The following is a 54748-nucleotide window of genomic DNA, read 5'->3' as shown; positions in this document are numbered from 1 at the left end:
GGAAGCTAAGCCTTTCAGCGCCGATGGTACTGCAGGGGGGACCCTGTGGGAGAGTAGGACGCCGCCGAACAATTTTTCCGGGAGACCCCCGTGCCTTGTGGCACGGGGGTTTTCTGCGTTCTGCGGGAAACATGGGAAGGTCCTGGGCGCGAACGCGGTCCTGGCCGGGAAGGCCGGACCGAAGCGCCGGCCGGCCGGTGCGGGCCCGGACGGACCGGCCCACGTCGCACCGGCTCCGCAGAGCCCCACCCCACGCCCGGCGGGGCCTGTCCGTACGGGCCGGCCCGCGGCGGCCGGCCGAACACGCAGGAGAGCGACTTCCCGTGACGGGTTCTCATGACCCCTCGGGTTCCGCGTGGCAGGTGGTTCTGAAGACCCCAGAACTGGGGTATGCTTATCTCGTTGCACAGCAGAGCGCAGCAAGCCCCAATAGCTCAGTCGGTAGAGCGTCTCCATGGTAAGGAGAAGGTCTGCGGTTCGATTCCGCATTGGGGCTCAGCAAAGCAAGAAGGCCCCCACCTTTCGGTGGGGGCCTTCTTGCTTTCCGGACGGTTTTGCCGGCCCTTTCCGGGCCGCCTGCCGGCGGCCCGGAAAGCAACCTCCGGATCAGGCGGTCTGCGGCTCCGGTACACGCATGGCGAGAATGGCCATGTCGTCCGAGGCCGGCTCGGCGGCGAACCGCTCCACGGCCCGCAGGACCCGTGCGGCCACCGCACCGGCCGTCAGCCCCGTGCAGTTGGCCAGAACCTCCGCCAGCCCGTCGTCCCCGAGCATGCGGGTCCCCTCACGACGCTCGGTGATGCCGTCCGTGACACAGAGCAGGACGTCGCCCGGGGCGAGCGTGATCTCCTCCTCGTACAGCTCCAGGTCCTCGATGACGCCGAGCAGCGGCTGCGGCTCGGCCGCCGCCTTCACGGAGCCGTCCTGCCGGAGGCGGAGCGGCAGGGGGTGGCCGGCGCACACGACCTTCAGGAGGGCGCTGCCGTCCTCCTGGGGGCGCAGCTCGCCGTAGAGGAGCGTCAGGAAACGGCTGCGGGAACCCTCGTCGAGGATGGCCGCGTTGAGCCGCTCCAGCACCGCGGGTCCGCCGAAGCCCTCGCGGGCCAGCAGACGCAGGGCGTGCCGGGCGAGGCCCGTGACGGCCGCCGCCTCGGGGCCCGTACCGCACACGTCGCCGATGGCGAAGCCGTAGACGCCGTCGCGGATCGGGAAGACGTCGTAGAAGTCGCCGCCGACTTCGTTGCCCTCGCCCGCCGCGCGGTAGATGACCTCGATCTCGACGTTCGGCACCACCGGCTGGCTCGGGGGCAGCAGGCTCCGCTGGAGGGCCTGGCTGATGGCCGTCCGCTCGGAGTAGAGACGGGCGTTGTCCAGCGCGAGGGCGGCCCGGCGTGACAGGTCCTCGGCGAGCTCCAGGATCTCCTGGCGGAAGTGGTCGTCGGACGGCTTGCCCAGCGTCAGCATGCCGATGACGCGGTTGCGGGCGACGAGGGGGAGTACGACCGTCTCCCCGCCCACCGCGGCGGCCGTGGCGAGGGTGGTGCGGGTGGAGTTGGCCATGCTCAGCGGGGCGTCGCTGCTCAGGCTCCGCATCGACGTGCGCAGCGCGGCCTCGTGGGCGGCCTTGGTCGGGGCGCCCCACACCCGGGCGCCCGGGGAGGGCACCGGCTCGGGCGGATCGATGCGGGACAGCAGCGCCTTGAGGCCGTCGATCAGATCCTCGTCCTCGTGCAGGACGTAGGAGAGGAACGGTTCCGAGGCGGGGTCGGCGATGGTGTAGACGGCGCACCAAGTGGCGAGGGTCGGGACGGTCATCTGGGCCATGAGGGCCAGCGTCTGGTCCCGGTCGAGCGTCCCCGCCAGCAGGTCGGACGCCTCGACGAGGAAGGAGAGGGAGCCTCTGCGGAGCCGTTCCAGCTCACCCAGCCGGGCCGACTCGACGGCGAGCGCGATGCGGTCCGCGGCGAACTGGAGGCGCAGGGCCTCCTCGTTGGTGTACCGCCCCGCGGCCTCGGCCGCGACGCCCAGCGAGCCGGTGAGCCGGCCCTCCACCTTCAGCGGGACCGTCACCACCGAGCGCATGCCCGTGCCGCCCAGCAGCGGAACGGCACCCTCCACGGCCATCAGGTCCTCGTGGACGGCCGGCATCCGGGCGGAGCCGTAGCGGCCCGCGCCCGCCTCGACGGGGACCCGGGCGAAGCGCTGGCGGGCGGACGGCAGGCCGGTGGTGGCACGGACCTCGAGTTCGGTCTCGTCGTCCGTGGCCAGCAGCAGAAAAGCGGCGTCGGCGTCGAGCATGTCCCGCGCCCGCTCGACGGTGCGCTGGAGCAGACCGTCCAGGTCGTCGGGGGCGGGGGAGCCGATGAACACCTCGAAGGGGTCGGCCGAACGGCTCTCGCCGGTGTCACTGACCGGGGCCCGTACCGGGCTCTGCAGCACGGCGCGCTCGTCGTCACGGACCATCAGGCAGACCGTGGACGGAGTGCCCCCGGTGTCCCGGACCCGCAGGTGCGAGGCGTAGACGGGGACGACCCGGCCGTCCGCGCACCGGAAGCCGTAACTGCCCTCCCAGCGCGACAGTTGGAGGGCGGCGGCGATGCCGGTGCTGGTGCCGGGGGTCTGCGGCCAGGCGGCGAACTCGGTGAGCTGCTTGCCGACGACCTGCTCGGGGGCGTACCCGAAGAGGAACGAGGCGTCCTCGTTCCAGGAGGTCACGGCGCCGTCCATGTCGATCTGCGCGACGGCGACCCGGATGCGCCGGTCGGCGACCGGCAGGCTCTCGACGGGCAGCAGCGGTCCGGCGGAGCGGATGCCCACCGGCCGGTCGGGCAGGTCCAGCTGGAACCAGACGTGTTTGCGGGTGGGCGTGTACTCCACGCCCCAGCGGGAGGCCAGGGCCGCGCAGAGCAGAAGCCCCCGGCCGCTCTCCCGGTCGGGGCTGCCGAAATCGACCGCCGTGCTCTGGAGCGGGACTTCGCGCTCCGGATAGTGGTCGGCGACCTCGACGCGTACGCCGTCCTCCGCGCGCAGGCAGAGGACGTCGGCGGCGGTACCCGCGTGCACGACCGCGTTGGTCACCAGCTCACTGGTGAGGACGACGGCGTCGTCGATGATGTCGGTGTAGCCCCATCCCTGGAGCGTGTCCCTGACGAAAGCGCGGGCTGTCGCTACCGAGCGACCGGCCGGTTCGAAGGTGGCGGCCGCCCGCGCGGTGATCACTGCACTCCCCATATGGTGTCGCGTCGCTTCCCCGAGTCCAGTGCCCGTATCTCGCAGCTTCGATTCGCCCACAGCTGTCCCGTGGTCCCTGGCGGATGCGCGACGAACCACCGGACGGCCCTCAGCCAGGCTAGACGCTCGCCGGGGCCGCCGGGTACACGAGGCCGGACTTCACCCCGGACGAGCCACATGGGCGTGCGCGGGCGCACGAGGGCGGTTCCGCGGGGAGCGCCGACGGCGGGACGGCGGGGTGGAGCGGGTGCCGGCGGGGTGACGAATCCCATCGGTGCCCGCCGTCGGGGTCCGGCCTGGTACGTTTCAAGGATTTGACGTTTCCATGGGCACCCGTCGACGGTGTGCTGTGGCGGTGAGGTACCTCGGAACTGGGAAAGCTCCCAGAATCACCCGAGCGAAACGGTCAACCCTGCGGGAGGGACACGGTGGAGTCTGACGTGGCGGCGCGGGGTTCAAGCACGCGTACAAGAGGCGGACAGCCCGTGAAAAAACAGCGCCAAGGAACCGTCGAGGTGGACGCGGCGGCTCTCAGCAGACTGCTCTCCGCCCTGCTCGCGATGCGCGACGGCAACTTCCGCAGGCGGCTCACCGTCTCAGGGGACGGACCGTTGACGGAGATCTCGGCCGTCTTCAACGAGGTCGCCGACCGCAATCTCCACCTCACGGGTGAACTCGCCCGTGTCCGGCGGGTGGTCGGCCGGGAGGGCAAGCTCACCGAGCGGCTGGAGACGGGGGCCTGCGAAGGTTCCTGGGCCGCCGCGATCGACGCGTCCAACGAACTGGTCGACGACCTCGCGCGGCCCGTCTCCGAGGTCGGCCGGGTGCTGTCGGCGGTGGCCGACGGTGACCTCGACCAGCGGATGGAGCTGCGCTCCCACACCGCGGACGAGACGGTACGGCCGCTGCGCGGCGAGTTCCTGAAGGTCGCCCGTACGGTCAACAACCTGGTCGACCAGCTGTCGGCCTTCACCGAACAGGTGACGCGGGTCGCGGTCGAGGTGGGAACGGAGGGCAAGCTGGGCGGCCAGGCGCAGGTGCGCGGCATGTCCGGTTCCTGGAAGGACCTCACGGACTCCGTCAACACGATGGCGTACCGGCTCACCGCACAGGTGCGGGACATCGCGCTGGTGACGACGGCGGTCGCCAAGGGCGACCTGTCGCGCAAGGTCACGGTCCACGTGGCCGGGGAGATGCTCCAGCTGAAGAACACCGTCAACACGATGGTGGACCAGCTCTCCTCGTTCTCCTCCGAGGTCACCCGGGTCGCCCGCGAGGTCGGCACCGAGGGCGAACTCGGCGGGCAGGCCACCGTGCCGGGGGTCGCCGGTGTGTGGAAGGACCTCACCGACTCCGTCAACACCATGGCGGGCAACCTCACCAGCCAGGTCCGCGGCATCGCCGAGGTCACCACGGCGGTGGCCAACGGAGACCTGTCGCAGAAGGTCACCGTGAGCGCGCGCGGCGAGGTCGCGCAGCTCGCCGAGACGATCAACCAGATGACCGAGACGCTGCGTACCTTCGCGGACGAGGTGACCCGGGTCGCCAGCGAGGTCGGCGGCGAGGGTCTGCTCGGCGGCCAGGCGCAGGTGCCCGGCGCCGCGGGTACGTGGAAGGACCTGACCGACTCGGTCAACACCGTTTTCCGCAACCTGACCACCCAGGTGCGCGACATCGCGCAGGTGACGACGGCGGTGGCCAGCGGTGACATGTCGCAGAAGGTCACCGTCGACGTGGCCGGGGAGATGCTGGAGCTGAAGAACACCGTCAACACGATGGTGGACCAGCTCCAGTCCTTCGGTTCCGAGGTGACCCGGGTCGCGCGGGAGGTCGGCGTGGAGGGCCGGCTGGGCGGCCAGGCCGAGGTGCCCGGCGCCGCCGGTACGTGGAAGGACCTCACCGACTCCGTCAACACGGCGTTCCGCAACCTCACCGGACAGGTGCGGGACATCGCGCAGGTGACGACGGCGGTGGCCAACGGCGACCTCTCGCAGAAGGTCACCGTCGACGTCGCGGGCGAGATGCTGGAGCTGAAGAACACCGTCAACACGATGGTGGCGCAGCTGTCCTCGTTCGCCGACCAGGTGACCCGGATGGCGCGCGAGGTGGGTACCGAGGGCATGCTCGGCGGTCAGGCCCGCGTCGACGGCGTCTCCGGTACGTGGAAGGAACTCACCGACTCCGTCAACTTCATGGCGGGGAACCTCACCGACCAGGTCCGCCAGATCGCCCAGGTGACGACGGCGGTGGCGCGCGGTGACCTGTCGCAGAAGATCGACGTGGACGCGCGCGGCGAGATCCTGGAGCTGAAGAACACCATCAACACGATGGTCGACCAGCTCTCCGCCTTCGCGGAGCAGGTGACCCGGGTCGCCCGCGAGGTCGGTACGGACGGACGGCTCGGCGGCCAGGCACAGGTGCCCGGCGTGGCCGGTGTGTGGCGCGACCTGACCGACTCGGTGAACGGCATGGCCGGCAACCTCACCGCCCAGGTCCGCAACATCGCGCAGGTCGCCACGGCGGTGGCGCGCGGTGACCTGTCGCAGAAGATCGACGTGGACGCGCGCGGCGAGATCCTGGAGCTGAAGAACACCCTCAACACGATGGTCGACCAGCTCTCGAACTTCGCCGAGCAGGTGACCCGGGTGGCCCGGGAGGTCGGTACGGAGGGCATGCTCGGCGGCCAGGCCGAGGTGCAGGGGGTCTCCGGTACGTGGAAGGACCTCACCCAGTCGGTGAACGGCATGGCCAACAACCTCACCCTCCAGGTGCGGAACATCGCCGAGGTCACGACCGCGGTCGCCAAGGGCGACCTGTCGAAGAAGATCACCGTCGACGCCAAGGGCGAGATCCTCGAACTCGTCACGACCGTGAACACCATGGTCGACCAGCTGATGAACTTCGCCGACGAGGTCGCCCGGGTGGCCCGGGAGGTGGGTACCGAGGGCATCCTCGGCGGCCAGGCCCGGGTGCGCGGCGCGACGGGCATCTGGAAGGACCTCAGCGACAACGTCAACCTGATGGCCAACAACCTGACCAGCCAGGTGCGGAACATCTCCCGGGTCTCCTCGGCGGTCGCCAACGGCGACCTGACGAAGAAGGTCACCGTCGAGGCGCGGGGCGAGGTCGCCGAACTGGCCGACACCGTCAACACGATGGTGACGACGCTCTCCTCGTTCGCGGACGAGGTGACCCGGGTGGCCCGCGAGGTGGGCACCGAGGGCATCCTCGGCGGGCAGGCGCGGGTGCCGGGGGTCTCGGGGACCTGGAAGGACCTCACCGAGTCCGTGAACTCGATGGCCTCCAACCTCACCGGACAGGTGCGGCAGATCGCGACCGTCACCACCGCCATCGCCAAGGGCGACCTCACCAAGAAGATCGACATCGACGCGCAGGGCGAGATCCTGCAGCTCAAGGACACCATCAACACGATGGTCGACCAGCTGTCGTCCTTCGCGGACCAGGTGACCCGGGTCGCCCGCGAGGTGGGTACGGAAGGCCAGCTCGGCGGCCAGGCCCGGGTGCGGGACGTCGACGGCACCTGGCGCGACCTCACCGAGTCGGTGAACGAGATGGCCGGCAACCTCACCCGGCAGGTGCGGGCCATCGCGGCCGTCGCCACCGCGGTGACGCGCGGCGATCTGAACCTCAAGATCGACGTGGACGCGGCCGGTGAGATCCAGGTCCTGCAGGACAACATCAACACGATGATCGCCAACCTGCGCGACACCACCCTCGCCAACAAGGAGCAGGACTGGCTCAAGGGCAACCTCGCCCGGATCTCCGGCCTGATGCAGGGCCGCCGCGACCTGGACGACGTCGCCTCGCTGATCATGAGCGAGCTCACCCCGGTGGTCTCGGCCCAGCACGGCGCGTTCTTCCTGGCGATGGGCGCGGGCGACAACGACGAGGTGGGCGCGGACAGCAGCGCGGAGGGCGCGTACGAGCTCCGGATGCGCGGCAGTTACGGATACTCGGCGGGCTCCATGCCGACCTCCTTCCGGCCCGGCGAGTCGCTCATCGGCGAGTCCGCCGCGGAGCGGAAGACCATCCAGCTGGACCACGCGCCGCCCGGATACCTGAAGATCTCCTCCGGGCTCGGCGAGGCACCCCCGGCTTATGTGATCGTGCTGCCGGTGCTCTTCGAGGGCAAGGTCCTCGGGGTGATCGAACTGGCCTCCTTCCAGCCGTTCACCCAGATCCAGCGGGACTTCCTCAACCAGCTCGCCGAGATGATCGCGACGAGCGTCAACACCATCAGCGTCAACACCCGGACCGAGAAGCTGCTGGAGCAGTCGCAGGAACTCACCGAGCAGCTCCGGGACCGCTCGGAGGAGCTGGAGAACCGGCAGAAGGCCCTCCAGGCCTCCAACGCCGAACTGGAGGACAAGGCAGAGCTGCTGGCCCGTCAGAACCGCGACATCGAGGTGAAGAACACCGAGATCGAGGAGGCCCGGCAGATCCTCGAGGAGCGCGCCGAACAGCTCGCCGTCTCGATGCGCTACAAGTCCGAGTTCCTGGCGAACATGTCGCACGAGCTGCGCACGCCGCTCAACTCGCTGCTGATCCTGGCCAAGTTGCTCGCCGACAACGCCGAGGGCAACCTCTCGCCCAAGCAGGTGGAGTTCGCCGAGACGATCCACGGGGCCGGTTCCGACCTGCTCCAGCTGATCAACGACATCCTGGACCTCTCCAAGGTCGAGGCGGGGAAGATGGACGTCAGCCCGACCCGTATCGCCCTGGTCCAGCTGGTCGACTACGTGGAGGCGACCTTCCGGCCGCTCACCGCCGAGAAGGGGCTCGACTTCTCCGTACGCGTCTCGCCCGAACTGCCCGCCACCCTGCACACCGACGAGCAGCGGCTGCTCCAGGTGCTGCGCAACCTGCTCTCCAACGCGGTGAAGTTCACCGACAGCGGAGCGGTGGAGCTGGTGATCCGTCCGGCCGGACCGGACGTCCCGAACGCCATCAGGGAGAACCTGCTGGAGCAGGGCACGCTGCGGGACACCGACGACCTGATCGCCTTCTCGGTCACCGACACCGGGATCGGGATCGCCTCCAGCAAGATGATGGTGATCTTCGAGGCGTTCAAGCAGGCGGACGGCACCACCAGCCGCAAGTACGGCGGGACCGGCCTCGGCCTCTCCATCAGCCGGGAGATCGCGCGGCTGCTGGGCGGCGAGATTCACGCGGCGAGCGAACCCGGCCGCGGTTCCACTTTCACCCTCTACCTTCCGCTGCGCCGCGGTGAACTCCCTGCCCAGGGGTATCCGCAGGCAGGCTCCGGCACCTACGAACCGCCCTCCGGTACGGGGGAGTACACGCCTCCGGCCGACTCCGCGCCGCTGGGCGACCCGGCCAACTCGGCGGGGGTGTTCCGGCGTCGGCGCCAGGCGCTCGGCGACGCGCGCCGCCGTCCGGAGCTGCCGGCGCCCAACCGGCCAGGAGCCGGGGCGGGTTCGAACGCGGAGAACGCCGCACAGGAGGACTGGGTCCAGGGCGCGCAGGCGCCGGAAGCCCGGAAGTCGTTCAGGTTCCGCGGCGAGAAGGTGCTGATCGTCGACGACGACATCCGCAACGTCTTCGCCCTCACCAGCGCCCTGGAACAGCACGGGCTCTCGGTGCTCTACGCGGAGAACGGCCGCGAGGGGATCGAAGTGCTGGAGCAGCACGACGACGTGGCGGTGGTGCTGATGGACATCATGATGCCCGAGATGGACGGGTACGCGACCACGACGGCGATCCGGCGGATGCCCCAGTTCGCGGCTCTGCCGATCGTCGCGCTGACCGCGAAGGCCATGAAGGGCGACAAGGAGAAGGCGCTCGACTGCGGTGCCTCCGACTACGTCACCAAGCCGGTCGATCCCGACTACCTGCTCGGCGTGATGGAGCGGTGGATGCGCGGGGAATGACACGGCCGCCGGGGCGGTGCCGGGCCTCCGGCCGGTGCCGCCCCCGGCCGAGGCTGGGGCGTCGGCTTCCCGGGAGAGGTGTCCAGGCGCCTTGTGCCGGGAACCTTCTGAACTCCCGCCGCGTTCTTGTTGTGTGCACAGTGACATCGCGGTGACAGGGTGTGGCGGCGGCCGGGGTGCGGCTACGATGACCGGCACAAGACGGACGGCGACACGGAGCCGTCCCCTGGGGCGGCACCCGGTGCGACGCCGGGATGAGGAGGGCGGGCCATGATGCAGAAGGCCAAGATCCTCCTGGTCGATGACCGGCCGGAGAATCTGCTGGCGCTGGAGGCCATCCTCTCTGCGCTGGATCAGACGCTGGTACGGGCATCGTCAGGGGAGGAAGCGCTCAAGGCGCTGCTCACGGACGACTTCGCGGTCATCCTGCTCGACGTCCAGATGCCGGGCATGGACGGCTTCGAGACGGCGGCGCACATCAAGCGCCGTGAGCGGACGCGGGACATCCCGATCATCTTCCTCACCGCGATCAACCACGGCCCGCACCACACCTTCCGGGGATACGCGGCCGGTGCCGTCGACTACATCTCGAAGCCGTTCGACCCCTGGGTGCTCCGCGCCAAGGTGTCGGTCTTCGTCGAGCTGTACATGAAGAACTGCAAGCTGCGCGAGCAGGCGGCCCTTCTGCGGGCCCAGCTCGACGGCGGGCGGCCGGGCGAGGACCGGGAGCCTGCCGGACTGCTGGCCGAACTCTCCGCGCGGCTCGCCGCGGTGGAGGAGCAGGCCGAAGCGCTCTCCAAACAGCTGGACGACGAGTCCGCCGACGCGGCGGCCGTCGCCACGGCGGCGCATCTCGAACGCAAGCTGACGGGCCTGCGGCGGGCGCTCGACGCCCTGGAGCCCGGTACGAACGGCGCCACCGGCATCCTGCCGTCACCGAACTGACCGGCCGGCACCGGCGCGGACCGGTGACGGCCGGGCCGTACGGACGGAAACGGGCGGTCCGTCGCGGACGGCGACGGAGCTGACGGCGTGTGGAAAAAGTGCCGCCGGTCCGCCGGTCGCTACCCCGCGCACGGGCCGTCCAATCCTCCCCGGAGGGTGAGGACGCGTCAGTTTCCCGCCCCTGCAAGCCGACACGGTCGGGTGAACCCGACGGGCACGTGTCCCGACGCGTCGACACCGGTAACCTCGGCCCTATGGCCTCACGTACGTCCGGCAAGGGTTCCCAGAGCTCGGCGGGCACCGCCAAGAGTGCCGGCCGTACCCCGGGGCCGGCGAGAAAAGCCGCGCCCGCGAAGAAGGCGCCGGCCGGGAAAGCGGCGCCCCCGCGCCGGGCGCCCGCCAAGAACGCGCCCGCCAAGAAGGCGGTGGCCAAGCGGCCCGCGCCGAAGCCCGCCGCGTCCCCCACCAACGGGGTCGTCCGTCTGGTGCGTGCCGTCTGGCTCGGCATGGCGCACGCCGTGGGCGCCCTGTTCCGTTCGATAGGGCGTGGTGCCAAGGGGCTCGACCCGGCCCACCGCAAGGACGGCCTGGCGCTGCTGCTGCTGGGGCTCGCGCTGATCGTCGCCGCGGGTACCTGGTCGAATCTGCGCGGACCTGTCGGCGACCTCGTCGAGATGCTGGTGACCGGCGCTTTCGGACGGCTCGACCTGCTCGTACCGATACTGCTCGGCGCGGTCGCCGTGCGGCTGATCCTCTATCCGCAGAGGCCCGAGGCCAACGGACGGATCGTCATCGGTCTCTCCGCCCTGGTCATCGGCATCCTCGGCCAGGTCCACATCGCCTGCGGCAGCCCCGGGCGCGGCGACGGCACGCAGGCCATACAGGACGCCGGCGGCCTGATCGGCTGGGGCGCCTCCACCCCGCTCGTCTTCGCCATGGGCGACGTCCTCGCCGTTCCGCTGCTGCTCCTGCTGACGGTGTTCGGCCTCCTCGTCGTGACGGCCACGCCCGTCAACGCGATTCCGCAGCGGCTCAGGCTGCTCGGGACGAAGCTCGGCCTCGTGGACGCGCCGGGCGCGCGCGAGGACGGCTACGAGGAGTACGCCGACGACGACGAGCGGTACGACGACCAGTGGCGCGAGGCGCTGCCCGGACGGACGCGCCGCGCCCCCGGGCGCCGCCCCGACGGGGTGTACGACCCGGAGGACGCCGAGAGCGAGGCGCTGGCCCGGCGCCGCAGGCCCCGGCGGCAGACGCCGCAGCCCGGTACGAACCGGCCGATGGACGCCGTCGACGTCGCGGCGGCTGCCGCCGCCGCGCTGGACGGGGCGGTGCTCAACGGCATCTCGCCCTCACCCGTCGTCGCGGACCTCACGCAGGGGGTCTACGGCGACCGGGAGCACACCGGCGACCGGGACCAGCCGGGCGACCGCGGCCCGACCGGCGAGCGGACCGGCACCCCCGTCCCCGGGGCGCGCGGGGCCCGGTCCGCCGCGGAGGCGGGCAAGGAGCGCACCGGCCGCAGGCCCGCCGGTGCGCCGCCCGCCGGCGTACCGGACCTGACCAAGCCCGCGCCGGAGCAGACCCGGCCGCTGCCCGCCCGCGCCGAGCAGCTCCAGCTCTCCGGCGACATCACCTACTCGCTGCCCTCCCTCGACCTGCTGGAGCGCGGCGGCCCCGGCAAGACACGGAGCGCGGCGAACGACGCGGTCGTCGCCTCGCTGACCAACGTCTTCACGGAGTTCAAGGTCGACGCGGCCGTCACCGGCTTCACCCGGGGGCCGACGGTCACCCGGTACGAGGTGGAGCTCGGCCCGGCGGTGAAGGTCGAGCGGATCACCGCACTCACCAAGAACATCGCCTACGCCGTCGCCAGCCCCGACGTCCGGATCATCTCGCCGATCCCCGGCAAGTCGGCCGTCGGCATCGAGATCCCCAATTCCGACCGCGAGATGGTCAACCTCGGGGACGTCCTGCGGCTCGCGGACGCGGCCGAGGACGACCACCCGATGCTGGTCGCGCTCGGCAAGAACGTCGAGGGCGGCTACGAGATGGCCAACCTCGCGCAGATGCCGCACGTGCTGGTCGCGGGGGCGACCGGCTCCGGCAAGTCGTCCTGCATCAACTGCCTGATCACCTCGATCATGGTGCGGGCCACCCCGGACGACGTGCGCATGGTCCTCGTCGACCCCAAGCGGGTCGAGCTGACCGCGTACGAGGGCATCCCGCACCTGATCACGCCGATCATCACCAACCCGAAGAAGGCCGCCGAGGCGCTCCAGTGGGTGGTGCGGGAGATGGACCTGCGCTACGACGACCTCGCGGCGTACGGCTTCCGGCACATCGACGACTTCAACCACGCGGTGCGCGACGGCAAGGTGAAGGCGCCCGAGGGCAGCGAGCGGGAGCTGTCGCCGTACCCGTACCTGCTGGTGATCGTCGACGAGCTGGCGGACCTGATGATGGTCGCGCCGCGCGACGTGGAGGACTCGATCGTCCGCATCACGCAGCTCGCCCGGGCCGCCGGTATCCACCTGGTGCTGGCGACGCAGCGGCCCTCCGTCGACGTCGTCACCGGACTGATCAAGGCGAACGTGCCCTCCCGGCTGGCGTTCGCCACCTCCTCGCTCGCGGACAGCCGGGTCATCCTGGACCAGCCCGGCGCCGAGAAGCTCATCGGAAAGGGTGACGGACTGTTCCTGCCGATGGGTGCGAACAAGCCGACCCGCATGCAGGGCGCCTTCGTCACCGAGGAGGAGGTCGCCGCCGTCGTCCAGCACTGCAAGGACCAGATGACCCCGGTCTTCCGGGACGACGTGGTGGTCGGGACGAAGCAGAAGAAGGAGATCGACGAGGACATCGGCGACGACCTCGACCTGCTCTGCCAGGCCGCGGAACTCGTCGTCTCGACGCAGTTCGGCTCGACCTCGATGCTCCAGCGCAAGTTGAGGGTCGGCTTCGCCAAGGCCGGAAGGCTCATGGACCTGATGGAGTCACGGAACATCGTCGGCCCCAGCGAGGGGTCGAAGGCCCGCGACGTGATGGTCAAGCCCGACGAGCTCGACGGGGTGTTGGCTCTCATCCGCGGGGAAACCGCTCCCTGAGGCCCGCCAGCGTGTGAGGTCACGGAAGCATCGCGGAATCCCCTTCCCGGCAGGGCGGGGGCAACCGTTTCCTCCGGCCGTACGTCAAGTTCAAGTGGAGGGTGCGGCCGTGGCCGCTCCCACGGTACGGCCCAAGGGGTTGTCCGACGGGTCCGATGGCGTACAAAGTCGTCGCGCCCGGTTGCCCCACCCTTTCGTACCCCCCCTAGACTGAACATCCAGCAGGTGGCTCACGCTCGAAAGGCGCCCCCGTGTCCATCGGCAACTCCCCCGAAGAAGACCGGCCTTCGATCGGTCGTGTGCTTCAGCAGGCTCGTATCGCCGCAGGTCTGACGGTCGACGAAGTCAGCGGCTCCACCCGGGTGCGCATCCCCATCGTGCACGCGATCGAGAACGACGACTTCTCGCGCTGCGGCGGAGACGTCTACGCGCGCGGTCACATCCGTACCGTCGCCCGCGCCGTCGGCATCGATCCGGAACCGTTGGTTCAGCAGTACGACGCCGAACACGGCGGCCGTCCTGTGCCCACGCCCGCGGCTCCGCTCTTCGAAGCGGAACGCATCCGGTCCGAACCCCGGCGTCCCAACTGGACCGCGGCCATGGTCGCGGCCATCGTCGCCGTCGTCGGATTCGTCGGCTTCACGCTCTTCCACGGTGAGGACGACGGAACCAGCACCGCACACGTGGCCGAGGGCTCCACGCCCGACAAGACGGCCACTGCCAAACCGACCCCCACCAAGCCCGCCGACCCCAAGCCCGTGCCGTCGGAGAGCGCCATCGCGGCGGCTCCGCTGGACAAGGTGACGGTCAAGCTCAGCGCCACCGAGGGCAAGAGCTGGATCTCCGCCAAGGACCACAGCGGGCAGATCCTCTTCGACGGACTGCTCCTCCAGGGTCAGTCGAAGACGTTCCAGGACGAGGAGCGCGTCGACCTCGTCCTCGGCAACGCCGGATCCATCGACCTCTTCGTGAACGGCAAGAAGGTCCAGGACCAGTTCGAACCCGGACAGGTCGAACGGCTTTCCTACGCGAAGGGCGACCCCGAGGCGGGCTGAGAACGCCCCGCCTCCCGTACGACCCTCCCGCACGACCCCAGCCGTCAACGACGAGCGCCCGGCCAAGCCACCGGGCGCTCGTCGCGTTTCCGCACCGCCCCGGCCGGCCGGCGCCCGCCGTGTCCGGCACCGCTCCACCACCGGCGCGCCCGTCGCGTTTCCGGAGGGGCGACGTGACGTTGGGTAGCGGGCAACCCTGCGCGGCGGGACGCCCGCCGCGACAAAGTAGTCTTGATTCCATGCCCGAACGCCGTACCGTCGCCCTCGTCACTCTTGGCTGCGCCCGTAACGAGGTGGACTCGGAGGAGCTTGCAGGCCGCTTGGCAGCGGACGGCTGGGAGCTCGTCGAGGACGCCTCCGACGCGGATGTCGCCGTCGTCAACACCTGCGGCTTCGTCGAAGCCGCCAAGAAGGACTCCGTCGATGCCCTCCTCGAAGCCAACGATCTGAAGGATCACGGCAGGACCCAGGCCGTCGTCGCGGTCGGCTGCATGGCCGAGCGCTACGGCAAGGACCTCGCCGAAGCGCTGCCGGAGGCGGACGGAGTCCTCGGATTCGACGACTACGCCGACATCTCCGACCGGCTCCAGACCATCCTCAACGGCGGCATCCACGCCTCGCACACCCCGCGCGACCGGCGCAAGCTCCTCCCGATCAGCCCCGCCGAACGGCAGGACGCCTCGGTGGCCCTGCCCGGACACGCGCAGGAGATCGCCCCGGCCCCCGCCGACCTCCCGGAAGGCGTCGCTCCGGTCTCCGGGCCGCGCGCCCCGCTCCGCCGCCGCCTCGGCACCAGCCCCGTCGCCTCGGTGAAGCTCGCCTCCGGCTGCGACCGCCGGTGCTCCTTCTGCGCCATCCCGTCCTTCCGCGGTTCCTTCATCTCCCGCCGCCCCTCCGACGTGCTGGGCGAGACCCGCTGGCTGGCCGAGCAGGGCGTCAAGGAGGTCATGCTGGTCTCCGAGAACAACACGTCGTACGGCAAGGACCTCGGCGACATCCGGCTGCTGGAGACCCTGCTGCCCGAGCTCGCCGACGTCGACGGCATCGAGCGCATCCGGGTCAGCTACCTCCAGCCCGCCGAGATGCGCCCCGGCCTGATCGACGTCCTCACCTCCACGCCGAAGGTCGCCCCGTACTTCGACCTGTCCTTCCAGCACTCCGCCCCCGGCGTGCTGCGCGCGATGCGCCGCTTCGGCGACACGGACCGCTTCCTGGAACTCCTGGACACCATCCGCTCCAAGGCCCCGCAGGCCGGCGCCCGGTCCAACTTCATCGTCGGCTTCCCCGGCGAGACCGAGGCCGACCTCGCCGAGCTGGAGCGTTTCCTCACCGGCGCCCGGCTCGACGCCATCGGCGTCTTCGGGTACTCCGACGAGGAGGGCACCGAAGCGGTCGGCTACGAGAACAAGCTGGACGCCGACACCATCGCCGAGCGCCTCGCCCACATCTCCCAGCTCGCCGAGGAGCTCACCTCCCAGCGCGCGGAGGAGCGGGTCGGCGAGACGCTGCAGGTGCTCGTCGAGTCCGTGGAGTCCGAGGAGGACGGGCCGGTCGCCATCGGCCGTGCCGCCCACCAGGCACCCGAAACGGACGGCCAGGTGGTCTTCACCACACGCGAAGGCCTCGTCCCCGGCCTTATGGTCGAGGCGAAGGCAGTGGGCACCGAGGGAGTCGACCTGGTGGCCGAACCCCTCACCACACTCTCGGAGGCGGCCAGATGACGGGAGCCCCGGCATCCGCGACAGGCGGTTCCGGCGCGACGCCGGTCCGCGGCGGCAAGCTGGGCACGGCGGCCGTGAACCAGGCCAGCCTGTGGAACATCGCCAACATCCTCACCATGATCCGGCTGCTGCTCGTGCCCGGCTTCGTGATGCTGCTGCTGGCCGACGGCGGGTACGACCCCGCCTGGCGGTCCTTCGCGTGGGCGGCCTTCGCCGTCGCGATGATCACGGACCTGTTCGACGGCCACCTCGCGCGGACGTACAACCTGGTCACCGACTTCGGGAAGATCGCCGACCCCATCGCCGACAAGGCGATCATGGGGGCGGCGCTGATCTGCCTGTCGTGGCTGGGCGACCTGCCGTGGTGGATCACCGGAGTGATCCTCTTCCGTGAGCTGGGCATCACGCTCATGCGGTTCTGGGTGATCCGGCACGCGGTGATCCCGGCCAGCCGGGGCGGCAAGATGAAGACACTGGCCCAGGGAACGGCCGTCGGGATGTACGTCCTGGCGCTCACCGGGCCCCTGGCCACCTTCCGCTTCTGGGTGATGATGGTCGCCGTCGTGCTGACGGTGGTCACCGGACTCGACTACGTACGCCAGGCGGTCGTGGCACGCCGCAAGGGGCTCGCCGCCGAGCGGGTCGCCGCGCTGGACGCGGTCGCCCTGGCGATGGACCCGGCCGCGGAGGCCCCCGTGGCCGCTCCGGCGGTCGCAGCCTCCACGGCCGCTCCGGCGGTCGCTCCGACGGTCGGGGTTCCCTCGGCCGCTCCGACGGCCGCCGCCGGGAACGCGGGCGTCGACGCGGCAGCGGTGTCCGGCGGCGAACCACTCCCCGGAGCCGTGGTGGGGGACCCCGCCGAGGCCGAGAGGTGACCCTCGCGGCCCGGGTGCTGCGGCAGCTCGCGGAGCGGGGGGAGACCCTCGCCGTGGCCGAGTCGTTGACCGGTGGCCTGGTGGCGGCGGAACTCACTTCCGTACCGGGCGCCTCGCGCTCCTTCCGCGGGTCCGTGACGGCCTACGCGACCCCCTTGAAGCACGAGCTGCTGGGGGTCGACCTGGGGCTCCTCGCGGAACGCGGGGCGGTGGACGCCGAGGTCGCGCGCGGTATGGCCGCCGGCGTGCGCCGGGCGCTCGGCGCCGACTGGGGGATCTCGACGACCGGGGTCGCCGGCCCCGAACCGCAGGACGGTCAACCGGTGGGAACCGTCTTCGTCGCGGTTGCGGGACCCGGTGGGCTCGGTAAAGTCTCCGCACTGCGGTTGAACGGTGAGCGGACGGACATCCGTAGAGAGAGCGTGCTCGGCGTCCTTGAGCTGCTCTCCGGCGAACTCGCAGAAAATGCGGGGGCACAGGATACGGAACAGAACGGGGGGAATTGATGTTTGCAGCCCTGAGAGAACACGACATCGCTCCCCGCACGGCCGCAGCGCTAAGCGGTACGGTGGGGCGTGAAGGATGCGGCTACGCGGTCCGAGGAGGGAGCCACCGATGATTCTGCTCCGTCGCCTGCTGGGTGACGTGCTGCGTCGGCAGCGCCAGCGCCAAGGCCGTACTCTGCGCGAAGTCTCCTCGTCCGCCCGGGTCTCGCTCGGCTATCTCTCCGAGGTGGAGCGGGGGCAGAAGGAGGCATCCTCCGAGCTGCTCTCCGCGATTTGCGACGCGCTTGACGTACGGATGTCCGAGCTCATGCGTGAAGTGAGCGATGAGCTGTCACTCGCGGAACTCGCCGAGTCGGCAGCAGCCAGTGATCCGGTCCATGTGCCGGTGCGCCCCATGCTCAACTCCGTCTCCGTGGCATCGGTGGCGGGTGTACCGGCGGGACGGGTGACGATCAAGGCGCCCGCGGAAGCGGTGGATGTCGTCGCCGCCTGACCCGCACGGTTTCCGGTGTGACACCGAACCCCGGCCGGCCCTTTCGAGGGCGGGCCGGGGTTCGGTCGTGCGGGCCGGGGGCGCGGCGGCGTGCGGGGCCGGGGCGGGGGCGCGGGGTGTACGGGATGTACGGGCCGTGGAGGTGTGCGCGGCTGGTCACGGGGCACACGGAGAGCGAGGCTGCGGATGGTCGCTTTGTCAGCTTATGTGCCATCGTGGATGGGGTGCTGACAGCGGCTGCCGAACCAGCCGACGAAACCGTCGGCGCGACGGGACAGGGCCCTCGGCGCCCGGTCCACCGCCGACAGAACGGAGAGAGTGCATGTCTGTCGTGAAGAGCCCGCTTTCCGATGCCGACCTCAAGACGGTGGGCGAGGCGCTCCAGGGCGCGCTGGTCGACCTGGTCGATCTCTCGCTGGTCGCGAAGCAGGTCCACTGGAACGTCGTCGGCCCGCGCTTCCGCTCCGTGCACCTCCAACTCGACGAGGTCGTGGACACCGCGCGCCAGCACTCCGACACGGTGGCCGAGCGTGCCTCCGCCGTCGGCGTCAACCCGGACGGACGGTCCGCGACCGTCGCCCGGACGACCGCCATCGATGTCGTGCCGGACGGCTGGATCAAGGACGTGGACGCCGTCAAGGTGCTGGTGGACGCGTTGGAGATCGTGATCGGACGGATGCGCGAGCGCATCGACGCCACCGCCGACCCCGACCCGGTGAGCCAGGACATCCTGATCGCCGTGGCCGCCGACCTGGAGAAGCACGCGTGGATGTTCCAGGCGGAGAGCGCCTGAACTCCTTGTGGCCGTGAGCGGCCCCAAGACGTCGGTACGCCCGTCGGCCCCGCACCCGGATCGTCCGGGACGGGGCCGACGGGCGTCCGCGCACGTGCTCCGTGGATGCCGACTTGCTCGGGCGTCACCCGCCGAGGAAGGAATGGCTGCGGCCGATCTCGGTGAAGCCGCGCCGCGTGTACCAGTCGCGCTGCCAGTCGGAGGCGTCCGCGAGCAGGAAGAGGTGCGGGATCCCGGCAGCGGCGGCCCGTGCCAGGCCGGAGGCGAGCAGGGTGTCGCCGTGGCCCCGGCGGCTGCAGCCCGCCGCCGTCAATGCCGGGGTGACGTCCTCGCCCAGCGCCTCGTCCAGCACTGTCATCCGGTACTGCTCGCGCGGCCCGAGGACCCGCGCTGCCGCCCCGTACAGGAGCACCGGGTCCGCGTCCGGGGTGTCGACGATCAGCCGGTTGTGCTCCTCGGAGAGCGGGAACCCCGGGTCCCGGACGGCGAAGGCGCCCGGCAGCCCGAACGTCTCGGCGGCCTGCCGCCGGGCGAAGGCGGAACGGAAGGCGGTCACGCGTTCGAGTGACGGGGCCATCCCGCCATGATCGGCCCGCGGTGCGTCGGCGGGCAAGGGAGAGGGGGCGGCTCACCGGGACTGATCCGGGCATCCGTATCGGGCGCCGTACCGGTTCCCGTACGGAGGCGGCGGGGCCCGGGTCGGCCCCGGGGGACTCTGGATGCAGTGCGGCCCGTCCCGGGGCAGACTGCCGGACAGGGCAGGAGGCCCCGTCCGTACCGCGATCCGGCGGTCAGGACATCGGCCGGAGGAGGCCGCAGTGGTACGGAGACGGGTGCGGCCGGTCCTGATATCCACCGGCCTTCTGGTGTGCGGCGGTCTGTGGTGGTGGGCCGTGCTGCGGCTCGCCCTGGTCCCGGGGCGAGCCGGGGTGCTGGAGGGCGCGGTGGCGGCGGGCGGCTGGGGGCTGAGTCTGCTGCCGGTGCACGTGACCTCGGCCGGGACGAGCCGCCGGGCTCCCCGGCACGACGGCTCCATACCCGGCCGGCCGTTCCTCCGGTACGCGCGCCGAGGGCAGGGACGAGACGTACGCAGCGGGGAACGGCCGGGTGCCGGACTTCGAGCGCTCCGACGGTGTCGGGGCCTGCGACGGGGGCGCACCGACCGCTGAGACCGGGCAGGTGAGTGGGGACTGGTGCGTGTCGTCCGCCGGACGGGATCGGGCGTAGGGGGCCGGGCCGAACGGGAGATCGGCGGGACGGTATCGGCCCGGACGGGCTGGCGGGAGCCGGTCAGCGCGGGGCGGGGCCCGACTGGCAGTGGGGACACCAGTACGTGGGACGGTCGTCCTGGTCCGCCTTGCGGACAGGGGTGCGGCAGCGGAGACAGGGGCGGCCCGCGCGTCCGTAGACGTACACCGGTTCACGGGTGCGGCTGAGGGCCGCGATCCGGCCGGTGGTGGTGCGGGTCGGTCGGTCGCGGTTCGCGTCCAGCAGCCGTGCGGCGGCGCCCACCAGCCGGGGGAGGAGGGACTCGGGCAGTTCGCCCACCGGGAGCCAGGGGGTGACGCGCGCCAGGAAGCAGAGCTCGCACTTGTAGACGTTGCCGATCCCGGCCAGATTGCGCTGGTCGAGCAGCGCCTCGCCGAGCGGGCGGCCGGGGGCGGCGAGCAGGTTCTGCACGGCCCGGTCCGCGTCCCACCCGGGCCCCAGCAGGTCCGGGCCCAGGTGCCCGACCACCCGGTCCTCGTGCTCGGTGCGCAGGAGCTCCAGCACCGGGAGGCGGTAGCCGACCGCGGTGTGCCCGGCATTGCCGAGGACCGCCCGGATCTCGTACGCCGGACCGCCGCGCCACCGCTCCCCGGGGGCAAAGATCCGCCAGGCGCCGTCCATCCGCAGATGACTGTGGAGCGTGAGGCCGCCCTCCAGCCGGGCGAGGAGGTGCTTGCCCCTCGGGGTGACGTCGAGCACGGTGCGGCCGGTCAGATCAGCGGTGGCGAACCGGGGCACCCGCAGATCGGCGTGGGTGAGCACCCTCCCGGCGAGAGCGGCGTGCAGATGCTTCGCCGTCCGCGCGACGGTGTCTCCTTCGGGCATGCATCCATCATGCGGCAGCGGCAGCGGCAGCGGCAGCGGCGCGGCTTCGGGGCCGGGGTCGGCCGCGTAACCGGGGCCGCGGCGGCACCGGCGCCGGCCGCCCGGTCAGGCGCGCAGCCGCATCCCCTTCGGGGTGGCCAGGAAGCCCGCCGCCTCCAGCACCCGGCCCACCGGCGAGGTCAGCGAGGAGGCGCCGTTGGTGCGCTCCACCGTGACCGTGCCGAGGGACCCCGCCTTCGCCGCAGCCGCGAGCGCCTCGGCCGCCGCGCGCAGCGCCGGGTCCTCGGGGTCGGAGGGCCAGGCCAGCAGAGACTTGCCGCCGCGCTCCATGTACAGCGTCAGCTCCCCGTCGACCAGCACCACCAGGGCGCCCGCCTTTCGGCCCGGCTTGTGACCGGCGCCGTCCGGGGACTCGGGCCAGGGCAGCGCCGCGCCGTAGGCGTTGGCCGGGTCGGCCGCCGCCAGCACCACGGCGCGCGGCACGCTCCCCGGGTCCCGGCGGTCCCGGGCGGTCGACGCCGCCCGCAGCCGGTCCACGGCACCGTCCATCGCGAACTGCGCGGCCCCGAGCCCCTCGACGACGTACCCGCGCCTCGCCTGACCGTTGTCCTCGAAGGCGGCGAGGATGCGGTACGTCGCCGAGAAACCGCCCTCCACCCCCTCCGCCTGCACCGCGCCCCGGGTGACCACGCCGTGCCGGTCCAGCAGGGTGCGGGCCAGCGCGTGGGCGCGGTGGGTGGGCTCGGGTTCGCTCGCCGGCAGCAGCGCCCACCGGCCGGAGACCGTCGGCGGGCCCGTCCGGGAGGCCGGGCGGGCGGAGGCGGTGAGCGAGCCGTACCGGCCGCGCGGCACCGACCGCCTGGCCCGATGCGCGGTCGCGCCCGCCGTGCGCCCCGACCCCAGGAGCGAGCGCAGCGGTGCCAGCGTGTCGTTGGTGAGACGTCCGGACCAGGCGAGGTCCCAGAGCGCGTCCGCCAGCTGCGCGTCCGAGGCGGACGGGTGCGTGGTGGCGCGGACCTGATCGGCGATCTGGCGGAAGAAGAGGCCGTAGCCGCCCCGGAGCGCGGTCAGGACCGACTCGTGCAGCGCGGTCAGCTCCAGCGGGTGCGGCGGCGGCAGCAGCAGCGGGGCGTTGTCCGCCGGGTAGAGCGCGAGCCAGCCGTCCTTGCCGGGGAGGGCCCCCGCCCCGGCCCAGACGACCTCGCCGGTCGTGGTCAGCTCGTCCAGCAGGGCGGGGGTGTAACCGGCGACCCGGCTCGGCAGGATCAGCCGCTCCAGCGCGGAGGCCGGCACCGGCGCACCCTGCAACTGCTCGACGGCCCGGGCCAGCCCGTCGATGCCCCGCAGTCCATGGCCGTCCAAGTGCTGCCACTGGGGCAGAAACGTCGCCAGCGCGGCGGGCGGCACCGGCTCCAGCTCGTGGCGGAGCGCCGCCAGCGAGCGGCGCCGCAGCCGTCGCAGCACGGTGGCGTCGCACCACTCCTGCCCGATGCCCGCCGGATGGAACTCACCCAGGACGACCCGCCCCGCGGCGGACAGGCGCTGCAACGCACCCTCCGTCACCGCCGGACCGAGCCCGAAGCGCTCCGCCGCCCGCGCCGAGGTGAACGGGCCGTGCGTACGGGCGTACCGGGCGAGGAGGTCCCCGAGCGGGTCCTTCACCGGTTCGGTGAACGCCTCGGGCACCCCGACCGGAAGGGCGGTGCCCAGCGCGTCGCGCAGCCGGCCCGCGTCCTCGACGGCCGCCCAGTGGTCGGCGCCCGCGATACGGACCCGCAACGCCCGGCGGGCCGTCTCCAGCTCGGGCGCCCAGGATGGTTCCGCACCACGCTCGGCCAGCTCCGCCGGGGTGAGCGGACCGAGGACCCGCAGCAGGTCGGCGACGCCCTCGACGTCCTTGACCCGACGCTCCTCGGCCAGCCACTGGAGCTCCCGCTCCAGCTCGGCCAGCACGTCGGCGTCGAGCAGCTCGCGCAGCTCAGCCTGGCCGAGCAGCTCCGCCAGCAGGTGCGAGTCGAGCGAGAGGGCCGCGGCGCGCCGCTCGGCGAGCGGCGAGTCGCCCTCGTACAGGAACTGCGCGACGTAACCGAAGAGCAGGGAGCGGGCGAAGGGGGAGGGCTCGGTGGTGGTGACCTCCACGAGCCGGATGCGGCGGGCTTCGAGGTCACCCATGAGCTCGGTGAGCCCGGGAACGTCGAACACGTCCTGGAGGCATTCGCGCACGGCTTCCAGGACGATCGGGAACGACCCGAACTCGGAAGCCACCTGGAGCAGCTGCGCGGCACGCTGGCGCTGCTGCCACAGCGGGGTGCGCTTGCCGGGGCTGCGCCGGGGCAACAGCAGCGCCCGCGCCGCGCACTCCCGGAAACGCGAGGCGAACAGGGCGGACCCGCCCACCTGGTCGGTGACGATCTGCTGGACCTCGCCCTGGTCGAAGACGACGTCGGCGGCACCCACCGGTGCCTGCCCGCTGTCGTAGGCGGCGTCCGGGAGCATCAGTCCCCGGCCGGAATCCGTCCCCGCGTCGCCTCCCGGACCGTCCGGACCGCCGGGTGCGTCGAGGTCGAGCAGATCGAGGCTCATCAGGTCCGCGTCCGGCAGCCGCAGCACGATGCCGTCGTCGGCGTGCATGACCTGGGCGTCCATGCCGTACCGCTTCGCCAGGCGGGCGGAGAGGGCGAGCGCCCACGGGGCGTGCACCTGCGCGCCGAACGGGGAGTGCACCACCACCCGCCAGTCGCCCAGCTCGTCCCGGAAGCGTTCCACGAGGATCGTCCGGTCGTCCGGGACATGGCCGCAGGCCCGCCGCTGCTCGTCGAGGTAGGAGAGGATGTTGCCGGCCGCCCAGGCGTCCAGACCGGCCGCGAGCAGCCGGAGCCGGGCGTCCTCCTCGGACAGGCCCCCGACCTCCCGGAGGAACGCGCCCAGCGCGCGGCCCAGCTCCAGCGGGCGCCCCAGCTGGTCGCCCTTCCAGAACGGCAGGCGTCCCGGCACCCCGGGGGCGGGCGAGACCAGCACCCGGTCGCGGGTGATGTCCTCGATCCGCCAGGACGTGGTGCCGAGGGTGAAGACGTCCCCGACCCGGGACTCGTACACCATCTCCTCGTCCAGCTCACCGACCCGGCCGCCGCCCTTCTTGGGGTCCGACCCGGCGAGGAAGACGCCGAACAGCCCCCGGTCCGGGATCGTGCCGCCGGAGGTGACGGCTAGCCGCTGCGCCCCGGGCCGCCCGGTCACCGTGCCCGCGATCCGGTCCCAGACCACGCGCGGGCGCAACTCCGCGAAGGCGTCCGAAGGGTAGCGGCCCGCCAGCATGTCGAGCACGGCCGTGAACGCCGACTCCGGCAGCGAGGCGAACGGCGCGGCCCGGCGGACCAGCGCCAGCAGGTCGTCCGCCTGCCGGGTGTCCAGCGCCACGATCGCCACCAGCTGCTGCGCCAGCACGTCCAGCGGGTTCGACGGGACACGCAGCGCCTCGATGGTCCCCTCGCGCATCCGCTCGGTGACCACGGCCGCCTGCACGAGGTCGCCCCGGTACTTCGGGAAGACCACGCCCGTCGACACGGCCCCCACCTGGTGGCCCGCCCGGCCCACCCGCTGGAGGCCGGAGGCCACCGAGGGCGGCGACTCGACCTGGATCACCAGGTCCACGGCACCCATGTCGATGCCGAGCTCCAGACTGGAGGTGGCGACGACCGCGGGGAGCCGGCCCGCCTTGAGGTCCTCCTCCACCTGGGCCCGCTGTTCCTTGGAGACCGAGCCGTGGTGCGCACGGGCCAGCAGGGCCGGAGCGCCCTTCGCGCCGCCCGACTGGGCCATCAGCTCGGCGGGGGAGTGGGCCTCCGGCATGGCCTCGCCGGTCGCGCGTTCGTACGCGATCTCGTTGAGCCGGTTGCAGAGCCGCTCCGCGAGGCGCCGGGAGTTGGCGAAGACGATCGTGGAGCGGTGCGCCTGGACGAGGTCGGCGATCCGCTCCTCCACCTGCGGCCAGATCGACGGTTTGTCACTCTGGTCCGCACCGCTGTCGGGGGCCGGTGAGCCGCCCAGCTCGCCGAGGTCCTCCACCGGCACGACCACCGAGAGGTCGAACTCCTTGGCCGAGGCGGGCTGCACGATCTCCACCCGGCGCCGCGGCGAGAGGAACCGCGCCACCTCGTCGACCGGCCGGACGGTGGCGGACAGCCCGATCCGGCGGGCGGGGCGCGGCAGCAGCTCGTCGAGCCGCTCCAGGCTCAGCGCGAGGTGGGCGCCGCGCTTCGTGCCGGCGACGGCGTGCACCTCGTCCAGGATCACCGTCTCCACCCCGGCGAGGGCGTCCCGCGCCGAGGAGGTCAGCATCAGGAAGAGCGACTCGGGGGTGGTGATCAGGATGTCCGGCGGCTTCGTCACCATGCTCCGGCGCTCCGCCGGAGGCGTGTCGCCCGACCGGATGCCCACCCGGACCTCCGGTTCCGGGAGCCCCAGCCGCACGGATTCCTGCCGGATGCCGGTCAGCGGCGAGCGGAGGTTGCGCTCCACGTCGACGGCGAGGGCCTTCAGCGGGGAGACGTACAGCACCCGGCAGCGCTTCTTCGCCTCCGCGGGGGGCGGTACGGAGGCCAGCTGGTCGAGGGAGGCGAGGAAGGCCGCCAGGGTCTTGCCGGAACCGGTCGGCGCCACGACCAGCACGTCCGAGCCCTCCGCGATCGCGGACCAGGCGCCCTCCTGGGCGGCCGTGGGCGCGTGGAAGGCGCCCGTGAACCAGCTGCGGGTCGCGGGCGAGAACGAATCCAGGGCAGAGCCGACCATGCCCACCATCGTGCACCCCACCACTGACATCGGCCGGTGCACACGCGTCGACCTGCGAGAATGCCGGTATGGCGGCAGGCCCGGAGGGAGATCCGGCGACGAGGGAATGGGCGAGGCACTGGCGGTACGCCGCCCTGCCCGGCCTCGACCTGCTCCGGGCCCACTACGTCCGCCACACCTTCCCCCGCCACAGCCACGAGGGGTACGTCGTCGCCGCCGTCACCCGGGGCATAGAGGACGTCGGGCTGCCCGGCGGCACCCTGCACGCGGGTCCCGGCACCGTGGTGATGATCAACCCGGAGGTGCCGCACACCGCCCGCGCGGGGGCTCCGGAGGGCTGGGCGTACGCCACGCTCTACCCGTCCGCCCGCGCCGTGGACGCGGTGGCGGCCGAGGTCACCAACCTGCGGGGCACGGTCGGCTTCGACACCTCCTGCACGGCCGACCCCGAGGCGGGCCGGCTGATCCACGAGGTGCACCGGGCCGCCGAACAGGGCAACGCCCTCGCGGCCGACACCCTGCTGCGGGTCGTGCTCGCCCGGCTGCTCGGCCGGCACGGCGGCCTGCTTTCACCCGCCCCCTCCCTCACCGCCGGTGCCCGCGCGGCGGGCCTCGCCCGGGCCGTGCTGGAGGACCGGCTGACGGCGCCGCCCACCCTGGAGGCGCTCGCCGCGGAGGTCGGCGCCACCCCGTTCGCGCTGCTGCGCGCCTTCAAGAAGCGGTACGGAATGCCTCCGCACGCCTGGCTCACCGACGCCCGGGTGCGGCGGGCGCGCGGGCTGCTGGAGGCGGGGGTGGCCCCCGCCGCCGCGGCCACCGCGGTGGGCTTCACCGACCAGCCCCATCTGAACCGGCACTTCACCCGGATCGTGGGCGTGCCACCCGGCGCCTACCAGCGCGAACGCGCAAGAACGTACAAGACCCGGCCCGGCCCCCGCCCCTAGGGTCGCGGACGTGGCAGAACAGACGACATCCCTTTCCACATCTCTTCCCGGGCCCCACCCCGCCTCCCGTCCCGGCCCCGCCCCGACCGGCGGCCCGGACGGCACGACCGGTCCGGCCGGTCCGGCCGCCACCTCCGACGGCCCCGGCACCCCCGGCGCGCCCGACGGCCCCGGCCCGACGAAGGCCGACGCGGCCGTCGTCCGGGACGCGCTCGGCGTCGGCGTGGCCGTCGGGCTCTCCGGCTTCGCGTTCGGCGTCACCTCCGCCGGGGCCGGGCTCACCCTGCTCCAGACCTGCGCGCTCAGCCTCCTCGTCTTCACCGGCGCCTCGCAGTTCGCCCTGGTCGGGGCCCTCGCTGCGGGCGGCAACCCGTACACCGCGGCGGCCGGGGCCTTCTTCCTCGGCGTACGCAACGCGTTCTACGGGCTCCGCCTCTCCCAGCTGCTCGCCCTGCCCCGCGCCCTGCGTCCGCTCGCCGCGCACTGGGTGATCGACGAGAGCACCGCCGTCACCCTGGCCCAGCCCACCCGCCGGGCCGCCCGCCTCGGGTTCACCGTCACCGGCGCCTCGCTCTACGCGCTCTGGAACCTCACCACGCTCGCGGGGGCGCTCGGCGCCGAGAAGCTCGGCGACACCGACGCCTGGGGACTGGACGCCGCCGGACCGGCGGTGTTCCTGGCGCTGCTCGCGCCCATGCTCACCAGCACCACGGAACGGATCACGGCGGCGCTCGCCGTCGTCCTCGCTCTCGGGCTGCTGCCCGTCCTGCCCGCCGGGGTCCCGGTGCTGCTCGCCGGGCTCTCCGCCCCGGCCGTGCTCTTCCTCAAGGGGCGCGCGGGACGCGGCCCCGCGGACGCCACCACCACCTCCCCGGGAGCCGACCGATGACCGTCTGGATCGCCGTCGCGCTCACCGCGGCCGGCTGCTACCTCGCCAAGCTCCTCGGCCTCCTGGTGCCCGCCGGTGTCCTGGAACGGCCGCTCGTCCAGCGGCTGGCCGCCCTGCTCCCGGTGGCGCTGCTCGCCGCCCTCACCGCGCAGCAGACGTTCGGCGACGGCGCCCGTCTCGTCCTCGACGCCCGGGGCGCCGGGCTCGCGGCGGCGGCGCTCGCCCTCGTACTGCGCGCGCCGTTCCTGGTCGTCGTGGCCGTCGCGGTCGCCGTCACCGCCGGGGTGCGGGCCCTCGGGTGGTAGCAGGCGGCGAGGCCGTCACCCCAGTTCACGGCCGTGCGCCCGCAGGATCTTCAGGGCGCGCAGGGTGACGAGCGGGCGCCCCTCCAGAGCCGTACCGGGGGCCCAGTGCCGCCAGGTGAGCGGCCAGCCGCCGTCCTCGCGCTGCTCGGACGCGAGGTGGTCGAGGGAGTCGGACAGCTCCTCCTCGGTGAACCATCCGCACGCCAACGAGGCGGGCGTACGGGCGTAGTCGTACGGGAAGTGGTACTCACCCGGCGCGTACCCGGGCGCCAGGGGGTACTCCTCGCGCCGGCGCGCGTCCAGCACCGCGAGGCGCTGGTCCCGCACCAGCCCGCCCAGCCGCCGGGCCGCCGTCCGCGCCCGCTCCTGGTCCGGCGCGCCGTCCAGGAAGGCGACCGCCGCCTCGATCTCGTACGGATGGGAGACCGTCAGCGATTCCACGGCCGACCAGCAGAAGTCCGTCGCGCGGAAGAGCCACGCGTGCCAGACCTGGTTGCGGTGGAGCAGGCCGACGACCGGTCCGGTGGCCAGCAGTTCGGCGGGCGGGTCGTCGGCGATCGGGATGAACGGCGCCGCGGGGTAGCCGCGCTGCGAGGGAAGGAGCGCGGGCAGCGCCCCCTCCTTGGTGGAGACCGCCGTCAGATAGCGGCAGATCCGGTCCACCCGGGGCCCGTGGCAGCGGCCGACGGAGTCGAGGACGCTCAGCGCGTGCGCGGTGTGCAGGGGCTGGCTGACGGGACCGCGCAGATCGGGTTCGAGGGCGTGGCCGTACCCGCCGTCCGCGTTCAGATAGGCGGCGAGCGCGGTCTCGACCGCGTCCGGGTCTCCGTCGAGAAAGTCGTGGGCGAACCTCCGCTGTTCGAGTACGCGGGCCGTGAGCCAGATGAACTGCTCGGCGCGGGCGAGGGGACGGGCTGCGGTTCCGGGCATGGACCGACCGTAGAGCGGAAAGCACCCCGCGGTGACTCCGGCGTCGGACCGCACCCCGGGAGCGGGATACTGGGGTCATGCGGTTGACGATTTTCTGGGAGCGGATGGCCGACCACTTCGGCGGCGGGTACGCGGACTCCTTCGCGCGTGACCACGTCATGGCGGAGCTGGACGGTCTCACGGTCCATCAGGCGCTCGACGCGGGGTGGGAGACGAAGGACGTCTGGCGTGCCGTCTGCACGGCGATGGACATCCCCGCCGAGCGGCGCTGAGCCACCGCGCGTCCCCGGCGCCGCGCACTCCGCCCGGTGAACCCCCGCCGGCCCCCCCCGGGGCCCCGCAGGCCGGGGGACCGGCGGCCCGGACCGTAGGTGAGACTGGGGGCGTGGCCCCGACAGACGAGACCGTGCAGAACCCGCGGCAGCCCGCCGCGCCTCCCGCCCCTCCCGCCGCGCCACCGGAGCCCCCGGTGGACGACGGACCCGCGCGCATGCCCCGGTGGCTGCCGCGCGCCGTGGTCATGGCACTGGCGCTCTACGCCTGCTTCCGGCTCGGCAGCTGGGCGTTCGACCAGCTCATCGGTCTGCTGATCAACATCCTGATCGCCTTCTTCCTCGCGCTGGCCATAGAGCCGGCGGTCGGCCGCATGGCCGGACGGGGCATGCGGCGCGGTCTGGCGACCTTCCTCGTGTTCATCGTCGTGTTCATCCTGGGCATCGGGTTCGTCTTCCTGCTGGGCTCGATGCTCGCCGGGCAGATCGTGGACATGTTCGACGAGTTTCCGAAGTACCTCGATTCGGTGATCAAGTGGGTCAACCAGACGTTCCACACGGAACTCTCCCGGGTCGAGGTCCAGGACAGCCTGCTGCACTCGGACTGGCTCCAGAGGTACGTGCAGAACAGCGCGACCGGAGTGCTCGACGTCTCCACCACCGTGCTCGGAGGCCTCTTCCGGCTGCTGACGATCTTCCTGTTCTCCTTCTACTTCGCGGCCGACGGGCCCCGGCTGCGCCGCGCGCTCTGCTCCGTACTGCCGCCCTCCCGCCAGGCCGAGGTGCTGCGGGCCTGGGAGATCGCGGTCGACAAGACCGGCGGCTACCTCTACTCGCGCGGGCTCATGGCGCTCATCTCCGGCATCGCGCACTACATCCTGCTCGTCGTCCTCGGAGTCCCGTACGCCCCGGCGCTCGCGGTGTGGGTCGGCCTGGTCTCCCAGTTCATCCCGACCATCGGCACGTACCTCGCCGGTGCCCTGCCGATGCTGATCGCGTTCACCGTCGATCCCTGGTACGCCCTGTGGGTCCTCGGCTTCGTCGTGATCTACCAGCAGTTCGAGAACTACGTGCTGCAGCCCAAGCTGACCTCGAAGACCGTCGACATCCACCCGGCGGTGGCCTTCGGATCGGTGATCGCCGGTACGGCCCTGCTCGGCGCGGTCGGCGCGCTGATCGCGATCCCCGCGGTGGCCACGCTCCAGGCCTTCCTCGGCGCGTACGTCAAGCGGTACGCGGTGACCGACGATCCCCGGGTGGGCGGAGGCGGCAGCAGCAGGCAGCCCGGTGAACCCGTCTGGACACGGGCGCGGCGGCTGCTGCAGAGGGCGGGACGTGGGCCCGGCCCGCACTCCGGCGGCGACCGGCGCGCGAGCGGGGCGCGCGAGGAGACGGGTCCCGACGGCTCCGGCGAGTCCCAAGCCACCGACGGGTCCCAAAGCACCGGCGAGTCCGGAGGCTCCGGCGACGAGAACGGCGGTACGGGACACGGGGGCCCGGAACAGAGGTAGCCCCGCCGCCATCCGCGCCCCGCGCTGTTTTCTTCCCGCGCTGCTTCCTTCCCGTGCTGTTTCCTTCCCGAGCCGTGCCCGTCCCGCGCCGTCCTCGTCCCGCGCCGTTCACGGAGTGGGCAGTACGGGGCAGGCGCGACGCCCGCCCCGCCCCCGGGTACCCGCCTACCGGGCGGTGCTGCCCGGCACCGGGCTCTCCGGGAGCCGCCAGCCGCCGCCGCGGTCCTCCTTCGACCAGCGGGCGACGAGCTCGGGGACGTGCAGCTTGCAGGCCAGCGCGGTGGCGGCCCGGAAGGCGTCGATCGCCCCCTGCGACATCGGCAGGCCCACGCGCAGGACGCGCGGGTTCACCTCGGCCTGGATCCGGTCGACGAAGGGCCGCAGCACGGTCTCGTAGTTCGCCAGCGCGGTCGGCAGGTCGCCCGGGTGCCGGTTGATCTCGCCGGCCAGGACGTAGGCGCCGACGAGGCCGCCGGAGACGCCCATGCCGCTGTAGGGGGAGGCGCAGTGGGCGGCGTCACCGGCCAGCACCACGCTCCCCTTCGACCAGGTACGGGTGCGTACCTGGAGGACCTCCTGGGAGTAGAAGAAGGGGCTCGTCCGTATGCCGTCGACGAAGCGCCCGGTCTGCCAGCCGGCGTCGCGGAACCGGTCGGCCCAGAACTCCTGCTGGCGTCCGACGGGCTCCCGGTGGATCGCCGAGGCCTCCTCGGACTCCTCCCGCAGCACGAAGTACACCTGCGTCTCGGTCGCGTTGTGACTGCGGCGCATGATCTGGCGACCGCCCGGGGCCATGAAGGTGTCCCGGACGTCGCGGTCGGACGCGATGCGCGGGACGAACCAGTACGCCATGTGGATGCCGACCCGCCAGTACGGGTCGAAGCCGTCCGGGAGGATCGCCCGCCGGATGCGCGAACCCTGCCCGTCCGCGCCGACCAGGAGGTCGAACTCCCGGGACGATCCGTCGGAGAAACGCGCGACGACCTTCTGCCCGTCCTGCTCGAAACCGTCCACGCTCAGGCCGAAGACGTACTCCACGTCCTCCTTCGTCGCGTCGTGGAGGATGCGGACCAGGTCGCCGCGCATGATCTCGTACTCGGACGTCAGGGTCTGCCGGCCCCGGCCGGAGGTGTTGGCCATGATCGTCGCCCTGGCTCTGCCCCGGGCGTCCACGAAGGCGACTCCCGGCTCGTCCACGAGCTTCTCGCGGACCGCGTCCAGGAGCCCCATGCGCTCGACCGCCTCGATGCCCTGGCCGCGCAGGTCCACCTGGGCTCCGGTGGCCCGCAGCGCGGGGAAGCGTTCGACGACGGTCACCCGGTGTCCGCCGCGGACGAGCCAGTGGGCCAGCGCCTGGCCCGCGATCCCGCCGCCGGCGACGAGGACCCGCAGGGAACGTGCTCCCGATGCCCGTGTCATGGCCGTCACTCCAGAATCTATCGGTGAATGGTTCTTCGCCAGAGTCATCTATCGGCGATAGATTGTCAACGTGACCAAGATGAACCGTGAGACCGTCGTCGCCGAAGCGCTCGGCCTCCTCGACGAAGTGGGACTGGACGCCGTCAGCACCAGGCGGCTGGCGAAACGACTCGGGGTCGAGCAGCCCTCCCTCTACTGGCACTTCCGCACCAAGAGGGAGCTCCTCGACGCCATGGCGACGGCCGCCATGGAGCCCCACACGACGGCGCCGCTGCCCGCGGCCGGTGACGACTGGCGGGCCTGGTTCCTCGACAACACGCGCGGCTTCCGGCGCACCCTGCTGCTGCGCCGCGACGGCGCACGGCTGCACGCGGGCACCACTCCCACCGGGGATCTCGACCGGATCCGCGTCAAGATGGACTTCCTCACCGCCTCGGGGGTCCCTGAGCGGGACGCGCAGACGGCGATGCTGGCCGCCGGCCGTTTCACGGTCGGCAGCGTCCTGGAGGAGCAGGCCGACAGCGCGCCCGGCGGCAGCGCGGACCTTCCGGCCGGTGTGCCCGTGATCGGCCACGAGGCGGCGTTCGAGGCCGGACTCGCCCTCATCGTCGACGGCCTGGCGCGCCGGGTGGACGTGTAGGTGGCGTGGTGCCGGGCCGGGTGGGGTGCCGGGTGGTGCGGCCTCGCGGCATGACTTCGGTCACGGTTCTCGAGGGCCGGGCGGTGCCGGTGAGCGCCCCGCGCGGTGACGGCGGGCGGCGGGGTTCCGGGCGGCGTGGTGCGGTGCGGGACGGTCCCGGACGGGCCGCGACGGGCGGCGTGGTGCGCTTGACACCAAAATCGAACATCCATTCTCATGGCATCCGAGGCCCGGGTTTCCCGGGCTCGGCCGTGGAGTTTTCCACAGGCCGGGAGGACGTCGAGGCCCATTGTCAGTGGCAGGGGTTAGCGTCTTTGACGTGAAGCGATCGACTCAAGCAAATCGGGTGGAACCCATGGCAGGCAACGACCGCGAGAAGGCGCTGGACGCCGCTCTCGCACAGATTGAGCGCCAATTCGGCAAGGGCGCGGTGATGCGCCTCGGCGAGCGGCCGAACGAACCCATCGAGGTGATCCCCACGGGATCCACCGCGCTCGACGTCGCCCTCGGCGTCGGCGGTCTGCCGCGTGGCCGCGTGGTGGAGGTGTACGGCCCGGAGTCCTCCGGCAAGACGACCCTGACCCTGCACGCCGTGGCCAACGCGCAGCGGCTCGGCGGCCAGGTGGCGTTCATCGACGCCGAGCACGCGCTCGACCCGGAGTACGCCAAGAAGCTCGGCGTCGACATCGACAGCCTGATCCTCTCGCAGCCGGACAACGGCGAGCAGGCTCTGGAGATCGTGGACATGCTGGTCCGCTCCGGCGCGCTCGACCTGATCGTCATCGACTCCGTGGCGGCCCTGGTGCCCCGTGCGGAGATCGAGGGCGAGATGGGTGACTCCCACGTGGGTCTCCAGGCCCGTCTGATGAGCCAGGCGCTCCGCAAGATCACCAGCGCGCTCAACCAGTCCAAGACGACCGCGATCTTCATCAACCAGCTCCGCGAGAAGATCGGCGTCATGTTCGGCTCCCCGGAGACCACGACCGGTGGCCGGGCGCTGAAGTTCTACGCCTCGGTCCGTCTCGACATCCGCCGTATCGAGACGCTGAAGGACGGCACCGACGCGGTCGGCAACCGTACCCGCGTCAAGGTCGTCAAGAACAAGGTCGCGCCGCCGTTCAAGCAGGCCGAGTTCGACATCCTCTACGGCCAGGGCATCAGCCGCGAGGGCGGTCTGATCGACATGGGCGTGGAGCACGGCTTCGTCCGCAAGGCCGGCGCCTGGTACACGTACGAGGGCGACCAGCTCGGCCAGGGCAAGGAGAACGCCCGGAACTTCCTCAAGGACAACCCCGACCTCGCCAACGAGATCGAGAAGAAGATCCTGGAGAAGCTCGGCGTCGGCGTCCGCCCGGAGAGCGACGCTCCGGCGGCCGGTGCGGACGCGGCGGAGGCCGGGGCGGCCGACAGCACCGCGAAGCCGGCGACCACGGCTGCGGCGGCCAAGGCCAAGACCACCAAGACCGCCGCGGCGGCCAAGAGCTAGGGCTCTCGTTCCCGTGACACGGCGTACGGAGTGGTCGGAACCGGCCACCGGATTCGGTGCGGAGCCCCACCCGCGGCATGCGGGCGGTTTCGTGGGCGGACCGGGGGCGGATCCGGAGTCGGAGACCGAAGCGGAGTCGCGTTCCGGAGCCCGTCGGGGGGCGGGCCCGGGGACGGGATTCGGTGGCGGTACGGGATTCGGTGAGGGAGCGGGCCGTCGCTCCCGTTCCAGAAGCAGCGGCTCCCCTTCCTCGTCGAGGGCCGAGACGGGGGAGCCGCGAGACCCGGTCGAGCGGGCGCGCAACATCTGCCTGCGCCTGCTCACCGGGACCCCGCGCACCCGCAAGCAGCTCGCGGACGCGCTGCGCAAGCGGGAGATCCCCGACGAGGCGGCCGAGGAAGTGCTGTCGCGCTTCGAGGACGTCGGGCTGATCGACGACGCGGCGTTCGCGGACTCCTGGGTGGAGTCCCGGCACCACGGCCGAGGTCTGGCGCGCCGGGCGCTCGCCCGTGAGCTCCGCACGAAGGGCGTCGATTCCGCGGTGATCGACGAGGCGGTCGGGCAGCTCGACTCCGAGCAGGAGGAGGAGACGGCCCGCGAACTGGTCGCGCGCAAGCTCCGGTCCACACGAGGACTCGACCGCGACAAGCGGCTGCGCCGCCTCGCGGGCATGCTCGCCCGCAAGGGATACGGCGAAGGCATGGCACTCCGCGTGGTGCGCCAGGCGCTGGAGGCCGAGGGGGAGGACACCGAGGGCCTGGACGAACCGTTCTGACGTGCGCCCGAGGAGGCGCGGCCCCTTCGGATGCACGCGCTGAGCGCACGCGGTGACGCGTCGAAACGGTCCGGGGCGATGGTGCGGAGTGCATGCGGCCGGACGACCGGGCAACCGGACGACCGGGCAACCGGGCGACCGGGGGGTCGGACTGTCGCACGGTCGGGCTGTTGACGTGGGCTGCTGAAACCGGCTGCCGAGCGAGACGGGCCGCCGAACCCGGCCGACGGTCAGTGGCCCGCCAGGGAGGCGCGCCGGATGGTGGCGTCGATCAGGGCGAGAGCGTCGGAGGCGGTGCGGCCGGGCGCCCGGTTCCAGGGGCCGATCAGATCGGTCCAGCCCTGCGAGCGCAGCTCGGTGATCATCCACGCCCCCGCCCGGTCCACGGTCTCGGCGGAGCCGTAGCCGAGCCGGTGCGCCGTGAGCATCGCCCCGCACACGCACCGGGCACCGCGAGCGTTGCGCAGCCGGTACGGAGTGTTCTGCCACCCCCATTCCGTCAGGACCAGTCGCGCGTACGCCAAATGGACCGAGGGGCGTACGTCGCTCCGGCCGATGCGCCGCCAGGAGTGGAGCCGGTCCGGCAGCATCGCGCCCAGCCGCCCCGGGAGGCGCCGCTCGGCGGGGGACGCGGCGGGCAGGGCGCGCAGGGAGTCCGTGACGAGCTGGTCGACAGGCACGGAGAGCAGCCCACGCCAGTGCTCCGGTGACCGCACGGGGAGCGCGTCGCCGGTGCCGGACGCGGTCGTGGGCGCCGCGTCGGCGGGTCCGGTGGCCGGTCGGAGCCGTACTTCGGGTTCAAGGGCCGAGCGGTCCCAGCCGGTGACGATGCGCCGCCAGGTCTCCGATTCCTGGAGGCGGGACGCCTGGACGTCGAGTTCGTCCGGGGTGAGGACGGGGGAGTCCATGTCCATCAGCGCGCCATCTCCGTACACGTTCGCCTCGTGGTGCATGAGGCGAATGTCGGGCCTGCGCGGGGACCGCTCCACCGGGGAGCGGCCATTCGGGTAGGCCCCGGAGCGGCGTGCGTGCGAACGGGGGCCCGCGCGGCGCGCAGTGGCGTCGGGCCGGAGCGGCCCCGGGCCCGGACTCCGTCGGGCCCGGACTCCGTCGGGTCTGCGTCGTGGGACCGGAGGGTCGTGGGGCCGGATCGACGTGGGGCCTGCGTCGTGGGGCCGGGCCGTTGGCCACAGGCCGGCCCGGCCCCACGAAACGCCGGATCGGCACGCGGACGTTCATCCGAGCACGTTCATCCCCGCACGTTCAACCGCGTACGGTCACTCGGCGGTGGCGGTGGCGGTGGCGGTGGCGGTGGCGGTGGCGGTGGCGGTGGCGGTGACCGGGAGGCCGGCCGCCCGCCATGCCTGGAATCCGCCGACGAGATCGGTGGCGCGGGTCAGGCCGAGCCGGTGCAGGGAGGCCACCGCGAGGCTGGAGGCGTATCCCTCGTTGCAGACGATCACGATCCGCAGGTCGTGGCCGACCGCCTGTTCCGCGCGGTGGCTGCCCCAGGGGTCGAGCCGCCACTCCAGTTCGTTCCGTTCGACGACCAGCGCGCCCGGGATCAGACCGTCGCGTTCGCGCAGGGCGGCATAGCGGATGTCGACCAGCAGAGCACCCTCGGAGGCTTCTGCCGCGGCCTCGTCCGGACCGATCCGCTCGAAGTCCTTCCGTACCCGTTCGAGGAACTCGTCGATGCCGACCGGCCCGCCCGCCGATTCACCGGACACCGATGCACCGCCTGCCGATTCATCGGACGCCGATGCGCCGCTCGCCGATTCATCGGACGCCGATGCGCCGCTCGCCGTGCGGAGGTACGCGTGCTCGCTCACTGCCAGTCCTCCGGAATCTCGGTCTGCTCCAGCCGGAGCACCGCGCCGGTGCGGCTGTAGCGGCGGATGCGGGGCAGTGGCGGGTAGTAGACGTGCACGGAGACGGCGTGCTCGGTGGTGGACTCGTTGAGCACCTCGTGCACATGGTGGCGGCCGAACGCGCGTCCCTGACCCGTCGTCAGTTCGCGCTCGCGGTCGATCCCTTCGGTCAGCTCCAGCGTCTTCCACCCGTCGGTGGGAAGCCGGGCGGCCAGAGAGTGCTCCTTCAGGGTGCCGGAAGCGGTGAGAAAGGCGCCGACCGAGTCCGCGTGGTCGTGCCAGCCGGTACCCGTGCCGGGTGGCCAGCCGATCAGCCATGCCTCGCTGCCCGCCGGCCCGTCCAGCCGCACCCAGGTGCGGCCTTCGGGGTCGAGCGGCAGGGAGGCGGTCAACTCGGCGTCGGCCGCGGTCCGGCGGGCGAACGCGAGCAGTTCCGCAGGCGTCGGTGCGGTCGCCACGGGAGGTGCGGGTGTCGCGGGAGGTGCGGTCACTACGGGAGACGCGGGCGCCACGGGAGCCGCGACGGGCGCCGGGGTCTGGGTCGGGAGACCGGAGGCTTCGACGGCTTCGGGGGAAACGCCGGTTGCTGAGGCGTCCGGCGACCCCGGGGAGGCCGCGGGCAGGGAAGAGGTGGAGAGCACAGACACGATGACCGTCCTGAGAGTTCGCGTGAAAGCGCGTGCCGGTGCGGAGGCAGCACGGCACGGCGAGGAAGGCGAGTCAGCAGGAAGGGCGACACACGCAGCCCGCGTAGCGGACGAGGTCCATGTGGACCCTCCGCCACAGGCGTACGCAGGTGTCGTCGGTCATGTTCTGGAGTACACCACGCGTGTCCACGCGGGTCAATTGAGTGTGGCGGCCCTTTCGGAGCGCGTGGAGGCGCGCGGGGCCGAGTCCTCGTCCCCCGGGGAAGCGCCGGCGGTACCGGGCGTACCGGGCGGACCACCCCGTGCGGCGTCCGCCGCGGCGAAGAGTTCCGCCGGCCGCACCCCGGCGAACGAGGCCACCAGATGTCCGTCCGGCCGGATCAGCAGAACCGCGTGGGCCGCCGCCCCCGGATAGCTCTCCGTGACGAGGAGTTCGCTCTCCACCGGGAGGGCGCGCACGGCTTCCGCGAGGCGGGGCATCACGCCCGCTGTCATCCAGTGCCGCCGGTCCCAGACGCCCGTGCCCGGGGCGACCAGCACCACGAGGAACCGGCCACGCCCCAGCCGAGCCCGCAGTCGTACGGATGTTCCGTCCGGAGCGGTCGCCCGTACGTCGGTGACCGGCGCACCGGGGGGCGTACCGACCGGGACGTGCGCCTGGGCGTGCTGTGGTGCGAGGGGGGAGTGCGTGTACGAAGGGGGCGCGCCGAGCGGGCCGTACCCGAGGTGTGCGTCGAAGAAGAGGGTGTCGTGCCCGCGTGCGCCGCCCGCCACCAGGGTCCGCAGCCCGCCTCCGCCGCGCAGTATCGGCAGCGACTGGTCGGCGGCGCGCAGCCGGGCGGCCACGGCGGCCCGGCGCTCGGCCTGGTAGCTGTCGAGCAGCAGGTCGGACGCGCCGTGGTGCCAGGCCTGGGCCAGCTTCCACGCGAGGTTCTCGGCGTCCCGCAGGCCCTCGTCCACGCCCTGGGTGCCCAGCGCGCCCAGCAGATGGGCGGCGTCCCCCGCGAGGAACGCCCGCTTCACCCGCCAGCGCAGCGCGAGCCGGTGGTGGACCGTGTGGACGCCGGTGTCCAGCAGCTCGTAGGGCGGGGTCTCCCCGCACCAGCCGGCCAGCGTCTCCCGGGTGCGGGCGATCAGGGCCTCCGGCGTGACCAGTTCACCGTGCGCGGGGAGGAGCCAGTCGAGCCGCCAGACCCCGCCAGGCAGCGGACGGGCCGTCACCTCGGTGCCGACCGAGCGCCACGGTGGCTGACGGTGAAGCACCGCCTGGCCCGGCCAAGGGAGTTCGACCCGCAGCGCGGCGACGGCGTGGCGTTCCACGGCGGTCCGTCCCGGGAACCTGACGTCCAGGAGCTTGCGCACGGTGGAGCGTGCTCCGTCGCATCCGACCAGGTAACTTCCGCGCCACCAGGTCGCGTCGGGGTCCTTGGTGTGCACGGTCACGCCGGACGCGTCCTGCTCCAGGGTGTCGACCCGGCTGAGCGGCACGAGCCGGATCAGCTCGTGGGCGGCCACCGCGGCCCGCAGCCCCCGGGTGAGCGCGTGCTGCGGCAGGTGGACGGGCGCCGGTACCGATCCGCTTCCCGGGCCGCCCTCGCCGAGCGGTACCTCGCGTACCAGCTGGTTCCGGCGGAGCGAACGCCAGCCCGACCAGCTCAGCGCCGCGCGGTCCGGAGTGGCGCAGCCGAGCCGCATGACCAGGTCGGTGGTGTCCTCGCGCAGCACCACCGTGCGGGCGGGGCGCGGTTCGTCCTTGCCGAGCCCCTCGTCGAGGAGGACGGAGGGCACGCCGTGCGCCGCCAGTGCGAGGGCGAGCGTCAGACCGACGGGTCCGGCGCCGACGACGATCACCGGGTCCACGGTGCGTACCCTCCGGCCCGAACGGTCATGCGAAACCTGGTAGTCGAAGCGGTCGAAGTCCGGTGCGTGATCACAGAACGTATGCAACCCACTGGGGGTGCCCGCGTCAAGCGAGCGAGGCAGCGACGCGTGCGCCGCTGCCTCGAATGCTCCCCGCTCCGGGCGGGCCGTTACGACTTCCCGACGGTCCCGGTGTCCCCTCCGGTCCCCCCGGTCCCGTCGGGCGCGACCGTCTTCGCGACGGGGTCCGCCGCCGGCCCGAGGTCCGCGCCCCCTGCGCCCCCCGGCCGGGCGGCCGGGACGGTGGCCGTCGCGACGGGGGCGTCGATGGAGCCGGCCGGAGCGGCCGACGCCACGGCGATGCCCGTCTTGGCCCGCCGGCCGCGCCGCTCGATCCAGGTCGCGAGCGCCGACAGCAGCAGACACATCGCCACGTAGATGGTGCCGATGACGACGATCGTCGACACGTACGGGTACTTGCCGTCGACCAGGGTGTTGGAGGCGATCAGACGCGCGGTCTGGAGCAGCTCCGGGTACAGGATGATGTAGCCGAGCGAGGTGTCCTTGAGGGTCACCACCAGCTGGCTGATGATCGTCGGCAGCATCGCCCGTACGGCCTGCGGCATCAGTACGCCCAGCATCACCTGGGTCTTGCTCATGCCCAGCGCGTACGCGGCCTCGCTCTGGCCCCGGGGGACCGAGTTGATTCCGGCCCGCAGCACCTCGGCCTGGACGCAGCCGTTGTAGACGGAGAGGCCCAGCGCCAGCGCCCACATCGAGTAGTCGGTCAGGAAGCCGACCCAGATCGCGTAGATCGTGATGAGCAGCGGGATCGAGCGGAACAGCTCGATGAAGGTGGTGGCGGCCCAGCGCACCGGCGGGTGGTCGGAGAGGCGGCCGACCGCGAGCACCACACCGAGGACGACCGAACCGACCGCCGCCAGTCCGAAGACCTTGAGCGTGGCCAGCACCGCGTCGGCGATGTTCTGCCGGATGCCCGCGTAGTTGAAGATGTCCCACATGCCGGCGTCGAGGTTGCCGGTGTCCGACAGCCGCTTGATGGCGAAGACGATCAGCGCCACGATGGCGGCGCCACCGACGACCGCGTAGACGCGGTTGCGGACGGTGGCCTTCGGGCCCGGCGCGTCGTAGAGAACGCTGGCACTCATCGGGCGACCTCCATGCGGCGCTCCAGCAGCCGGAAGAGACCGCTGATGACAAAGGTGACGACCAGGTAGCCGAGGGCGACCCAGATGAAGACGGGGGTGATCGAGTAGCCGCGGTCGCTCATCAGCTTCTGCCAGCCGAACAGCTCGGCGACGCTGAAGGCGCCGGCGATGGCCGAGTTCTTCGTGAGGGCGATGAAGATGCTGCTCAGCGGCGGGATCACCGACCGGGTCGCCTGGGGGAGGACGACGAGGCGCAGGGTCTGCGGGAAGGACATGCCGATCGAGCGGGCGGCCTCGGCCTGGCCCAGCGGCACGGTGTTGATGCCGGAGCGGACGGCCTCGCAGACGAACGACGAGGTGTAGAAGCCCAGCGCCAGCGAGCCGAGGACGAACGGGCTCAGGCCCGAGAAGAAGACCTGCGGCACGACGAAGAAGAAGATCAGGAAGAGCAGCGTCAGCGGGGTGTTGCGCAGCAGCGTCACCCAGGCCGTGCCGAAGAACCGCAGGGGCGGCACCGGTGAAACCCGCATGCCGGCGATGACGACGCCGAGCACCAGCGCGATGACCGAGCTGACGGCGGTGATCGACACCGTGCCTATGAAGCCGTCGCGGAACTCCGGGAAATTGTCGAGCAGTACGTTCATGAGGTCTCCGCGTCGGCTGTCAGCGGCATCGGGCGTACGGGGCCGGTCGGGGCGTACGGGTCAGGTGGGGCGGGCGGGGCCGCCCGGCGTCGGGGAAGTGACGCCGGGCGGCGCGCCGTCAGTAGCGCTCGATGGCCGGCGGGGCGGTGTACGCCGAGCCGGAGAGACCGAGGGTCGCGTCGTAGATCTTCTTGTACGAACCGTCCTGGATGTGCTTCTCCAGCGAGTCGTTGATCGCGTCGCGCAGCACCTTGTCGTCCTTGTTCAGGCCGACGCCGTAGGGCTCCTCGGTGAAGGGCTTGCCGATGACGCGCAGCTTCTTGGGGTTCTGGGCCGCGTACCCCTTGAGGATCGAGTCGTCGGTGGTGACCGCGTCGACCTGGTTGGTCAGCAGCTGCTGCACGCAGTCCGAGTACTTGGCCAGCTCGACGACGCTCGCGCCGTACTCGGGCTTCTTGATCTCCTGGAGCGGGGTGGAACCCACGATCGAGCAGACCTTCTTGCCCTTCAGCGTGTCCGTGCCGGTGATGGCCTTCTCGTCGGAGCGCACCAGCAGGTCGGCGCCCGCCTTGTAGTACGGACCGGCGAAGCCGACCAGCTGCTTGCGCTTGTCGTTGATCGTGTACGTACCGACGAAGTAGTCGACCTGGCCCTTGGAGATCGCCGTCTCGCGGATGCCGGAGTCGACGGTCTTCCACTCGATCTGCTTGTCCGAGAAGCCGAGGTCCGCGGCGATCATCTTGGCGATCTCGATGTCGAAGCCGGAGCGCTCCTTCGTGGACTGGTCCTCGAAGCCCAGGTACGGCTGGTCGGCCTTGGCGCCGATGATCAGCTTGCCGCGCTTCTTGGCCTCCTTGAAGGCCGGCGAGTCCAGGTCGACACCGGTCGCGACGGTGTACGTGGGAAGGGCGGGCGCGTCGGAGGCGCCGGGCTTGGTGCCCGCGGGCTTGTCCCCGGCCGAGCCTTCCTTGCCCCCACAGGCGGTGGCGGTCAGAGCGATGACGGCGATGGCCGCGAGGGCGGCCGACTTGCGGAGCTGCATCTGAACTTTCCTTCTGTCGTAGGTCGTTGTCGTCAGTGGTGAAGGATCTTCGACAGGAAGTCCTTGGCCCGGTCGCTGCGGGGGTTGCTGAAGAACTGCTCGGGCGCGGCCTCTTCGACGATCTTTCCGTCCGCCATGAAGACCACACGGTTGGCGGCGGAGCGGGCGAAGCCCATCTCGTGGGTGACGACGATCATCGTCATGCCGTCCCGGGCCAGCTGCTGCATGACTTCGAGAACCTCGTTGATCATCTCCGGGTCGAGCGCCGACGTGGGCTCGTCGAAGAGCATGACCTTCGGGTTCATCGCCAACGCCCGTGCGATGGCGACGCGTTGCTGCTGACCGCCGGAGAGCTGTGCGGGGTACTTGTCCGCCTGCGCGCCCACCCCGACCCGGTCGAGCAGGGTCCGGGCCTTCTCCTCCGCCGCCTTCTTGTCGGTCTTGCGGACCTTGACCTGGCCCAGCATGACGTTCTCCAGCACGGTCTTGTGCGCGAAGAGGTTGAACGACTGGAAGACCATGCCCACATCGGCGCGCAGCCGGGCGAGTTCCTTGCCCTCCTGGGGAAGTGGGCGTCCGTCGATCGTGATCGACCCCGAATCGATCGTCTCCAGCCGGTTGATCGTGCGGCACAGCGTGGACTTGCCGGACCCGGACGGTCCGATGACGACCACGACCTCGCCCCGGGCGATGGTCAGATCGATGTCCTGGAGCACATGCAGCGCGCCGAAGTGCTTGTTGACGTCGCTCAGTACGACGAGGTCGTCGGCCTCGGGTGCGGCATCCTCGGCGGCCTTCGTCACTGAAACTCCGCTCATCGGCTCTTGCTCCGTCCTCCTCGGGTGGCCAGTGCCTCGTCCGGCAGGGGCGAACCCTGCCTGCCGAGGCACTTGGACCCTAGTGACGCAGCGCGATGACCGTCAGCAGATCTGAGGGAGAATTGAGGATAACGATCCGGCATTCCCCGGATACTCGGTGTGAAGGAGGCGGGCGCCCCGTGCGCACCGGAGTACCGGGTGGGTAACGGAAACCCCGTCGTAACGGGGCGGGACTTGACTGGATCACGCGTTTCGGCGTTGATGCCCAGGGGGACGGAGGAGGCGGCGCGGAGGCCGACGGCGGGTTCGGCGAGCGTGCCGGAGAAAGCGGACGCCGTCTATCGTCTCCTCCTGGGGTCACGCCCTGTGAAGGCCGTCCGCCAGGAAAAGCGGGCCGCCCTCGGGGCGGCGCCCGGGGATCACGACCGGCCGGCACGGAGAGGAGGGCCAGTGAGACTGCTGCTCGTCGAGGACGACAACCACGTCGCCGCGGCCCTGTCCGCCGTGCTCGCGCGCCACGGCTTCCGGGTCGTGCACGCCCGCGGCGGCGAGGAGGCCCTGCGCGCCCTGCTCCCCGCCGAGCGGGAGCCCTTCGGGGTCATCCTGCTGGACCTCGGGCTGCCGGACCAGGACGGTTACGAGGTGTTCGGCAGGATCCGCAAGCGCACCTCCACCCCCGTCATCATGGTGACCGCCCGCGCCGACGTCCGCTCGCGCATCCACGGACTCAACCTGGGCGCCGACGACTACGTCACCAAGCCCTACGACACCGGCGAACTGCTCGCCCGCATCCACGCCGTCGCCCGCCGCACCACCAGCGGCGAGGACACCGCCCCGATCCCGCTCGCCGCCCTGCGGCTCGGAGTCGTACGGGTCGAGCTGCCCACCCGCCGGGTCAGCGTCGACGGCACCGAAGTCCAGCTCACCCGCAAGGAGTTCGACCTCCTCGCCCTGCTCGCCCAGCGCCCCGGCGTGGTGTTCCGGCGCGAGCAGATCATCAGCGAGGTGTGGCAGACCAGTTGGGAGGGGACCGGCCGGACGCTGGAGGTGCACGTCGCCTCGCTCCGCGCCAAGCTGGGGCTGCCCGCGCTCATCGAGACGGTGCGGGGGGTCGGCTACCGGCTCGTCCCGCCGGCCGCCTGAGGACCCGCCGTTCCGGTGCGTACCCGCCTGCTGCCCCTGCTCATCGTGCTCATGGCCGCCGTGCTGCTGGCGCTCGGCTTCCCCCTCGCGATGAGCGTGGCCGGCGCCGAGCAGCAGAAGGTCGTCATCGACCGGATCGACGACACCGCGCGCTTCGCCGCGCTCGCCCAGTTCATCAGCGAACCGGTCGCCCCCGACGACGAACGCCGCCGCACCCTCCAGGCGGATCTCGACGCCTACGCCACCGTCTACGGCATCCGCGCCGGGATCTTCTACCGCGACGACCGCTACCTCGCCAAGGCACCGTCCACCTGGAACCTGCCCCGGGAGGGCGAGGGCCGCGCCGCCTTCCAGGAGGCGCTGCTCGGCCGCCGCTCCCACGACCCGCCGCAGGTCTGGCCCTGGCAGCGCGGCCGGATCGTCGTCGCCTCGCCCGTCGTCCGCGACGGGGACGTCGTCGCGGTCGTCGTCATCGACTCGCCCACCGACGAGATGCGGGCCCGCGTCCAGCACGGCTGGCTGATCATCGCCCTCGGCGAGGCGGCGGCGATGCTGGTGGCGGTCGGGGCCGCGTTCCGGCTCACCGGCTGGGTGCTGCTCCCGGTGCGGACCCTGGACGCCGCCACCCACGACATCGCACGCGGCCGGATGCGCTCCCGCGTGGCCGAGGGCGGTGGCCCTCCCGAACTCCGCAGACTGGCGCGCTCCTTCAACGAGATGGCCGACAACGTCGAAGAAGTCCTCGAACAGCAGCGGGCGTTCGTCGCGGACGCCTCCCACCAGCTGCGCAACCCGCTCTCCGCGCTGCTGCTGAGGATCGAGCTGCTCGCCCTCGAACTCCCTGAGGGGAACGAGGAGATCGCCTCGGTGCGGCTGGAGGGGAAGCGGCTCGCCCAGGTCCTCGACGACCTGCTTGACCTGGCACTCGCCGAGCACGCCGAGGCCGACCTCGCCCTCACCGACGTCGCCGCCCTCGCCGCCGAGCGCGTCGCGGCATGGCACCCGGTCGCCGACCGGAAGGGTGTGGGCCTCGCCCAGGCGGGGGCCCCGGCCGTCACCGCCTGGGCCGACCCGACAGCGCTCTCCAGCGCGCTGGACGCGGTGATCGACAACGCGCTGAAGTTCACCCCGCCCGGCCAGGACGTGACGGTGTCGGTCGCCGCGGAGGGCCCCGTCTCCACCGTCGTGGTGGCCGACCGGGGCCCCGGACTCACCGACGAGGAACTGGCCCGCGTGGGCGACCGCTTCTGGCGGAGCAACCGCCACCAGAACGTCCGGGGCTCCGGACTCGGCCTCTCCATCTCGCGGGCGCTGCTCTCGGCGGGCGGCGGCACGATCGACTACGGCCGCAACGACCCGCACGGCCTGCGGGTCACGGTGTCCGTACCGCGCGACGCCCCGCACGGCTGACGGGACGCCCCCTCACGGGGCCCCGGCCCGGCACTCCTCCGCTAGGCGGTGTCCGGCGGATCATGGCCGGGGTCGCGGCGCCCTGTCCGACCGTGATCCGCCGGACACCACCTACGGCTTGACCGACCGGTAGTACTCCTGGGCGCCGTCGTGCAGCCGCAGCGGATCGGTGTAGATGGCCGTGCGCAGGTCCACCAGCTGCGCCGAGTGCACCTCCCGCCCGATCCGGTCCCGGCTGTTGATGACGGTACGGGTGAACGCCTCCGTCATCGCCGTGTCCGTCCGGTCCGTGGTCACCAGCAGATTGGCGACGGCGATGGTGGGCACGGACTGTCCCCGCTGCACGTCCGGGTAGGCGTCGGCGGGCATGACGGCCGCGCGGTAGTAGCGGGTCGAACCGCCCGCCGCCTGGAGCCGGCGGATCAGCTCGTCCTCCAGCGGCACCAGCCGGACGTCGGTCCGCCGCGAGAGCTGCTGGACCGCGCTGGTCGGCAGCCCGCCGGACCAGAAGAAGGCGTCGAGCTTCCCCTCCACCAGCAGCGAGGGCATGGTGTCGATCCCGGCGGTCACCGGAGTGACCCCCTTCGCCGGATCGACACCCGCCGCGGTCATCAGCCGGTCGGCGACCAGCTTGACCCCGGACCCGAGCTGCCCGACGCCCACCCGCTTGCCCCGCAGGTCGGCGACGCTGCGCACGGAGGAGGAGCGGGGAACGATCAGCTGCACGTAGTCGTCGTAGAGGCGGACGCAGCCGCGGAGCCGCCGCGCCCCGGGCCTGCCGCTCCGCAGGTACGTCGCCACGGAGTCGGCGGTGGCGATGGTGAAGTCCGCCTCACCCGCCGCGACCCGCTCGATGTTCTGCTGCGAGCCCTGGCTGGTCCGCAGCTGTATGGACACCCCCGGCATGTCCGTCGCCAGCGCCCTTTCGAGCCGCTCCCCGTAGAGCTGGTAGACACCGGTCCGAACACCGGTGGAGAAGACCAGGGAGCCGCTGGGCGACGGGCTGTCGAGCGGCAGCACCCACCAGAGCAGGAGCCCCAGCGAGACCGCCGAGGCGGCGCCCGCGCGCAGCAGACGGCGGCGGGCGGGGGGCGGGCCGGACGGGGACATGGCCGCGATCCTGCCAGCCGGGGCCCGCGCTGGCCAGAGCCGCCCGCGGACGGCGGGGGAGGGGGCTTTCCGCGAGCGCCTACCCTTGAGGGATGACCAGCAGCAGCGACCGGAGCCTCGCAGTGGACGTTCAAGAACTCAAGAGCTACGAAATCCGTACGTACGGATGCCAGATGAACGTCCACGACTCGGAGCGGCTGTCGGGCCTGCTGGAGGACGCCGGTTACGTCCGTGCCCCCGAGGACGCAGACGGCGACGCCGACGTCGTGGTCTTCAACACGTGCGCGGTCCGCGAGAACGCCGACAACAAGCTCTACGGCAACCTCGGCCGGCTCGCCCCGATGAAGACCAAGCGCCCCGGGATGCAGATCGCGGTCGGCGGCTGCCTCGCGCAGAAGGACCGCGACACCATCGTGAAGCGGGCCCCGTGGGTCGACGTGGTCTTCGGCACCCACAACATCGGCAAGCTCCCGGTGCTGCTGGAGCGTGCCCGCGTCCAGGAGGAGGCGCAGATCGAGATCGCCGAGTCCCTGGAGGCGTTCCCCTCCACGCTCCCCACCCGCCGCGAGTCCGCCTACGCCGCGTGGGTCTCCATCTCGGTCGGCTGCAACAACACCTGCACCTTCTGCATCGTGCCCGCCCTGCGCGGCAAGGAGAAGGACCGCCGTACCGGCGACATCCTGGCCGAGATCGAGGCGCTGGTCGCCGAGGGCGTCTCCGAGATCACCCTGCTCGGCCAGAACGTCAACGCCTACGGCTCCGACATCGGCGACCGCGAGGCGTTCTCCAAGCTGCTGCGGGCCTGCGGGAAGATCGAGGGCCTGGAGCGGGTCCGCTTCACCTCGCCGCACCCCCGCGACTTCACCGACGACGTGATCGCCGCGATGGCCGAGACGCCCAACGTCATGCCGCAGCTCCACATGCCGATGCAGTCCGGCTCGGACACGGTCCTCAAGGCCATGCGCCGCTCCTACCGGCAGGAACGCTTCCTCGGCATCATCGAGAAGGTGCGCGCCGCGATGCCGGACGCCGCCATCTCCACCGACATCATCGTGGGCTTCCCCGGCGAGACGGAGGAGGACTTCGAGCAGACCATGCACGCCGTGCGCGAGGCCCGCTTCGCCAACGCCTTCACCTTCCAGTACTCCAAGCGCCCCGGGACCCCGGCAGCCGACATGGACGGGCAGATCCCCAAGGAGATCGTGCAGGAGCGCTACATGCGCCTCTCCGCCCTCCAGGAGGAGATCTCCTGGGAGGAGAACAAGAAGCAGGTCGGGCGCGTCCTGGAGGTCATGGTCGCGGAGGGCGAGGGCCGCAAGGACGGCTCCACCCACCGGCTCTCCGGCCGCGCCCCCGACAACCGCCTCGTCCACTTCACCAAGCCGGAGGGCACCGTGCGCCCCGGCGACGTGGTGACCGTCGAGATCACCTACGCCGCCCCGCACCACCTGCTCGCCGAGGGCGCCACGCTCGCCGTGCGCTCCACCCGGTCCGGCGACGCCTGGGAGAAGCGGAACGCCGCCGCGGCGGCCAAGCCCGCCGGTGTGATGCTGGGCCTGCCCACCATCGGTGCCCCGGCTCCGCTGCCGGCCGCCTCCGCGCCGGGCTGCGGCTGCGGCTGACCCGACCCCAGCGGGCCCTGCCCGGGTTCACGGGCAGGGCCCGCTCGGCGGCGGGGGAGCGGCCAGTACGCTGACCGGCATGCTTGTCGCCGCCGCCGTGAGCCCCTGCCCGCCCCTGCTGGTCCCCGAGGTCGCCGCCGGGGCCGCCCCCGAGCTCGACCCGGTCCGGGCCGCCTGTGCGGAAGCCCTCGCCGTCCTCGCCCGGACCCGCCCGGATCTGCTGATCGTGGTCGGGCCCGCGGCGGAGGGCGAGCGGGGCACCTTCCCCGCGGGGACCACCGGGGACTTCCGCGGCTTCGGCGTCGACCTCGGCGTCCGCCTGGGCACCGGCACCTGGGCCGGTGCCACCCCCGACGAGGGCACGCCCTCCCGGCCGCTGCCCGCCTCGCTCGCCGTCGGCGCCTGGCTGCTCGCGGCGGCCGGCTGGACCGCATCCCCCGTGGAAGGGCTCGGCGTCGGCGAACCGCTCTCCCCGGAGCGCTGCGCCGAGGCCGGACGGGGCCTGGCCAAGCGCGCGGAGCGGGTGGCCCTGCTGGTGATGGGCGACGGCAGCGCCTGCCGCACGGTCAAGGCGCCCGGCTATCTGGACCCCCGCGCGGAGGGATTCGACGCCGCCACCGCACGGGCCCTGGGCGCGGCGGACGTGCGGGCCCTCGCAGAACTCGACGCCCCCCTCGCGTACGCCCTGAAGGCGGCGGGCCGGGCCCCCTGGCAGGTGCTCGCCGGGGCCGCGGACGGGGCGGGGCTGCGGGGCAGGGCGCTGTACGAGGACGCGCCGTACGGAGTGGGTTACACCGTCGCCGCTTGGTCCTGAGCCCGTCGTGCGGCCGGGCACTTTGCCCCGGCCGCCGCTTCACCCGTACGGACCCCGCGAACGGGTGACGGCCGCGGGGCCTGGCCCCGCGGCCGTCCTTCTGATCCTGCGTACCGGCGCGTCGTGCGCTCGTGCCGTCCGGCTGTGCCGTCCCGACTCAGTGGGCCGGCGGCGGGGGCGTGCCGCCCGTGCCGTCGAAGCCCGTCGCCGGACCCGGACCGTGCGCGTCCTTGTGGCCGAGGCGGTCCACCGTGTCCTTCGCCTTCCGCGTACCGCTCTGGATCTTGTCGCTGTACTTGCCCTTGGTCTTCTCGTCGACCGTGCGCGCGGCCTTGTCCAGGCCCTGCTCGATCTTGCCCCCGTGCTGCTGCGCGAGGTCGCCGACCTTGTCGCCGACCTTCTCCTTCGCCGGTCCCAGCCGGGCCTTCAGATTGTCCAGGAACCCCATGGGTCACCCTCCGTGCCGTGGTCGCTCGGGCCGAATCAGCTCCCGCACCGGCACTCCTGTCCGGTGCCGACGATTTTACTCGCGGGGAACAAAAGGTGCGTAGTCGTACAAATGGTGGGGTCGGGTCGGCGGGGCGCGGGAGGTTTGGGAGACTGGGGCGGTGAGAAACCCAGTTCCGGCCCCGCGCGTCATCACCGTCGTCGGCCCCACGGCAGCAGGCAAGTCCGATCTGGGGGTGTTCCTCGCCCAGCGGCTCGGCGGCGAGGTGGTCAACGCCGACTCCATGCAGCTGTACCGGGGCATGGACATCGGCACCGCGAAACTGACCCTTCCCGAACGCGACGGCGTCCCGCACCACCTGCTGGACGTCTGGGACGTGACCCGCACGGCCAGCGTCGCGGAGTACCAGCGCCTCGCCCGCGCGGAGATCGACCGGCTGCTCTCCGAAGGCCGGTCCGCGATCCTGGTCGGCGGCTCGGGGCTGTACGTGAAGGGCACCATCGACGCCCTGGAGTTCCCCGGCACCGACCCCGAGGTGCGCGCCCGGCTCGAACAGGAACTGGCCGAACGCGGCCCCGGCGCCCTCCACGAGCGGCTCGCCGCCGCCGATCCCGGCGCGGGCCGGGCGATCCTGCCCAGCAACGGCCGCCGCATCGTCCGCGCCCTCGAAGTCATCGAGATCACCGGCAAGCCCTTCACCGCCAACCTCCCGGGCGAGGAACCGGTCTACGACGCCCTGCAGATCGGGGTCGACGTCGAACGCCCGGAGCTCGACGCCCGGATCGCCCTGCGCGTCGACCGGATGTGGGAGGCCGGTCTGGTGGACGAGGTCCGGGCGCTGGAGGCCCAGGGGCTGCGCGACGGGCTCACCGCCTCCCGCGCGCTCGGCTACCAGCAGGTGCTCGCGGCGCTGGCCGGCGAGTGCACCGAGGACGAGGCCCGCGCCGAGACCGTGCGCGCCACCAAGCGTTTCGCACGCCGTCAGGACTCCTGGTTCCGCCGTGATCCGCGGGTCCACTGGCTGGGCGGCGGGGAGTTGAACCGGGAGGAACTCCCGGACCGGGCCCTGACGTTGGTCGAACGAGCGGTCACACTCTGATCACGTGATGGCATCGGGACGCCCCGTGCGTCCTTTCCGCCCGCGCGGGCGTGCCATCATCGAGCATCGATCGATACAGGCAGGTCCGAGTTGGGAGGGCGCGTGGCGATGGAGGCCGGCCCTCGTGACACGGAGCAGGAGGCGACGGAGCGGCGGCTCGCCGCCGAGCGGCTCAGCTCCGACCTGCCCGACGAGAGCGTCGTGACACCCGAGGTCGAGGTCGAGCTCAGACCGGCCCGCCGGCTGCGGATCTGGCAGCTCGCCCCGATCGTGGTCCTCGCCGCGACCGGCTCGCTGATGTTCGCGTTCCCGCTCGCCTTCGAGTTCGGCGACGGCGGTGCCGTCGTCGCCATGCTCGGCCTGCTGATCAGCGGCTGCGCCGCCGGCTGGGGCATGATGGCCGCCCGCCGGGTCGGCCACACCTGGCCCGGGCTGCCCGCCAGGGGCTCCGGCACCCGCCCCGACTGGCGGGTGATCGCGCTCTACGGGGTGCTCGTCCTCGCGCTCGTCGGTCTGGCCGTCTGGCGCGTGGCCCGCCTGCGCTGATCGCGCGCACCCCGGCGCCCGTACAGTTGCTCTGTGAGCACCGAGCAGATCACCTTCTTCAAGGGTCACGGCACCGAGAACGACTTCGTGATCATTCCGGACCCGGACAACCTCCTCGACCTGCCCCCGGCGGCCGTCGCGCGGCTCTGCGACCGCAGGGCGGGCATCGGCGGGGACGGGCTGCTGCACGTCGTGCGGTCCGCCGCCCACCCCGAGGCCCGCGCCATGGCGGACGAGGCCGAATGGTTCATGGACTACCGCAACGGCGACGGTTCGATCGCCGAGATGTGCGGCAACGGCGTGCGCGTCTTCGCCCGCCACCTCCAGCGTGCCGGACTCGCCGAAGCGGGGGACCTCGCGGTCGCGACCCGCGGCGGGATCAAGCGGGTGCACCTCGCCAAGAACGGCGACATCACGGTCTCCATGGGCGTGGCCGAGCTGCCCGCCGACGGCGTCACCGTCACCGTGGACGGGCGGAGCTGGGAAGCCCGCAACGTCAACATGGGCAACCCGCACGCCGTCGCCTTCGTGGACGATCTGGCGCACGCCGGGAGCCTGTTCGCCGAGCCCGCGTACGGCCCCGCGGCGGTGTACCCCGAGGGTGTCAACATCGAGTTCGTCGTCCGCCGGGGCACCCGGCACGTCGCGATGCGGGTGCACGAACGCGGTTCCGGCGAGACCCGCTCCTGCGGCACCGGCGCCTGCGCCGTCGCCGTCGCCTCGGCCCGCCGGGACGGCATCGACCCCGCGGTGACCGGGACGCCCGTCACGTACACCGTGGACCTGCCCGGCGGCACGCTGGTGATCACGGAACACCCGCACGGCGCCATCGAGATGACCGGCCCCGCCGTCATCGTCGCCGAAGGGGTCCTCGACGCGGAGTGGCTCGAATCGGTGCTCGGACGATAACCCGACAACGTTTCGCTCGAACGGGTGATCCGCTTCACGCTGCGCGAGAGGCGGACTGCCGTACGTGGTGGGGTCGGTAGCATCAAGCACCGGCCCGGGGACCTCAAGGTCTGCCTCTCACCGCCGGTCGACGTCGCCGGAGGTGCCCATGAGTGCAGAGGCCGCCAGTCCAGGTGTCCCCGTCCGCAAACGCTCCCGCCCCCGGATCGATCTGCGCAGACTCGGCCGGGTGGCGCTCCTCGGCCCGGTCTCCCGGGGAAGGCTGCCGGACGCGATCGGCCACGTGGCGGAGGCGCACCGGGCGCATCACCCGGACGCCGACCTCTCCGTCCTGAGCCGCGCCTACGCCCTCGCCGAGTCCTCCCACCGCGGCCAGATGCGCAAGAGCGGTGAGCCCTACATCACCCACCCGCTCGCCGTGACCCTGATCCTCGCCGAACTCGGCGCGGAGACAACGACTCTGACGGCCTCTCTGCTCCACGACACGGTCGAGGACACCGAGGTGACGCTGGATCAGGTCCGCGAGGAGTTCGGCGAGGAGGTCAGCTATCTCGTCGACGGCGTCACGAAGTTGGAGAAGGTCGACTACGGCGACGCAGCCGAACCCGAGACCTTCCGCAAGATGCTCGTCGCCACCGGCGACGACGTCCGGGTCATGTCGATCAAACTCGCCGACCGCCTCCACAACATGCGCACCCTCGGTGTGATGCGGCCGGAGAAACAGGCGAGGATCGCCAAGGTCACCCGCGACGTCCTCATCCCGCTCGCCGAACGCCTCGGTGTGCAGGCGCTGAAGACCGAACTGGAAGACCTCGTCTTCGCCATTCTCCACCCCGAGGAACACGCGCACACCCAGACGCTGATCGCCGAGTCGGAGAGCGGAGAGAATCCTCTCGCCACCATCGCGCAGAACGTCCGCAACACCCTGCGCGAGGCCGGAATCGCCGCCGAAGTCCTCATCAGACCACGCCACTTCGTCTCCGTGCACCGGGTCCGGACGAAACGCGGGGAGCTGCGCGGCACCGACTTCGGCCGGCTCCTCGTACTGGTCGGCGAGGACGCGGACTGCTACGCGGTCCTCGGCGAACTCCACACCTGTTTCACCCCGGTGATCTCCGAGTTCAAGGACTTCGTCGCCGCCCCCAAGTTCAACCTGTACCAGTCGCTGCACACCGCGGTCGTCGGTCCGGGCGGCGCGGTCGCCGAAGTCCTCATCCGTACGCACCGGATGCACAAGGTCGCCGAGGCGGGTGTGGTCGCCCTCGGCAATCCGTACGCCCCCGACGCCCCTGCCCTCGCCGGGGAGGAGCCGGCCGACGGCGAACGCGCCGACCCCACCCGGCCCGGATGGCTCTCCCGGCTGCTCGACTGGCAGGAGTCCGCGCCCGACCCGGACACCTTCTGGAGCACCCTCCGCGCCGACCTCGCCGAGGACCGCGAGATCACCGTCTTCCGCACCGACGGCCGCACCCTCGTCCTCCCGGCCGGCGCCAGCTGCGTGGACGCCGCCTACGCGCAGTACGGCGAGGGGGCGCACCGCTGCATCGGCGCACGGGTCAACGGCCGCCTCGCGACGCTGGCCACCGCCCTGGGGGACGGCGACACCGTGCAACTGCTGCTCGCCCGCGACACCGCCTCCGGCCCCTCCCGCGAATGGCTCGACCACGCCCGTACCCCCGCCGCGCGCATCGCCATCGCCGGCTGGTTCGACGCCCACCCGGAGGACGCCGCCTCGCAGGACGCCGAGGACGCGCGGTACGCCCCGTACACCGACGGCGCCCACGCCGAAGGCCCCAGCACCGGCGGCCCGCGCACCGGCGGCCCGCGCACCGGCGGCCCGGCCGGGGCGGAGCAGGGCGGCGGGGACACCGGCGGGCTCGACTGGCCCCCGGCGCACCCCCCGGAGGCCCCCGCCGCCCAGGGCGCGGGCGACGGCGCGCCCGCCTGCCTGGTCACGCTGGTCGCCGAATCCTTCGGGCGCCCGCGGCTCCTCGCCGACCTCACCGAGGCGATCGCGACCGCCGACGCGGCCATCGTCTCCGCCACCGTCGAGCCGCCCAGCGAGCAACGGGTGCGCCACACCTACACGTTGCAGCTCACCGACGCGGACGGACTGCCCGCCCTGGTGCGGGCCATGCGGGACGTCGCCGGGGTCTACGACGTCAGCCGCGCCTGACGGAGCGTCGGGCGGGGCGGGGCGGGCGGAGGCCGGACGGTCCCCGCCGCCGGGCGGTCCCGGCGGCCACCTCGTTCGGGTGGCCCGACCGCGCGTCGTCCCCCGCCGGGACGAAGGCCGCTGATAGCGGTGATCCATGCCGCCCACCTCCCGCCGCCTGCGCACCCTCCTGCTGGCCGCCGCGTCGGCCGGCCTGATCGCCGCCGCACCGCCCGCTCCCCCCGGAAGCGGCCCCCCCGGAAGCGGCCCCCTCGGAATCGGTGACCGGCTCTTCCCGACGCTCGGCAACCCCGGCTACGACGTCCTCTCGTACGACATCGCCCTCGACTACGACGGCCGCAACACCGACCCGCTGGAAGCCGTCACCGTCATCAGGGCACGCACCACCGCGCCCCTGGACCGGATCAACCTGGACTTCGCCCGGGGCGAGGTCCACTCGGTCGCGGTCAACGGGCTGGCCGCCCGCTTCACCGGGGCGGACGAGGACCTGGTCGTCACCCCGGTCGCGCCGCTGCCCGCCGGGGTTCCGGTGCGCATCACCGTCCGGCACACCAGCGACCCCGACCAGGGCGCGGACAGCGGCGGCTGGGTCCGCACCGGCGACGGACTGGCCCTCGCCGGACAGGCCGACGCCGCCCACCGGGTCTTCCCCTGCAACGACCACCCCGCCGACAAGGCGTACTTCACCTTCCGGATCACCACCCCCGAGCGGCTCACCGCCGTCGCCAACGG

General features: G+C 72.2%; 44 protein-coding genes and 1 tRNA gene (1 of these 45 running past the window's edge). 28 read left to right on the top strand and 17 right to left on the bottom strand.

Annotated elements, in window-relative coordinates:
• Positions 1-423 precede the first annotated feature (423 nt).
• Positions 424-496: transfer RNA gene (locus ACFWEE_RS12580), tRNA-Thr, on the top strand.
• Positions 497-606: 110 nt separating this feature from the next.
• Here the strand turns inward: ACFWEE_RS12580 and ACFWEE_RS12575 are convergent.
• Positions 607-3231, bottom strand: coding sequence for a SpoIIE family protein phosphatase (locus ACFWEE_RS12575; RefSeq protein WP_386888574.1), 2625 nt, complete (start codon positions 3229-3231; stop codon positions 607-609).
• 485 nt (positions 3232-3716) lie between these two features.
• Between ACFWEE_RS12575 and ACFWEE_RS12570 the strand changes: the two genes are divergently transcribed.
• The 9 genes from ACFWEE_RS12570 to ACFWEE_RS12530 all read left to right on the top strand — a co-directional run bounded on the left by ACFWEE_RS12570 (position 3717) and on the right by ACFWEE_RS12530 (position 18635).
• Complete coding sequence (locus tag ACFWEE_RS12570; protein WP_386888573.1) at positions 3717-9143, top strand: HAMP domain-containing protein; 5427 nt, start codon at positions 3717-3719, stop codon at positions 9141-9143.
• 270 nt (positions 9144-9413) lie between these two features.
• Positions 9414-10088 carry a two-component system response regulator gene (locus ACFWEE_RS12565; RefSeq protein WP_386888572.1) on the top strand — a complete coding sequence of 225 codons (675 nt, stop codon included), beginning with the start codon at positions 9414-9416 and terminating at the stop codon, positions 10086-10088.
• 254 nt (positions 10089-10342) lie between these two features.
• Positions 10343-13192 (top strand): DNA translocase FtsK, encoded by a 2850-nt coding sequence (locus tag ACFWEE_RS12560; RefSeq protein WP_386888571.1) that lies wholly within the window; start codon positions 10343-10345, stop codon positions 13190-13192.
• 251 nt (positions 13193-13443) lie between these two features.
• Positions 13444-14247 carry a RodZ domain-containing protein gene (locus tag ACFWEE_RS12555; RefSeq protein WP_386888570.1) on the top strand — a complete coding sequence of 268 codons (804 nt, stop codon included), beginning with the start codon at positions 13444-13446 and terminating at the stop codon, positions 14245-14247.
• A 239-nt stretch (positions 14248-14486) separates the two neighbouring features.
• Positions 14487-15968, top strand: a complete 1482-nt coding sequence (gene rimO / locus ACFWEE_RS12550; RefSeq protein ID WP_327178317.1) for a 30S ribosomal protein S12 methylthiotransferase RimO — start codon at positions 14487-14489, stop codon at positions 15966-15968.
• Positions 15965-16843 (top strand): CDP-diacylglycerol--glycerol-3-phosphate 3-phosphatidyltransferase, encoded by an 879-nt coding sequence (gene pgsA, locus ACFWEE_RS12545; protein WP_386888569.1) that lies wholly within the window; start codon positions 15965-15967, stop codon positions 16841-16843. Before rimO ends, pgsA begins: the two co-directional genes overlap by 4 nt.
• Positions 16840-17349, top strand: coding sequence for a CinA family protein (locus ACFWEE_RS12540; RefSeq protein WP_386888568.1), 510 nt, complete (start codon positions 16840-16842; stop codon positions 17347-17349). The genes pgsA and ACFWEE_RS12540 overlap by 4 nt, the downstream gene beginning before the upstream one ends.
• A gap of 109 nt (positions 17350-17458) precedes the next feature.
• Positions 17459-17842: a helix-turn-helix domain-containing protein gene (locus ACFWEE_RS12535; protein ID WP_275491759.1), complete on the top strand. Its 384-nt coding sequence runs from the start codon at positions 17459-17461 to the stop codon at positions 17840-17842.
• 322 nt (positions 17843-18164) lie between these two features.
• Positions 18165-18635, top strand: coding sequence for a Dps family protein (locus tag ACFWEE_RS12530; protein WP_386888567.1), 471 nt, complete (start codon positions 18165-18167; stop codon positions 18633-18635).
• A gap of 124 nt (positions 18636-18759) precedes the next feature.
• Here ACFWEE_RS12530 and ACFWEE_RS12525 read toward each other — a convergent pair whose 3' ends face one another.
• Positions 18760-19212 carry a hypothetical protein gene (locus ACFWEE_RS12525; protein ID WP_386888566.1) on the bottom strand — a complete coding sequence of 151 codons (453 nt, stop codon included), beginning with the start codon at positions 19210-19212 and terminating at the stop codon, positions 18760-18762.
• Between the two features lie 241 nt (positions 19213-19453).
• Between ACFWEE_RS12525 and ACFWEE_RS12520 the strand changes: the two genes are divergently transcribed.
• On the top strand, positions 19454-19804 hold the full coding sequence (locus tag ACFWEE_RS12520) for a hypothetical protein (protein ID WP_386888565.1): 351 nt from the start codon (positions 19454-19456) through the stop codon (positions 19802-19804).
• Between the two features lie 121 nt (positions 19805-19925).
• On the opposite strand, the gene ACFWEE_RS12515 is transcribed toward ACFWEE_RS12520, so the two are convergent.
• Together ACFWEE_RS12515 and ACFWEE_RS12510 are read right to left on the bottom strand one after the other, a co-directional pair.
• Positions 19926-20729: an Fpg/Nei family DNA glycosylase gene (locus tag ACFWEE_RS12515; protein WP_386888564.1), complete on the bottom strand. Its 804-nt coding sequence runs from the start codon at positions 20727-20729 to the stop codon at positions 19926-19928.
• Between the two features lie 105 nt (positions 20730-20834).
• Entirely contained in the window at positions 20835-25517 is a 4683-nt protein-coding gene (locus ACFWEE_RS12510; RefSeq protein WP_386888563.1) for a DEAD/DEAH box helicase, read from the bottom strand.
• Positions 25518-25585: 68 nt separating this feature from the next.
• Here ACFWEE_RS12510 and ACFWEE_RS12505 point away from each other — a divergent pair, with 68 nt between their 5' ends.
• Genes ACFWEE_RS12505 through ACFWEE_RS12495 form a run of 3 tightly spaced genes read left to right on the top strand, consistent with a single transcriptional unit; the run spans position 25586 to position 27655 of the window.
• Positions 25586-26461 (top strand): AraC family transcriptional regulator, encoded by an 876-nt coding sequence (locus ACFWEE_RS12505; RefSeq protein ID WP_386888562.1) that lies wholly within the window; start codon positions 25586-25588, stop codon positions 26459-26461.
• Positions 26462-26471: 10 nt separating this feature from the next.
• Positions 26472-27350: an AzlC family ABC transporter permease gene (locus ACFWEE_RS12500; protein WP_386888561.1), complete on the top strand. Its 879-nt coding sequence runs from the start codon at positions 26472-26474 to the stop codon at positions 27348-27350.
• The gene (locus ACFWEE_RS12495) at positions 27347-27655 is read left to right on the top strand and encodes an AzlD domain-containing protein (RefSeq protein ID WP_386888560.1); all 309 of its coding nucleotides are present in this window, start codon (positions 27347-27349) and stop codon (positions 27653-27655) included. The genes ACFWEE_RS12500 and ACFWEE_RS12495 overlap by 4 nt, the downstream gene beginning before the upstream one ends.
• 15 nt (positions 27656-27670) lie before the next feature.
• On the opposite strand, the gene ACFWEE_RS12490 is transcribed toward ACFWEE_RS12495, so the two are convergent.
• Entirely contained in the window at positions 27671-28585 is a 915-nt protein-coding gene (locus tag ACFWEE_RS12490) for a hypothetical protein (RefSeq protein ID WP_386888559.1), read from the bottom strand.
• A gap of 77 nt (positions 28586-28662) precedes the next feature.
• Here ACFWEE_RS12490 and ACFWEE_RS12485 point away from each other — a divergent pair, with 77 nt between their 5' ends.
• A complete protein-coding gene (locus tag ACFWEE_RS12485; RefSeq protein WP_327178328.1) occupies positions 28663-28857 on the top strand; it encodes a DUF3046 domain-containing protein in 195 nt (64 codons plus the stop codon).
• 218 nt (positions 28858-29075) lie between these two features.
• Positions 29076-30368 (top strand): AI-2E family transporter, encoded by a 1293-nt coding sequence (locus ACFWEE_RS12480; protein WP_386888582.1) that lies wholly within the window; start codon positions 29076-29078, stop codon positions 30366-30368.
• Positions 30369-30533: 165 nt separating this feature from the next.
• On the opposite strand, the gene ACFWEE_RS12475 is transcribed toward ACFWEE_RS12480, so the two are convergent.
• Positions 30534-31787, bottom strand: coding sequence for an FAD-dependent monooxygenase (locus ACFWEE_RS12475; protein ID WP_386888558.1), 1254 nt, complete (start codon positions 31785-31787; stop codon positions 30534-30536).
• A 79-nt stretch (positions 31788-31866) separates the two neighbouring features.
• On the opposite strand from ACFWEE_RS12475, the gene ACFWEE_RS12470 reads away from it, so the two are divergent.
• The 3 genes from ACFWEE_RS12470 to recX all read left to right on the top strand — a co-directional run bounded on the left by ACFWEE_RS12470 (position 31867) and on the right by recX (position 34688).
• Positions 31867-32427, top strand: a complete 561-nt coding sequence (locus tag ACFWEE_RS12470; RefSeq protein ID WP_386888581.1) for a TetR/AcrR family transcriptional regulator C-terminal domain-containing protein — start codon at positions 31867-31869, stop codon at positions 32425-32427.
• A 355-nt stretch (positions 32428-32782) separates the two neighbouring features.
• Complete coding sequence (gene recA, locus ACFWEE_RS12465) at positions 32783-33913, top strand: recombinase RecA (protein WP_386888557.1); 1131 nt, start codon at positions 32783-32785, stop codon at positions 33911-33913.
• 13 nt (positions 33914-33926) lie between these two features.
• Complete coding sequence (gene recX / locus ACFWEE_RS12460; RefSeq protein WP_386888556.1) at positions 33927-34688, top strand: recombination regulator RecX; 762 nt, start codon at positions 33927-33929, stop codon at positions 34686-34688.
• A 230-nt stretch (positions 34689-34918) separates the two neighbouring features.
• Here the strand turns inward: recX and ACFWEE_RS12455 are convergent, their stop codons facing one another.
• From ACFWEE_RS12455 to ACFWEE_RS12415, 9 genes are all read right to left on the bottom strand, one after another.
• Positions 34919-35596 carry a hypothetical protein gene (locus tag ACFWEE_RS12455; protein WP_386888580.1) on the bottom strand — a complete coding sequence of 226 codons (678 nt, stop codon included), beginning with the start codon at positions 35594-35596 and terminating at the stop codon, positions 34919-34921.
• A 369-nt stretch (positions 35597-35965) separates the two neighbouring features.
• The gene (locus tag ACFWEE_RS12450; protein WP_386888555.1) at positions 35966-36418 is read right to left on the bottom strand and encodes a rhodanese-like domain-containing protein; all 453 of its coding nucleotides are present in this window, start codon (positions 36416-36418) and stop codon (positions 35966-35968) included.
• 98 nt (positions 36419-36516) lie between these two features.
• Complete coding sequence (locus ACFWEE_RS12445; RefSeq protein WP_386888554.1) at positions 36517-37017, bottom strand: cysteine dioxygenase; 501 nt, start codon at positions 37015-37017, stop codon at positions 36517-36519.
• Between the two features lie 262 nt (positions 37018-37279).
• The gene (locus ACFWEE_RS12440; protein WP_328719044.1) at positions 37280-37369 is read right to left on the bottom strand and encodes a putative leader peptide; all 90 of its coding nucleotides are present in this window, start codon (positions 37367-37369) and stop codon (positions 37280-37282) included.
• Between the two features lie 32 nt (positions 37370-37401).
• Positions 37402-39066 (bottom strand): FAD-dependent monooxygenase, encoded by a 1665-nt coding sequence (locus ACFWEE_RS12435; RefSeq protein WP_386888553.1) that lies wholly within the window; start codon positions 39064-39066, stop codon positions 37402-37404.
• 170 nt (positions 39067-39236) lie between these two features.
• The gene (locus ACFWEE_RS12430; RefSeq protein ID WP_386888552.1) at positions 39237-40235 is read right to left on the bottom strand and encodes an amino acid ABC transporter permease; all 999 of its coding nucleotides are present in this window, start codon (positions 40233-40235) and stop codon (positions 39237-39239) included.
• Positions 40232-40879 carry an amino acid ABC transporter permease gene (locus tag ACFWEE_RS12425; protein ID WP_386888551.1) on the bottom strand — a complete coding sequence of 216 codons (648 nt, stop codon included), beginning with the start codon at positions 40877-40879 and terminating at the stop codon, positions 40232-40234. Before ACFWEE_RS12425 ends, ACFWEE_RS12430 begins: the two co-directional genes overlap by 4 nt.
• Positions 40880-40997: 118 nt before the next feature.
• Positions 40998-41921: a glutamate ABC transporter substrate-binding protein gene (locus tag ACFWEE_RS12420; protein WP_327178337.1), complete on the bottom strand. Its 924-nt coding sequence runs from the start codon at positions 41919-41921 to the stop codon at positions 40998-41000.
• A 32-nt stretch (positions 41922-41953) separates the two neighbouring features.
• Positions 41954-42739 carry an amino acid ABC transporter ATP-binding protein gene (locus ACFWEE_RS12415; RefSeq protein WP_386888550.1) on the bottom strand — a complete coding sequence of 262 codons (786 nt, stop codon included), beginning with the start codon at positions 42737-42739 and terminating at the stop codon, positions 41954-41956.
• A 450-nt stretch (positions 42740-43189) separates the two neighbouring features.
• On the opposite strand from ACFWEE_RS12415, the gene ACFWEE_RS12410 reads away from it, so the two are divergent.
• Positions 43190-43882 (top strand): response regulator transcription factor, encoded by a 693-nt coding sequence (locus ACFWEE_RS12410; RefSeq protein WP_386888549.1) that lies wholly within the window; start codon positions 43190-43192, stop codon positions 43880-43882.
• Positions 43883-43897: 15 nt separating this feature from the next.
• Positions 43898-45292 carry an ATP-binding protein gene (locus ACFWEE_RS12405; protein ID WP_386888548.1) on the top strand — a complete coding sequence of 465 codons (1395 nt, stop codon included), beginning with the start codon at positions 43898-43900 and terminating at the stop codon, positions 45290-45292.
• 111 nt (positions 45293-45403) lie between these two features.
• On the opposite strand, the gene ACFWEE_RS12400 is transcribed toward ACFWEE_RS12405, so the two are convergent.
• Complete coding sequence (locus ACFWEE_RS12400) at positions 45404-46402, bottom strand: TAXI family TRAP transporter solute-binding subunit (protein WP_386888547.1); 999 nt, start codon at positions 46400-46402, stop codon at positions 45404-45406.
• 92 nt (positions 46403-46494) lie between these two features.
• Between ACFWEE_RS12400 and miaB the strand changes: the two genes are divergently transcribed.
• Positions 46495-48024 (top strand): tRNA (N6-isopentenyl adenosine(37)-C2)-methylthiotransferase MiaB, encoded by a 1530-nt coding sequence (gene miaB / locus ACFWEE_RS12395; RefSeq protein ID WP_386888546.1) that lies wholly within the window; start codon positions 46495-46497, stop codon positions 48022-48024.
• Positions 48025-48103: 79 nt separating this feature from the next.
• Complete coding sequence (locus ACFWEE_RS12390; RefSeq protein WP_386888545.1) at positions 48104-48838, top strand: class III extradiol dioxygenase subunit B-like domain-containing protein; 735 nt, start codon at positions 48104-48106, stop codon at positions 48836-48838.
• A 157-nt stretch (positions 48839-48995) separates the two neighbouring features.
• Here the strand turns inward: ACFWEE_RS12390 and ACFWEE_RS12385 are convergent, their stop codons facing one another.
• A complete protein-coding gene (locus ACFWEE_RS12385; RefSeq protein ID WP_386888544.1) occupies positions 48996-49286 on the bottom strand; it encodes an antitoxin in 291 nt (96 codons plus the stop codon).
• A 160-nt stretch (positions 49287-49446) separates the two neighbouring features.
• Between ACFWEE_RS12385 and miaA the strand changes: the two genes are divergently transcribed.
• The 5 genes from miaA to ACFWEE_RS12360 all read left to right on the top strand — a co-directional run.
• On the top strand, positions 49447-50385 hold the full coding sequence (gene miaA, locus ACFWEE_RS12380; protein ID WP_386888543.1) for a tRNA (adenosine(37)-N6)-dimethylallyltransferase MiaA: 939 nt from the start codon (positions 49447-49449) through the stop codon (positions 50383-50385).
• Between the two features lie 108 nt (positions 50386-50493).
• Positions 50494-50931 (top strand): hypothetical protein, encoded by a 438-nt coding sequence (locus tag ACFWEE_RS12375; protein ID WP_386888579.1) that lies wholly within the window; start codon positions 50494-50496, stop codon positions 50929-50931.
• Between the two features lie 33 nt (positions 50932-50964).
• Positions 50965-51840, top strand: a complete 876-nt coding sequence (gene dapF / locus ACFWEE_RS12370) for a diaminopimelate epimerase (RefSeq protein ID WP_386888542.1) — start codon at positions 50965-50967, stop codon at positions 51838-51840.
• A gap of 148 nt (positions 51841-51988) precedes the next feature.
• Complete coding sequence (locus tag ACFWEE_RS12365) at positions 51989-54016, top strand: RelA/SpoT family protein (RefSeq protein WP_386888541.1); 2028 nt, start codon at positions 51989-51991, stop codon at positions 54014-54016.
• 136 nt (positions 54017-54152) lie between these two features.
• Positions 54153-54748 carry the beginning of a M1 family metallopeptidase gene (locus ACFWEE_RS12360; protein WP_386888540.1) on the top strand. The gene runs 955 nt beyond the window's last position, so only the first 596 of its 1551 coding nucleotides appear in the window; the start codon lies at positions 54153-54155; its stop codon lies beyond the right edge, outside the window.

The organism is Streptomyces sp. NPDC060184 (assembly GCF_042728795.1).
Taxonomy (GTDB): Bacteria; Actinomycetota; Actinomycetes; order Streptomycetales; family Streptomycetaceae; genus Streptomyces.
The sequence above is the reverse complement of the archived record's forward strand: the minus strand, read 5'-3'. Positions and strand labels throughout refer to the sequence as shown.

Coding starts and splice junctions, on each gene's coding strand:
- ACFWEE_RS12575 (WP_386888574.1), bottom strand. CDS start 3,231: ATGGGGAGTGCAGTGATCACCGCGCGGGCGGCCGCCACCTTCGAACCG.
- ACFWEE_RS12565 (WP_386888572.1), top strand. CDS start 9,414: ATGATGCAGAAGGCCAAGATCCTCCTGGTCGATGACCGGCCGGAGAAT.
- ACFWEE_RS12560 (WP_386888571.1), top strand. CDS start 10,343: ATGGCCTCACGTACGTCCGGCAAGGGTTCCCAGAGCTCGGCGGGCACC.
- rimO (WP_327178317.1), top strand. CDS start 14,487: ATGCCCGAACGCCGTACCGTCGCCCTCGTCACTCTTGGCTGCGCCCGT.
- pgsA (WP_386888569.1), top strand. CDS start 15,965: ATGACGGGAGCCCCGGCATCCGCGACAGGCGGTTCCGGCGCGACGCCG.
- ACFWEE_RS12535 (WP_275491759.1), top strand. CDS start 17,459: ATGATTCTGCTCCGTCGCCTGCTGGGTGACGTGCTGCGTCGGCAGCGC.
- ACFWEE_RS12530 (WP_386888567.1), top strand. CDS start 18,165: ATGTCTGTCGTGAAGAGCCCGCTTTCCGATGCCGACCTCAAGACGGTG.
- ACFWEE_RS12525 (WP_386888566.1), bottom strand. CDS start 19,212: ATGGCCCCGTCACTCGAACGCGTGACCGCCTTCCGTTCCGCCTTCGCC.
- ACFWEE_RS12515 (WP_386888564.1), bottom strand. CDS start 20,729: ATGCCCGAAGGAGACACCGTCGCGCGGACGGCGAAGCATCTGCACGCC.
- ACFWEE_RS12510 (WP_386888563.1), bottom strand. CDS start 25,517: ATGGTCGGCTCTGCCCTGGATTCGTTCTCGCCCGCGACCCGCAGCTGG.
- ACFWEE_RS12505 (WP_386888562.1), top strand. CDS start 25,586: ATGGCGGCAGGCCCGGAGGGAGATCCGGCGACGAGGGAATGGGCGAGG.
- ACFWEE_RS12495 (WP_386888560.1), top strand. CDS start 27,347: ATGACCGTCTGGATCGCCGTCGCGCTCACCGCGGCCGGCTGCTACCTC.
- ACFWEE_RS12490 (WP_386888559.1), bottom strand. CDS start 28,585: ATGCCCGGAACCGCAGCCCGTCCCCTCGCCCGCGCCGAGCAGTTCATC.
- ACFWEE_RS12485 (WP_327178328.1), top strand. CDS start 28,663: ATGCGGTTGACGATTTTCTGGGAGCGGATGGCCGACCACTTCGGCGGC.
- ACFWEE_RS12480 (WP_386888582.1), top strand. CDS start 29,076: ATGCCCCGGTGGCTGCCGCGCGCCGTGGTCATGGCACTGGCGCTCTAC.
- ACFWEE_RS12475 (WP_386888558.1), bottom strand. CDS start 31,787: ATGACACGGGCATCGGGAGCACGTTCCCTGCGGGTCCTCGTCGCCGGC.
- ACFWEE_RS12470 (WP_386888581.1), top strand. CDS start 31,867: ATGAACCGTGAGACCGTCGTCGCCGAAGCGCTCGGCCTCCTCGACGAA.
- recA (WP_386888557.1), top strand. CDS start 32,783: ATGGCAGGCAACGACCGCGAGAAGGCGCTGGACGCCGCTCTCGCACAG.
- ACFWEE_RS12455 (WP_386888580.1), bottom strand. CDS start 35,596: ATGGACTCCCCCGTCCTCACCCCGGACGAACTCGACGTCCAGGCGTCC.
- ACFWEE_RS12440 (WP_328719044.1), bottom strand. CDS start 37,369: ATGACCGACGACACCTGCGTACGCCTGTGGCGGAGGGTCCACATGGAC.
- ACFWEE_RS12430 (WP_386888552.1), bottom strand. CDS start 40,235: ATGAGTGCCAGCGTTCTCTACGACGCGCCGGGCCCGAAGGCCACCGTC.
- ACFWEE_RS12425 (WP_386888551.1), bottom strand. CDS start 40,879: ATGAACGTACTGCTCGACAATTTCCCGGAGTTCCGCGACGGCTTCATA.
- ACFWEE_RS12420 (WP_327178337.1), bottom strand. CDS start 41,921: ATGCAGCTCCGCAAGTCGGCCGCCCTCGCGGCCATCGCCGTCATCGCT.
- ACFWEE_RS12415 (WP_386888550.1), bottom strand. CDS start 42,739: ATGAGCGGAGTTTCAGTGACGAAGGCCGCCGAGGATGCCGCACCCGAG.
- ACFWEE_RS12400 (WP_386888547.1), bottom strand. CDS start 46,402: ATGTCCCCGTCCGGCCCGCCCCCCGCCCGCCGCCGTCTGCTGCGCGCG.
- miaB (WP_386888546.1), top strand. CDS start 46,495: ATGACCAGCAGCAGCGACCGGAGCCTCGCAGTGGACGTTCAAGAACTC.
- ACFWEE_RS12390 (WP_386888545.1), top strand. CDS start 48,104: ATGCTTGTCGCCGCCGCCGTGAGCCCCTGCCCGCCCCTGCTGGTCCCC.
- ACFWEE_RS12385 (WP_386888544.1), bottom strand. CDS start 49,286: ATGGGGTTCCTGGACAATCTGAAGGCCCGGCTGGGACCGGCGAAGGAG.
- ACFWEE_RS12375 (WP_386888579.1), top strand. CDS start 50,494: ATGGAGGCCGGCCCTCGTGACACGGAGCAGGAGGCGACGGAGCGGCGG.
- ACFWEE_RS12365 (WP_386888541.1), top strand. CDS start 51,989: ATGAGTGCAGAGGCCGCCAGTCCAGGTGTCCCCGTCCGCAAACGCTCC.